Below are 57,671 nucleotides of genomic sequence, written 5' to 3'. Positions count from 1 at the left end.
GCCTCCACGGCGTCGGGCGGGTCGGGCAGCCTGGACCGGTCGACCTTGCCGTGCGCGGCCAGCGGCAGCGCGGGCAGCTCGACCAGGTGCGCGGGGATGAGGTAGGCGGGCAGGCGCTCGGCCAGGTAGGCGGGCAGCTGCCGGATGTCGCCGACGACGTAGGCCACCAGCTCGGGCTCGTGCTGCCCGCGCACGACCACCACGCAGTCGGTGACGGCGGGATGGGCGGCCAGGACGGCCTGCACCTCTCCGGGTTCGACCCGGTGCCCGCGGATCTTGACCTGCCCGTCCGCACGGCCGAGGAACTCGATGGCGCCGCCCGGCAGCCGCCGTGCCCGGTCGCCGGTGCGATAGATGCGCGCACCCGGCCGGCCGAAGGGATGGGGGACGAAGACGGCGGCGGTCTGTCCCGGCCGGCCCAGGTAGCCGCGGGCGACGGTGACGCCGCCGACGCACAGCTCGCCGACGACCCCGTCGGGCACCGGGCGCAGGTCCTCATCGAGGACATAGGCCTCGGCATGGGGCAGCGGGAAGCCGATGGGCGTGACCGCGCCCGCTCCGGCCGGCTCCTGATCGCCCGCGAGGCCGAGCACGCCGACGGTGGTCTCGGTGGGTCCGTAGTGGTTGACGACCGCGGGGCCGTGCGGACGGGCGCGCAGCTGCCGTACCCAATCCCAGCGAGACGCCTCGCCGCCGAGCACCAGCGTGCGCGCGGGCAACTGGTCGAGCTGCAGGGCGGCCAGATGCGACGGCGTGATCTTCAGCACGTCGATCCGGTCGCGCCGGAGGTGCTCGGCGATCCACGCCGCGTCGGTCGCGCGCTCCCGCGGAGCCAGGTGGAGCGTGCCGCCGGTGAGCAGCGAACCGTGGAAGACGGTGACGCTGAAGTCGAAGGTCAGCGGCTGCACCATCGAGTGGCGCAACCCAGGGGCCAGGCCGAGCAGCCCGCTGACCCCGGCCACGTAGGCCGTGAGGTGCCGGTCGGCGATGCCCACTCCCTTGGGCAGGCCGGTCGAGCCGGAGGTGTAGATGACGTAGGCGAGCATGTCCGGGTGACGGGTGATCTCGGGGGCCGTCTCCGGCAGCTCATCCGTCTCGCGCACGTCGATGACCGGAAGGTCGGTGTCGAATTCCGCGCTGGTGATGACGGCTGTCGCACCGGAGTCGGCCAGCAGCCGGCGCAGCCGCTCCGCAGGGTGCTCCAGGTCCAGCGACAGGTAGGCGGCGCCCGCCTTGAGCACGGCGAGCACGGCCACGGCGAGCTCGACGTCGGTGTCCAGGAAGATCGCCACCGGGGTGTCGGGGCGGGCCACTCCGGCCAGGCGGTGGGCCAGCCGGTTGGACCTGCGGTCCAGCTCGGCGTAGGTCAGGCTGCGTCCCTGGGCGTCGGCCACCGCCACCTGGTCGGGGCGGGCGGCCACCTGGGCCGCGAAGGCCTCCGTCACGGTGTCGAACTCGGCGCTGAAGGGGGGTGGTGCCGTGGTGAGGCGTTCCTCCTCGCCGGGCAGCAGGAGCGGCAGGTCGGCCAGGGAGGTCTCCGGCGCGGCCATGGCGGCGTCGAGCAGGTTGCGGTAGCGGGCGGCGAAATCCCTCGTCCAGGCCTCGTCGAACAGCGCGGCCGCGTACTCGATGCGCCCGTCGATGCGCCCGTCCACCTCGGCGAGGTCGATCAGCAGGTCCACCTTGGCGGTGCCGTTGCGTACCTGCCCGTTGGTCACCAGAGAGGGCAGCAGGTTGAACACGACCTGATGCAGCGGCGCGCCCACGCCGTCCGAACGATCCGGCCGGAACTCCTCGACGAGCCGCTCGTAGGGCACCTCGGAGTGATCGAGGGCGTCGAAGACGGCGGTCCGCACCCGGTCGACCAGCTGGTCGAAACTCACCTCCCGCGCGCACTCGGTGCGCAGCAGCAGGGTGTTGACGAAGTTGCCGATCAGAGGCTCCAGCTCGGGCAGCGGCCGCCCGCCCACCGGGGAGCCCACCACCACATCCGCCCGCCCGGCCAGGCGGGACAGCAGCGCCTTGAGCCCGGCCAGCAGCACCACGAAGGGTGTGGTGTGCCGCTCCCGCGCCATCCGGTGCACGCCCTGCACGGTGGCGGCGGGCAGTTCGAAGCCGATGTCGCCGCCGGCGTGCCGCGGCAGGCCCTGGTCGGGCGCCCTGGGCGACAGCCGCAGCGGCTCGGGCAGGTCGGCGAGCTGCTTGCGCCAGTAGCCGAGCTGGTCGGTCAGCTCGCCGCCGTCCCATCGCCCGCGCTGCCAGGCGGCGAAGTCGCCGTACTGGATGGGCAGCTCGGGAAGGTCGGCCTCGCCGAAACAGGCCAGGAAGTCCCGCTGGAAGATCGCCACGGAGGCGGCGTCGAAGGCGACGTGATGGACGGTGAAGAAGAGGTGGTCGCGCTCGCCCCCGGTGCGGATCAGGCGCGCCCGCCACAGCGGGGCCTGATCGAGCGATATGGACCGGGCAGCGTCGGCTTCACGCACCTGGGAGAGCCGTGTCTGCTGCTCATCGGCGGGGAGTCCACGCAGGTCGGTGACCGGGACCTCGATCGGGACCTCGGGCAGCACGATCTGGGTCGGCACGCCGTCGCGGTTTTCCACCGCGGTTCGCAGCACCTCGTGGCGGGCGACGACCCTGGTCAGGGCCGCGGTCACGGCGTCAGGTTCGGCACCGGCCGGCAGGCTGGTGCCGAACGGGATGTTGTACACGGCGAGCCCAGGTTCCAGCTGGTCCACAAACCAGAGCCGCTCCTGCGCGAAAGAGGCAGGAAGCGCGAAACCGGACGCCTGATCCATAGGCGCGCTCACGCCTGCTCGGACTCCTGCATGGCCTCACGCAGACTGCGGGGCCTCATATCCGTCCAGACCTTGTCGACATGCTCAAGGCAGCTATTACGGTCCCCCGAAAATCCTTCATCCCGCCAGCCGGTCGGCGTGGGGCGATCTGATGCCCAGATCGAGTATTGCTCCTCGTGGTTGATCACTACCTTGTAGTCGCCACTGGGCATGGGTACGCCTATCTCCCTTTCGCCGCGTCAGGGGTTGCCGGACGCGCCAAAGAACAATGTGGGACCTGGAGCCGCAAAACATGACAAGTTACGGCCAATAATGGAACAGTTGGGCACTTTATCCCGTCCTGACAGCCCCTGTAGTCGCTTCGAACGAAGTGCCGCGCCGATTGAAGTCCACAGGTACCCGGCAAGTCAACACTTGTCGGGAGAACCGCATCTGACGATCACTGACAGTGTTCATGACCGTAAAACGGAGGATTGACAGCACCTTGGTGAACTGTGGAATATAGGCCGGGCCCAAACTCACCAAGATGGTTTGGGGACATAACGGGCGATCCGTCCGTTTTGGGGGAAATCCTTAATTCCGTGCTTACCAGCATGTAGAGAGGCATCAGTCCAGCATGGCGGTGCAGAGTTACCTCCCGCTTGCCGGCCAGAGCAGCACGACTGAGCTTGTCGGGGGCATCGATAGACGCAGTGAGCTGGTCATGGGGCCGACGGAGGAGGGCCCATGACCGAATTGGCAGTCATCGGCACCGGTGGTCTGGCCAGAGCCGTTTGTTATGCCCTGGCCGTGACCGGGCCGCCGGCTCGGATCACCGTCATCGGGCGCGATCCGGCGCGGACCGCTGAGCTATGCCAAGTCGGTATGGCCAGAGCCGCGATCGCCGGCTCCGGCGTGACCTTCCGCCCCGTGACGGACCCCCTGCCTGAGGCCTTGGCGGCCGCCGCCCCTGCGGGCGTGCTGCTGGCCGCCTCCAGCCAATCCCCCTGGGAGTCGCTCAGCTCCCCCTCGGCCTGGACCTCCCTGCTCCGGCGCGGCGGCTTCGGACTCACTCTGCCGTTCCAGGCCGAGTCCGCCGTCCGCGCGGGCACGGCACTCGCCTCGGCCAGCACTGGGTCCTGGTTCGTCAACGCCTGCTTCCCCGACGCGGTCAACCCCGTGCTGGCCGCGTGCGGCGTCCCCGTGCTGTGCGGGATCGGCAACGCCGGCCTGCTGGCCGCCAGCCTCCAGACCGCCCTCGGCCTGCCCGACCAGCGAGAGCTGCAGGTGCTCGCCCACCATGTCCACCTGTACACGCCCGCCTCCCCCGAGGACGAGGCGCGGGTCTGGCACCAGGGCCGCTCCCTCGACGACGTCGGCGCACTCCTTGCCGCCCAGCGGGCCACCTCGCGCACCGAGCTCAACCACGTCACCGGCCTGACCGCCGCCCGGGTGCTGGGGTGCCTGCTCACCGGCGGCGACCTCGACACCTCCCTGCCGGGCCCGCTCGGGCTGCCGGGCGGCTACCCGGTACGTCTCGCGGCCGGTCAGCTGAGCCTGCGCCTGCCGCCGGGCCTGGAGCGTGCCGAAGCCATCGCCTTCAACCAGCGCTCAGCCCTACAGGACGGGGTGGTCGTGGAGGGCACGCGCGTCGCCTTCGGCCCCGCCGCCCGGGAGGAGCTCGCCCGCGTCGCCCCCGACCTCGCCGGCGGCTTCCACACCGCGGACCTGGAATCCGCCGCCAAAGCCTTCACCCAGCTCAGAGACCGGCTCCGTGACCTCCCCTCCTACCCCTAACGAGGTGCGCCCGACGATGCACGCAGCGAACCTGCTAATCGACTACTACGACCGCCTCCCCGCCTCGATCGCGGCCTGCGTCGACGACCTCGAACCGGTCAGATCGGACATCGGCTTCTCCCCCGGTTACCACCTGCCCGCTCTCGACGCGGACGTGGAACGTTTCCTGTCGGTGGCCACCGCGCGCTGGGAACCGCTCGGCGAGTACGGCGAGCACCGGCTGACCCTGCTCGACCTCACGGGCAACCCCGCCACGGGCACCACCAAGACCTTCGCCTCGTTGATGATCGTCGCCCGCGCGGTGGAGTACATCAGGCGGTACGGCGAAGCGGTCACGATCTTCTCGCCGACCTCGGCCAACAAGGGCGTCGCGCTGCGCGACGCGGTGCTGCGCGCGATCGAGGCCGGGCTGGTCCGCCCCGACCAGCTGCGCACGGTGATCCTGGCGCCCGGCTCGTGCCTGGCCAAGCTCCGCTCCAGCCGGCTGTCCACCGACCCCGAGCTGCGCGAGCTGAACCCGATGCTCGTCTACAACGGCCCCGAGCCTGAGCAGGTCAAGGCGCTCGGCCGGGCCTTCGCCGACAAGTACGCCGGCGACCTGCGGGCCAAGGGCGAGAACCTGTGGTACTCGCTGGACCTGGCCAACTATCTCGTCGCCGACACCGCCAGGGCGTACTTCGAGCACGCGGTCTCCCCGGTCACCGGGCCCCGGCTGCACGCGCACGCGGTCTCCAGCGCCTTCGGGCTGCTCGGCTACCACCGCGGCCGGGACGTGCTGGAGGACTCCGGCTCCTCGAGCCCGGAGCACCGGCCCGCCAGCCTGCTCGTGCAGCACCTCGGCACCCCCGACATGGTGCTCAACCTCCGCAACGGATCCTTCGAGCGGGCCAACCTGCCCGAGTACGCCCTGGCGGACGGCCTCTACCGGCAGTCGGCCGACCCGCGCTTCCCCGCGCTGACCTACGACCCGGACGAGGTGCTCGACCCGACCTTCTACACCCACCGGCCCGCCACCTCTCCCTCGATGAACGCGATCATCGAGCGCGCGGGCGGCGACGGCATCGTGGTCTCGCTGGCCGAATGCGTGGCCCGCTATCCGCAGGTGCGCGAGTTGCTCGCAGGGACCGGCTGCGAACTGCCCGCCGACTTCCGCCGGCTCAGGGAATGGTCCCTGGTCATGGCACTGACGGGCGTGCTCAACGCCGTCGACCGCGGCCTTGCCGACGACTGGCGCGACGTGGTGGTGCACGGGTCGGGCCGCTACACCTCGGCGGACTACACGCCGCTCGAGGCGGAGGCGATGACCGAGGTCGCGACCGTCGAGGACGTCGCCGCGGTGGTCTGCCGCTGATGTCTCTCCCGGAGGACGCGATCGCCGTCGTCGGCATGGCCGGGCGCTTCCCTGGCGCTCCCGACGTGCCCTCGCTCTGGCGCAACCTGCTCGACGGCGTGGACGTCGTGCACGACTACACCGAGGCCGAGCTGCGCGCGCTCGGGGTGGGTGAGCGGCTGCTGGCCGATCCGGCGCACGTGCGGGCGGGCGGCCGCCTGCCCGACGTGACCGCGTTCGACGCCGACTTCTTCGGCGTGACAGCGGACGAGGCCGCCGCCATGGATCCCCAGCAACGGCTCTTCCTCGAGCAGTCCTGGGCCGCGCTGGAGGACGCGGGCTGCGACCCAGCGGCCTTCGACGGGCTGATCGGCGTCTTCTCCGGTGCCTCGGTCAACAGGCACTTCCTGTACCGGCAGTTCACCGGCGACCCGGACGAGCCGCTGGTTCCGGGCTTCGCGCCCGACTACGTGGCCGCCCAGGTGGCCTACCGGCTGGGCCTGACCGGCCCCGCCATGGCCGTGCAGACCGCCTGCTCCAGCTCGCTCACCGCGGTCTGCGTGGCCGCCCAGCACCTGCTCGACTACCGCTGCGACCTGGCGCTCGCGGGCGGGGTGAGCGTCACGGAACCCCGCTTCCTGCACACACCCGGCGGTCTGGTCTCGCCCGACGGCCGCTGCCGCGCCTTCGACGCCGCCGGTCAGGGCGGCGCCTACAGCAGCGGCGTCGCGGTCCTGGCGCTCAAGCGCCTGCAGGACGCGGTCGAGAGCCGGGACCAGGTTCTCGCCGTGATCCGGGGCTGGGCCGTGGGCAACGACGGCGCCCGCCGGGCCGGGTTCGCCGCCCCCGGGCTCGACGGGCAGGCGAGCGTGGTGGCCGAGGCGCTGGCGGACGCCGGGCTGGCGCCCGGCGCCATCGGTTTCGTGGAGGGGCACGGCAGCGGCACCGTGGTCGGTGACGCGATCGAGGTCGCCGCCCTGGCCCAGGCCTTCTCCGACGACCCGCTGCCGCCGAGCGCCGTCGCGCTCGGCTCGATCAAGACCAACCTCGGCAACCTCGACGCTGCGGCGGGCGCGGCGGCGCTGATCAAGGCCGTGCTGGCGGTACGGCACGGCGTCATCCCGGCCAACCTCCACTTCGAGCGCGCCGATCCGGACGTCGAGTTCGGCCCCTTCTACGTGCCGGTCAAGAACGTGGCCTGGGAGGCGGAGACCCGGCGGGCCGGGGTGAGCTCCTTCGGCCTGGGCGGGACCAACGCCCATGTGATCGTCGAGCAGGTCGCCGGCGAACCGCCGCGCCCGGCCTCCACCGGCTGGCGTGTCCTGCCCGTCTCGGCCCGAACGCCCGAGGCGTTGCGCCAGGCCCGCATGCGGTTGGCCGACCACCTGGAGGCCGCTCCCCTGACCGACCTGGACGACGTCGCCCACACGCTGACCGCCGGACGCCGAGCGTTCGCCTACAGGGCGGCGATCGTCTGCCGGGACCTGCCCGAGGCCGTCGCCCGGCTGCGCGGCCTGCCGCAGGACGCGCCGGAGGACCTGACGCGGGCGGCCGAGGCCTGGGTGGCGGGCGACGAGCCCGCCTGGCCGGCGGCGGACGGCCGCATCGTCTCCCTGCCCGCCTACCCGTTCCAACGGCAGGAGGTCTGACCATGAGACCCGACACCTGGCTCGACCGCTGGTTCTCCGTTCCGCAACCCCGCCACTCGGCGCCCATGCAGCTGTTCTGCCTGCCGTGGGCGGGCGCGGGGGCCGGAGCCTTCCAGGGCTGGGCCGCCGCGGCGGGACCGGGGATCGAGGTGCTGCCCATGGTCCTTCCGGGCAGGGAGGGCCGCTTCTTGGAGCCCTTCGGCATCGACATCGGGGAGCTCGCCGACGCCGTCTCCGCCCGGGCCGACCGGCCGTACGCGATCTACGGGCACTCCATGGGCGGCAGGCTGGGCTTCGAGGTGACCCGCGAGCTGACCAGGCGGGGCGAACGGCTGCCGCAGCGGCTGTACCTGGGCGGGTGCCGGCCGCCGGACCACGTGGAACCGCTCGGCGTGCTGTCGGAGGTGTCGGACGAGGAGCTGATCGCCAGGCTCACCGAGCTCGGCGGCCTGCCGGAGGAGCTGGTTGCCGAGCCGGAGCTGTGCGAGCTCCTCCTGCCGGTCCTGCGCGCGGACTTCACCTGGCTGCACGAGTACGTCTACCAGCCGGGGCCGCCGATCGAGGTGCCGATCGAGGCCTTCGCCGGAGCCGACGACAAGTCGATCTCCGTCGAGGCCATGCGGGGCTGGGCCAGGCACACCAGCGCCGGCTTCACTCTCAGCGTCGAGCCCGGCGGCCACTTCTTCCTGCGCGAGCGGCGTGACCACATTCTGGACCGGGTGCGCGATTCCGGACCGGATGCGCGCGTGAGCGACCACCGCATGCCGCTCGGCGACACCGGCTGGTGGGTGTGGAGCGAGGCGCTGCTGCGCAGCACCGGCTTCCCTGCCGACGGCCTGGCGCGCCTGTCCGCCCCCGGCTGCGCGCAGGCGGCGGACGCGTTGCTCTCGGGCGAGCTCGCGGCGGAGGACCTCGACAAGATCCTCGCCGAGGCCGGGCACGAGCTGGGCGACGAGCTGACCCGGATCGCCGCCGACCCGCTCTTCCGCGAGGCGATCACCTGGCAGAATCGGGGTGCCCTGGTCGCGCTGGACGCCCTGAGCCGCGGCGGCCGCCGCGACAGCAAGCGGCGCGAACGGGAGCGCGTCGCCGTCAAGTACTGGCAGCGCTACAGCGCCAAGAACGAGACGGTGGGCTTCTTCGGGCCGGTGACCTGGGTTCGGTGCACGGAGGACGGCCCGGCGCTGGAGGTACTGCCCGGCGAACGGCTCCTGTCGGACCGGCGCGTGTACTTCGAGGACTGGGCGCTGCGCGCGTACGCGGCGAAGCTGGCCGAGGATCTCGCGGTACGCCGCTGGTTGCCGCCCGCCCTGCAACCCCAGCTGATCCTGGACGGCCGCCAGGTGCGGCGGCCGGCGCAGCCGCCCGTCCCGGTGTCGGCCGCCGAGGCACTGCTGCTGTCGCGATGCGACGGCACGCGCCGGGCCGTCGACGTGGCCGCCGAGGTGGCCGGGCAGGCGGGCATCCGCACCGAAGCCGACGCTTACCTGCAGCTCGACCTCCTGGTCGAGCGCGGCCTGCTGACCTGGCAGGGCGACGTGCCGCAGAGCCCGCACGCCGAGGAGCACCTCCGGCGGATGCTGGCCGGCATCGAGGACCCTGCCGCGCGCGAGCGGGCCCATGCCGGTCTGGAGCGGCTGGTATCCGCCAAGCGAGAGGTGGCGCGCGCCGCGGGCGACCCTGATGCCCTGCGCGCCGCGCTGGAGGCGCTCAGCACGGTGTTCAGCGAGGTCACCGGCACCGACCCGGTCCGCAGGACCGGCCAGACCTACGCCGGCCGCGGCCTGGTCTACGAGGACACCACGCGCGACGTGCGAGTGACCGTGGGCAAGCCGCTGATGGACGGTATCGCCGAGCCGATGGCGCTGATGCTCCAGGCCGCCCGCTGGCTGACGGCCGAGCTGGCGACGGCCTACGGCCGGGCGCTGCGCGAGCTGTACGAGGATCTGCGCGCGGACGGCCCTGTGCTGCTGTCGGACCTGTGGTACCTCGCCCAGGGCATGCTGTTCGGCGCCGGTCCCAGGCCCGTGGACGCCATCGCCGAGGAGTTCGCCCGCCGCTGGTCGGAGCTGTTCGGCCTGGACCACGTCGACCAGGACACCGCCGAGCTGACCTTCACCGCCCGCGAGCTGGCCGCCTCCGACGCGTTCGCCGCAGCAGGACCCGGCTGGTCGGACGGCCGGTTGCACAGCCCCGACCTGCAGATCTGCGCAGACAGCGTCGAGGCGGTCAACCGCGGCGACTACCTGGTGGTCATGGGCGAGATGCACGCCGCATGGGCGACCTTCGACTGCGCCGTCTTCACCCTCGCCCACCCCGATCCCGGCCCGCTGCGCGACGCGCTGGCCGAGGACCTGGGAACCGACAGGGTCAGGCCGCTCTACCCGGTGGAGTGGCCCCGCTACACCGGCCGGGTGGCGCACGGGCTGGAGCACCCGACCGACATCGAGCTGGGCTGGACGGCCGCCCCCGGCGCCGACCCAGGCCGGCTGGTGCCCGCCACGGCCGTGCCGGTCGACGAGGTGGACGGGGAGCTGGTGGCCACCATGCCGGACGGGAGGAGCCGGCCCCTGCTGGAGGTCTTCTCGCAGCTGGTGTCGATCCACGCCGTGGACGGCTTCAAGCTTGTCGGAGGCGATCGGCACACCCCGAGGATCACCATCGACCGGCTGGTCGTCGCCCGCCGTACCTGGCGGACCACCGTGGACGCGACAGGACTGGCCGACGTCGGCGGTGAGCGCGCGCGCTACCTGGCAGTGCGCCGCTGGCGGCGTGAGCTCGGCCTGCCCGAGCAGGTCTTCGTCAAGCTGTCCACGGAGATCAAACCGCTCTACGTCGACCTCACCAGCCCGGTCTTCGCCGACCTGCTCTGCTCGATGGTCCGCTCGGCCCGCCTCGGCGCCGGGCAGGACGTGCGGCTGGTGATTTCCGAGATGCTCCCAGGCCCGAGCCAGACCTGGCTGTCCGACGCCGAGGGCCGCCGTTACTTCACGGAGCTGCGCATGCACATGGTCGATCCCCTTCCTGGAGGCGCGGGATGACGACGCTGCCCGATCTGGTGCTGGCCCAGGCCGAGCGCCGCCCGTGGGCGCCTGCCGTGCGGCAGTGGCAGGAGGTGCTCACGTACGGCGAGCTGGCCGAGCGGGCGGGCGGCCTGGCCGCGCGGCTGCCGGACGTGGGGCCGGAGCATCTGGTGGGAGTCTGCCTGCGACGCAGGCCGAGCATGGTCACCGGAGTGCTCGGCGTGCTTCTGGCCGGGGGCGCGTACGTGCCGCTCGACCCCGACGGCCCCGCCGCGCGCAGGGAGCAGATCATCCGAAGCGCGGGGCTCCGCCTCGTCGTGGTCGACGAGTCCACCGCGGAGCTGTTCGACGGGGTGCGGACCGTCCCGGTGGACGGCCCGCCCGCCGCGCCCGGACGGTGTCCTGCGCTGCCCGGCAACGCGGCCTACGTGCTGCACACCTCGGGATCCACCGGCGCGCCCAAGGGCGTGGTGGTCAGCCATCGCAGCGCCTGCGCCTACGCGCTCAGGAACATCGAGCTGCTGGGCGTCGACGAGGACACGCGCGGGCTCGCCTTCGCCTCGCTCGGGTTCGACGTGTCGGTGCACGACCTGTTCGTGCACCTGGCCGCAGGGGCCACACTGATGCTGGCAGGCGAGGACGACCGGCGTGATCCCGTACGGCTCCAGCGTTTCTGCGCGGAGCACCGCGTCACCTCCGGTGACCTGCCGGTCTCCCTGCTGCCGGTGCTGGATCCTGCGCGCCTGCCCGAGTGGCGGGTGCTGACCACCGGCTCCGAGGCCCCCGGCCCCGAGCAGGTGGAGCGCTGGGCGAGCAGCCGGTTCCTCAACTACTACGGTCCGACCGAGACAACGGTTGCCGTCACCGTCTTCGAGGCCGAGGGAAGCTGGGACCGGCCGCTGCCGATCGGCGCCGTCCAGCAGGGGCACCGCGTGCATGTCGTGGACGAGGAACTGCGCGAGGTTCCGGCGGGCGTGCCGGGCGAGCTGCTGGTCGGCGGGGTCGGGCTGGCCCGCGGATATCTGGGGCGACCCGATCTGACAGCCGAACGCTTCGTGCCCGACCCGTTCGGCGGCGACGGCGAGCGGCTCTACCGGACCGGCGACCTCGTGGTGCTGCAGCCGGACGGGAACCTGACGTTCCTGGGCAGGACCGACCGGCAGGTCAAGATCCGCGGGCAGCGGGTGGAGATCGGCGAGGTGGAGACCGTGCTGCGCGGACACCCGCTGGTCGGGCACGCCGTGGTGGAGGCGGTCGAGGGGCCCGCGGGCGTCCGGCTCGTGGCCTTCTGCACGGGGGACGGCGTGAGCGCGGACCTGCTGCGAGAGCACTGCGCTGGGCGGCTGCCCGAGGTGATGGTCCCCGCCGACATACTGATCCTGCCCAGCCTGCCGACGTCCTCGTCGGGCAAGGTCGACGTCCAGGCGCTGCACGCGTTGGTGCCTGACGCCCCGGCCATGGGTGCGCCGCCGGAATCGCCGGCCGAGCGCGCCGTGGCCGAGGTCTGGGCTCGGGTGCTCGACCGCGTCCCTGGGCTGGAGGACGACTTCTTCGCCTGCGGTGGGCACTCCATCAGCGCCATGCGCCTGGTCAGCGGCCTTCGCGAGGCGCTGGGGCGTGAGGTGGCGGTGGAGGACGTCTACGCCGCGCGCACACTCGGCGCGCTGGCGGCGCTGGTGGAAGGCGCACCTCCCGTGGCCGAGGAGCTGCCCTCCGGCAGCCCGCCCGCGCTGACCGCGGCGCAGCGCCGGTTGTGGTTCCTGGAGCGGCTGTTCCCCGGCAACGTCGCCTACAACATCGCGCTCGCCGAGCGCCTGCGCGGCCCGCTCGACGTGGCGGCGCTGGAGCGGGCGCTGACCGCGGTGGCCGAGCGGCACGAGGTGCTCCGCTGGCGGGTGCCCGACGACGGCGGTGTGCCCCGCGTGGAGGTGTCCGCGCTCGAACCCGCGCGGATAGCGGTCGAGGCCCTGGACGGCGCGCCGGACAGCCGGCCGGACGGGCAGGGCGGCGGGCCGGACGACCTGCCGGACGGGGTCCACGCCTGGCTGGACCGGGCCGGCGCCCAGCACTTCGACCTGGCCCGCGGCCCCCTCTGGCAGGCCAGGCTGCTCCGGCTGGCCCCGGACGACCACGTGCTGGCGGTGACCTTCCACCACGCCGTCTTCGACGGCTGGTCAGAGGGCCCGTTCTTCGACGACCTGGCCCGCGCCTACGCCGGCGAGGTCCTGGACGAACCGGAGGCGACCTTCGCCGACTACGCCGCCTGGCGAGCGGCGCGGGACGGCAGGCGGGCCGCGGAGGACCTGACCTGGTGGACCCGCTCCCTGGCCGATGCCCCCACGACGCTCGACCTGCCCAGGGACCGCCCACGGCCGATCGTGCAGAGCCACGCCGGCGCGCTGGCCACCGCCGCGCTCACCGCGGAGACCACGGCAGGTATCCGCGAGCTGGCCGTACGGCTGGGCACCACCGCGCCGAGCGTGTGGCTGGCCGCCTTCGCCGAGCTGGTCCGGCGCGTCACCGGCCGTGACGACATCGTGGTCGGCACCCCTGCGGCGGACCGCAGGCACGAGGCCTTCCAGGACCTGATCGGCTTCTTCGTCGACATCGTGCCGATCCGCCTGCGCTCGACCGGGGAGGCTTCCTTCGCGGAGCGGGTGCGTGGCTGCGCCGATGCGATGATCGACGCGATGGCCAGGCCCGGCGCCGCCATCGAGGACATCGTCGGAGCACTGGCGATACGCCGTGAACCCAGCCGGGCGCCGCTGGTGCAGGTGCTCTTCAACGTCTTCAACTTCCCTGAGCCGCGGCTGGAGCTGAAGGGGCTGAACTCCACCGGCATCGTGCCCGCGCCCGCGGGTTCCCCGTTCGATCTGACGGTCTACGTCGTCGAGCGGGACGGAAGGTACGCGGTCGACCTCGTCTACAACACCGACCTCTACACCGCCGAGCGCATCGAGCTGCTGCTCCGGTCCTTCATCGACCTGCTCGACCAGGCCGTGGCCGACCCGGGCGCCCCCGCGGCCGGCTTCGAGCTGAGGCACGTCACCACGCTCGCGCACGGCGTGACGGACGAGCCGGCGCAGGCCGTACCGGAATCAGGGCTCCGCGCGGATCCCGCCACCGACACCGAGCGGCTGCTCGCCGGGATCTGGCGGGACGTGCTCGGCCGGGCCAAGGTGCTCGCGACCGACAACTTCTTCGACGTCGGCGGCACCTCCATGGCCGTCGTCGTGGTCCGCGACCGCCTGGCCGCCCTGACCGGGCGCCAGGTGACGGTCGTGGACATGTTCCGCTACCCGACCGTACGCGCGCTGGCCGCCCACCTCGACGGTGATGCCGCGAATCCGGAACTGAGCCGCGCCGACCGGCGTGCCGACACACGCCGCCAGCTGCGGGACAAGCGCAGGAGGAGACAGTGACAGAGTTGTCCAACGACTCGGGCGCCGAGCCCATCGCCATCATCGGCATGAGCGCCCGCGTGCCGGGCGCGAACGATCTCGGCCAGTTCTGGCGCAACCTGGTCGACGGAGTGGAGTCGGTGACCTTCTTCACCGACGAGGAGCAGCTCGCCTGGGGTGCGACTCCGGAGGAGCTGGCCAGTCCCTCCTTCGTCAAGGCCGCGCCGGTCATGATCGACATGGAGGGCTTCGACAACCGCCTGTTCGGCATGAGCGCGCGCGAGGCGGAGCTCGCCGACCCGCAGCAGCGGATCTTCCTGGAGCAGTCGCACGCCGCGCTGCAGGACTCCGGCTACGACCCGGCCACCTACGAAGGCTCCATCGGCGTCTACGGCGGATCAGGGCCCAGCCAGTACCAGTGGCTCAACCTCCAGACCAACCCCGATCTGGACAGCAACGCGGTCAAGCTCGGCATGTCGATCGGCAACAACATCGACTACGTGGCCACCACGGTCTCCTACCGGCTGAACCTGCGGGGACCGGCCATGACCGTCACCACCGCCTGCTCCTCCTCCCTGGTCGCCCTGCACCTGGCCTGCGAGTCGCTGCGCAACGGGGAGTGCGACATGGCGCTGGCCGGCGGGGTCTGCGTGGAGCTGCCGCACGGCGCCGGCTACCCGGCCATGGACGGCTTCACCACCTCCGACGGGCACGTCAAGCCGTTCGACTCCCGCGCGGACGGCACCATCTGGGGCAGCGGCGTCGGCGTGCTCGTGGTCAAGCGTCTGGAGGACGCGCTGGCCGACGGCGACCACATCAGGGCCGTGGTGCTGGGGAACGCGATCAACAACGACGGCAGCAACAAGATCGGCTTCTCCGCGCCGAGCCACGCGGGCCAGACCGAGGTGATCGCCGAGGCGCTCGGCGTGGCCGGGGTGGACCCGCGCACCATCGGCTACGTCGAGGCGCACGGCACCGGCACCGCCCTCGGCGACCCTATCGAGGTGGCCGCCCTGAGCGAGGTCTACCGGCGCAGCACCGACGATCGCGGCTGGTGCGGCATCGGCTCGGTGAAGTCCAACGTCGGCCACCTCAGCCAGGCCTCCGGCGTCGTCGGAGTGATCAAGGCGGTGCTCGCCATGGAGCACGGCCTGATCCCGCCCAGCATCAACTTCGAGCGGCCCAACCCCGCCATCGACTTCGACTCCAGCCCCTTCTACGTGGTCTCCACCCCCACCAAGTGGGAGGACGGCCCGCGCCGGGCGGCGGTGAGCTCCTTCGGCATCGGCGGCACCAACGCCCACGTGATCCTCCAGCAGGCGCCGCCACCCGCCGCCACCACGAGCGCGCGGGGGCCGCAGCTGCTACGGCTCTCGGCCCGCACCGAGAGCGCGCTCGACACCATGCGCACCCAGCTCGCCGAGCACCTCACCGAGCACCCCGAGCTCTCCGTCTCCGACGTGGCCCACACGCTGCGGGTTGGCCGGCCGGAGCTTCGGCACCGCGTCGCCGTCGTGGCCGACGACCTGGCCGGCGCGGTGAGCGCGCTGACCGACCCCAAGCGGCACCCGGCAGGGACCGCGGGCGGGACGCTGCCCAAGGTGGCCTTCCTCTTCTCCGGGCAGGGCGCGCAGTACGCGGGCATGGGCGCCGCGCTCTACGCGGCCCAGCCGTCCTTCGCCGCCGCCGTCGACGAGTGCGCCGAGCTCCTCCGTGCCGAGCTGGGCGAGGACATCAGGCAGCTGATGTTCGCCGAGGGCGGCGACGACAAGCTGCGCGAGACCCGCTTCACCCAGCCCGCGCTGTTCACCGTGGAGTACGCGCTGGCCAGGCTCTGGCAGGAGCTCGGCGCGCAGCCCTCGGGCATGATCGGTCACTCCATCGGGGAGTACGTCGCCGCCACACTCGCCGGCGTGTTCACCCTGCCCGACGCGCTGCGGCTGGTGGCCGCGCGCGGACGGCTGATGCAGTCGATGCCTGCCGGCTCGATGCTCGCGGTGATGAAGGACGAGCAGGAGGTCGCCAAGCTGCTCATCGACGGGGTGAGCGTGGCCACGGTGAACGGCCCTGGCACCTGCGTGGTGGCCGGGACGGACGAGGCGATCACGGCCTTCGCCGAGCTGCTCGACGGCAAGGGCGTCAAGGCCACCCGGCTGCGGACCTCGCACGCCTTCCACTCGCCGATGATGGAGCCCATCCTGGCGGAGTTCGAATCCCTCGTGGCCGCCGTGCCGCGGCAGAGGCCCGCCCTGCCGTTCCTGTCCAACGTGACCGGCGACTGGATCACCCCCGACCAGGCCGTCGACCCGGCCTACTGGGCCGGACACATCCGCCGTCCGGTGCGCTTCGGCGACTGCGTGGCCCGGCTGCTGGCCGAGAAGGACTGGGTGATGCTGGAGTGCGGGCCCGGCAAGCAGCTGGCCCAGCTCGCCCGCATGCAGCTGCGCGGCGCCAAGGACGTGCTGCCGCCGCTCGCCAGCCTGCCAGGCCCCGGCGAGACGGTCGGCGACCTGGACGTGCTGTACGGCTCCGCCGCCCGGTTGTGGTCGGCCGGAGTACCGATCATCATGGACGGCGAGCAGGGCCACCGGGTGCCGCTGCCCGGCTACCCCTACGAGCGGGAGTACCGTTTCATCCCGCCCGGTGAGGCAGGGGCCAAGCCGAAGGCGCAGCAGCCCTCCGGCCCCCGGGCGCTGGAGGACTGGTTCGAGATCCCCGCGTGGCAGCAGCTCACGCCCTCCCCGCTCGGCGAGCCGGTCACCCGCTGCCTCGCCTTCGTCAGCGGGGAGCGCGGCGAGCAGCTGGTGGCGGCGCTCCGGGCACAGGGTGCCGACGTGAGCGTGGTCCGCCCCGGTGCGGACTACTCCGGCGAGTTCACCGTACGCGCCGGCGAGCGCGCCGACTACGACGCCCTGATCAGCGCGCTCGGCGACTCGCTGCCCTCGCGCATCGTGCACGCCTGGGCGCTGGACAGCGACCGGGCCCAGGCGCAGGAGCACGGCTTCTTCAGCCTCCTCTCCCTGGTCCAGGCCCTGACCGCCGCGCAGCGGGCCGACGGGGTCCGCCTCGACGTGCTCACCTGCGGCACCGAGGACCCCCTGGGCGGCGCCGACCTGACCCGGCCGGAGTACGCGCTCGTGGCGGGCATCGCCAGGGTCGTGCCGCTGGAGGTCGACGGCCTCCAGGTGCGCCAGCTCGACCTCGAATCCGGTGGCACCCCCGCCGCGAGCGTCCTGGCCGAGCTGCGCAGGGAGCCGGCGGGCGACGTGCTGGCCCTGCGAGGCGGGCGCCGGTGGGTCCGCGACTTCCAGCCGGTACGGCCGAGCGAGGGCGACTCCGGGCTGCGCGAGGAGGGCGTCTACCTGATCACCGGTGGCCTGGGCGGTATCGGCCTCACCCTCGCCGAGCACCTCGGCACCCGGCTGCGGGCCCGCGTGACGCTGCTCGGCCGCAGCGGCAGGGTTTCGCCGAGGGCCGCGCGCACGATCGCCCGGATCGAGCAGGCTGGCGGCAAGGTGACGGTCCTGGCCGCCGACGTCACCGATCCTGCCCGGTTGCGCGAGGTCAGGCAGCAGATCCTGGCCGAGCATGGCGGGCTGCACGGCATCGTGCACGCCGCCGGCCTGCCGGGCGGTGGCATGGCCGAGATCAAGGAACGGGCCGTCGCGCAGGCCGTACTCGACCCCAAGGTCGCCGGGACCGCCGCGCTGTTCGACGTCTTCGGCGACCTCGGGCTGGACTTCGTCGCGCTCTGCTCGTCGGTCACCGCCGTCAGCGGCGGCTTCGGCCAGGTCGACTACTGCGCGGCGAACGCCTTCCAGGACGCCTTCGCCCGCGCCCGGCATGGCACCCGCGTCGTGAGCCTCAACTGGGGCGCGTGGCTGGAGGTGGGCATGGCCGCCAACGCCGACGCCACCGGCCTGGCCGCCACCAGCAGCCCGACCACCGTCGCCGAGGGAACGCCCGTCGACCACCCGGTCGTGCGCAGCCGTACCCACGACCGGGCGTCGGGGCCGCTGGCCGCCGACACCCACTGGGTGCTGGACGAGCACCGCATCGGCGGGGTGCCGGTGCTGCCCGCGACCGGGCAGCTGGAATGCGCCAGGGCGGCCTTCGCGGCCGTCGTCCCCGCGCCGGATGAGGGCCACGCGGTGGAGCTGCGCGACGTGGTCTTCCTGGAGCCTCTGGCCGTGCCGGACGACACCACGACCGAGCTCGTGGTCGCCTTCGCCGGCGGTTCGGCCTTCGAGGTGCGCGCCGGCGAGCGGCTGCACACCCAGGGCGCGGCGGCGTGGGTACGGCCCGCACCGGCCGCGGCCGTGGACGTGGCGGCGCTGAAGGCAGGGATGACGCCGGAGGCCGAGCAGGACGGCGAGTACGCCGGAGTGCTGACGTTCGGTCCGCGGTGGCGCTCGCCCGAGCTGATCTGGCGGACCGAGGGCGAGGAGCTCGCCTTCGTCGAGGGGACCGAGCAGGTGGCGGCGGAGGTCGGTGGCTGGGGCCTGCACCCCGCGCTGCTCGACGTGGCCACCTCCTTCGGCAGGGGCAACGGCGGCGGCGCCTACCTGCCGCTGAGCTACGGCCGGCTGCTGGTCAGGTCGGCGCTGCCGGACCGCTTCTACAGCCGCCTGCGGCGCAGGGGCGACGGCGGTGCCGAGGTCGTCACGGCCGACCTGACGCTGATGGACGAGGCGGGCACGGTGCTCGTGGAGATCGAGGAGTTCGTGCTGAGGCGCATCGACGCCTCGGCGGTGACCGGCTCGCTGAGCTCCGGGGACCAGCGGTCCGACACCGGCATCCGCCCGGCGGACGGCGCCGAGGCGTTCTTCCGCGTGCTGGCCGCGGCCGACCTCGGCCCGCAGGTCGTCATCAGCGCCACCGCGCTCGCCGAGATCACCCGGCGGGAGCGGCTGACCCGCCAGAGCCTCGAGGCCCAGGCCCCGGTGGCCAGGACCGAGGACTTCGTCGCGCCGGAAGGCGAGGTGGAGGCGGCGCTGGCCCGGGTGTGGAGCGAGATCCTGGGCGTGCCCGACGTAGGTGCCGACGACGACTTCTTCGAGCTCGGCGGCAACTCTCTCATCGCGGTCCAGCTGATCGCGCAGGCTCGGGCCGCGGTCGGCGTCAAGCTGCCGATGCGCACGCTCTTCGAGGCCCCGTCCGTGCGGCAGATGGCCGCCAGGGTCGAGCAGATCCGCGCCGAGCAGCCGGCCACCCCGGCATCCGCCCCGGCGGCCTTCGCCACCACGATCCCGCGCGTGGCGCGAGGAAGGTAGCCCATGCACGCCGAGCATCGCGAGTTCCGGGCGGAGTGGCTCGAGGAGTCCATCGCCGCCCGGTTCTGGGCCGTCGTCGCCGAGCATCCCGACCGGGTCGCGGTGCTCGGCGAGGAGGGCCCGCTCACCTACGCCGAGCTCGCACGGGAGGTCCAGGCCGTGGCGTCGGCGGTGCACGGCGCCTCCAGGGTCGGGCTCCTGGTCGGGCACGGCCCGAGAATGGTCGCCGCCATCCTGGGCGTGCTCACGGCCGGGGCCACCTACGTACCGCTCGATCCGGCCTATCCGCCGGCCCGCCTGGCGAGCATGTCCGAGCTGGCCCGGCCGGAGCTGGTCGTGACCGTGCCCGAGCACAAGGACCTGCTCACCGGCGAACTCGTCGACCTCACCTCGATGCCGCCGGCGCCGGGTTTCCGGCCCGTCACCGTGGATCCGGGCTCCCCGGCGTACATCCTGTTCACCTCGGGCTCCACGGGGCGCCCCAAGGGGGTCGTGCAGACTCATCGGGGGGCGTTGTTCCAGATCCGGACGCATACCAACAACCTGCGTATCCGTCCTACCGATCGGATCAGCGTCGTCTCCTCCTTCAGCTACGACATGGCGGTGACGGACGGCTTCTCCGCGCTGCTCAACGGGGCCGCCGTGGTGCCCGTCGACCTCCGGCTGCATGGCCTGGGTCAGCTGAGGGAGGCGCTCGTAGACGGACAAGTCACGATTTATCACTCGACGCCGACTGTCTACCGCTATCTGCTGGACTCCCTCTCCGAGGGAGAGGTGCTGTCGGATGTCCGAGTCGTCATCCTCGGCGGGGAGGAGGTCGTCCGCCACGACCTCGACCGCTTCCAGCGGCACTTCCCCGCCTCCAGCGTCTTCGTCAACGGCTACGGGGCCACCGAGATCTCCTTCGTCGTCCAGAACCACCTGACCGCGGCCGAGATGGGCGACGACGCGGTCGTGCCCATCGGGCGGCCCCTGGACGGCGTGGAGATCGAGCTCAGGCCTGACCCTGCGGAGGGCGAGATCGTCATCCGCAGCCCGTACCTGGCCGGCTATCTGGGCGCCGCCGAGCGAGACCAGGCCAGGTTCGGCGTCGATCCTGACGGCATGCGTTTCTACCGGACCGGCGACCTGGGGCGGTGGTCCGCCGATGGCCGGCTGGCCTACCTGGGCCGCCTCGACCGGCAGGTGAAGATCCGCGGCCACCGCGTCGAGCTCGGCGAGATCGAGGCCGTGCTGGCCACGCTGGTGCCCCGGGCCGCCGTCGTCACCCGCGAGGTCCGCGGCGAGCCGCACATCGTGGCCTACGTCCTGGGACAGGACACCTCAGGACTGCGCGAGCGGCTGGCCGAGGTGCTGCCCGACTTCATGGTTCCGGCCGAGATCGTCGGAGTCGACACGCTGCCCCTGACTCCCACCGGGAAGATCGACACGGCCGCCCTGCCAGACCCGCACCCCGGACCCGCTCCGGTGCGGGCGGTGAACCTGCCGGCGCCGGAGGCCGAGCTCGCCACCGAGATCGCGGCCGCCTGGGGCGCCGTGTTCGACGTGCGGGAGGTGGACTGGGAGCGATCCTTCTTCGACCAGGGCGGGCACTCGTTGCTCATGGCGAAGGTCCAGCAGCGGCTCGAAGGCGTCCTGCGCCGGCGTATCCCGCTGACCACCCTCTACGCCCATCCCACCGTCGCCTCCCTCGCGCACCACCTCACGACGGGGGAGCCTGGAGAGACTGGGGCGCCGAGCGACGCTCCAGCGGCCCGGGCGGCTCTACGACGGCAGCGCCGGCGATCCTGACGCCACCTGGCCCAGGTCGCGGCGCACCTGCCGTCCTCCGAGTTCACCGATCCCCCGCCACGTGACTCCGGCCGGTAGCCCTTCGCCACCGGCCGTCCCCTTCGCCGCAGGGTGGCGGGATCGCGGCGTCGCGGGGTCGCGGGATCGCGGCGTCGCGGGATCGCGGGATCGCGGGATCGCGGGATCGCGGGATCGCGGCGTCGCCGGATCGCGGCGTCGCCGGATCGCGGGGGGCGCGGGGCGCCGGATCGCGGGGGTGCGGGTGAGCGTCACCGGCTGCGCGCCGGTGATGCCGCGCCTGGCGACGAAGGCGGCGCCCTTCCCCCCCGATCGCCACGAAGCGGGCGGCATCGCCCCGAAGCGGCGGCCGATACGTCGGTCCCAGCAGCGGCGGCGCCGCCCGGCCGGTATTCCCGGTGGGCACGGTCCTGATCCAGATCTGTACACGCAGCGCAACACGGCGGAACGCTGCATCGATCGGATCAAGGAGTGGCGCGGGCCGGCCTTCCGGTTCGACAAGACTCCCGACACCTACCTGGCAGGCCTGCATCTACGCGGAGCCATCCTGTGGATCCGAAGCCTCCAACCCGCCTGAAGATCCGTACAGGCCCTGGCGCGCCGCGGTGCCGGTTGGTGACGCAAGGCCCGCGGGCGGGTGAACTTCTGGCGTGCGCCCAGCGTCGCCCTGCTGTGGGACCGGGTCAGGGCAGGCCGATGGCGCTCTCCCAGAACCAGGTCCAGCGGATCTCGTCCCTGAAGCGGGCCGCGCCGGCCTCGTAGAGAACGCCGATCGCGCCGTTGCCGATGAGCGTCATGTCGGAGTACCCGGCGTGGTCATCGTCGATGCGGACACCTGCGTTGTCGACGCGGTTGGCGTGGTCACGCCAGGTCGCGCCCTCGTCGAAGGAGGAGCGGACGTTCATCCCCACCGGGTTGTTGCCGGTCTTCGGTGTAGCGGGGGCCGACAGCAGGATGCGGCTGTAGGGGCTGCCGCTGCGCTGCCGGAGCAGGGCGGCGTGGGTGGAAGGAGCGGTGATGTTCGGATCGGCCGTGAAGCGGCCGGAGAAGGTCAGACCCCCGTCGGTGCTCACGCCTCGGGCCAGGCCGTGGACGGACGTCTGGTCGGGGACCGCTCCGTTGCGGGCGATCACGAGGATGCCGCCGTCGGCGCGCTCGACCAGGGTCTGCTCGCTGAGCTTCAGCACCGACGCGTCGTACGTGGCGGTCGCGCCGGTGCGCCAGGTGCGGCCGTGGTCATCGCTGTAGACCAGCCGTACACTCTGCCGGTTGCCGATGCCGTAGTAGACGGGCACCACCAGTCGTCCGGCGTTCTTCCCTCGCGTCAGCTGGATCCCATGCCCCGGCCCGGTGGCGAACCAGTCGCCGCTTCGCGCGGGAGCCTTGATGGTGGCCGACAGATCCTTCGGTGCCGACCAGGTCCGCCCGTCGTCGTGACTTACCTGAACCTTCGGCGTGCGCGGTGTGGTCCGCGTCTCGGTCGGCTCGGATGTCGTGAACAGGAAGACGGGCCCTGTCGAGTCCGCGACGACCGTCGCGTTGCCCTGGAGTGCCGCGCCGTTGGCACTGGCCAGGACCGTCCTGCTGGCCTCCCACGTGACGCCGTTGTCGGTGGAGCGCCGCATGACGACGTCGAAGGCGCCGTGGTCGAGGCAGTTGTTGGCGTTCCTGCGCTCGGCGAAGGCGAGCAGTACGTCGTTGCTGGTCTTCACGACGGCGGGGAGTCTGAAGCAGGTCGTCACCGGCGATCCGGTGTCGGGGTCCTGTGTGGTGAATTGCCGCCACAAGGTCTGCCGGTGGAAGTTGAGCGTGGGTTCGTCTGCCGCCGCGGGTGCGGCGTTGATCGCCACGGCCAGCAGTGCTCCGGCCGCGGCGACAAAGTTCCGTAATTTACGCATATGTGCCTTTCATGCTGATCGCAGATCACGGGGTGCGGCCTGAACGCGGCCGAAACGAGCCGGCGGGCCGACGCCAGGGCGATGTGGTCGCCGACCTCCAAGGAGGCGCGGCCCGCCGTTCATTGAAGTGGACCGGACCCGCGGGCGCATGGGTGCTGGGTCGAGGATCGACGGGTAGAGCTGGCTCTACCTACATGGCGTGCATCAGGTGCCCGAAGATGCCCGCCATCGCCCACGACCGGAACCGGTCGTAGGCGATGGACCACGGCCCGTACTCGGCGGGCCGATCCCGCCACGAACTACCGGTGCGGAACCGCCACATCACCGCGTTGAACTGCTGCCGCAGGTCCGGGATCGGGCCTCGCTCGCCCACGGGCAGGCGAGGCTCGATCAAGGACCATTCCTCGTCGGTGAGGTCTCCACGCGCCATGTCGATGGCCTACAGGATCGGAGACCAAAGCACAGGCGAATCCCTCTGATCTCAACTCCGAACAGGCCCTCTATCGGCCCTGCAGGGCCTTGACGTTGTCGCCGAACGTCCAGCTCTTCGAGCCGTCCCAGTTGATGGACCAGGTCATCAAGCCCTTGAGGTTGCCGCCGAAGGCGTTCCAGCTCTGGCTCACCAGCGCGGGACTCATGTGGCCGCCACCGGCGCCGGGCTGCGCGGGCAGGCCGGGGACCTGCTTGTCGTACGGGACCCTGATCGTGACGCCCTGGACGACCAGGCCGTTGTTCAGGCAGGTGGTCTGCGCGGTGAAGCCCTGAACCGTGCCCGCCGAGTAGGAGTCGCCCGCGCAGCCGTACATGCTGCCGTTGTAGTACTGCATGTTCAGCCACCAGAGCCGGCCGTTGTCAGCGTACTTCTTGATGATCGGCAGATAGGCGCCCCATATCGAGCCGTAGACGACACTGCCGCCCGTCACGTAGGCGGTCTCCGGCGCCATGGTCAGGCCGAAGGTGGGCGGCATCTGGGCGAGCACGCCATCGATGATGCGGATGAGGTTGGCCTGCGAGGCCGACAGCTGGTTGATGTTGCCGCTGCCGGTGAGCCCGGTCTCGATGTCGATGTCTATGCCGTCGAAGTTGTAGCGCTTGAGAATCGGCACGACGGTCGCGACGAAGCGGTCGGCGACTGCGCTGGAGCCGAGGTCGATGCCCGCGGCCGCGCCGCCGATGGACATCAGGATCGTCGCCCCCTGCGCCTTGGCCTGGCACATCTCGGCCGGGGTGGCGACCTTGACGGTGGCGTCCATGCCGTCCTCCCACAGGACGGTGCCGTCGGAGCGGATGACGGGGAACGCGGCGTTGATCACGTTGTAGCCGTGAGCCTTGATCCGGGGGTCGGTGATGGGGGTCCAGCCGAACGGCGGGTGCACGCCGTTGATCGCGCCGTCCCAGTTCTCCCAGTACCCCTGCAGAACCTTGCCGGCGGGCCGTGCCTTCACCGGGCAGGTGGTGTCGGTCGGCGTCGGCGTCGGCGTGGGAGTGACCGTAGGCGTGACGGTCGGGGTCGGGCTCGGGGTCGGGGTGGGAGTGGGGGTCGGGGTGACCGTCGGGGTCGGGGTCTGGCCTCCTGGGCCGTCGAAACTGACGTCGTCGGCGTAGTAGGTGCCCTGGCCGTACCAGCCGTGCAGATAGACCTCGGCGGTGGTCTGGCCTGAGGCGGTGGTGAAGGAGACGGACAGCTGCGTGTAGGCCGCCGGCGAGGATGTCCAGCCTGACCCGCCGCCGGTGACGCCCAGGTAGACGTAGCTTCCACGCACCCAGGCCGTGAGCGTGTAGGCGGTGTTCGGCCGTACGGTCACCGACTGGGTGCACTTCGCGTTGTCGGAACCGCTCGCCGCTCCGGCGAGCGCCTTCGAGCCGGAACGGACCGGGGTGCCGACGACCGATCCCAGCCCGCCGCCGCAGGACCAGGGAGAGAGAGTCCCGGTCTCGAAACCCGGGTTGACCAGGAGATTGGCGGCTTGGGCGGACGTATTCGTCACGAACACGCCCACGATCGCCAGAAATAACGATACGGCCAGCACGAGAAGACGCGATGTTCGCTTCATGAGGGACGACCCTTCTGTCGCTCGAGGCGCGACAGGTCACCGGACACGACGGAGAAGTGGAGTTGCGAGGCCAGGGCTCGCGCCAAGCTGACCCGAATTATCAGGATATTTACTGTCAAAGTCCATGACTGGCCCTGCCCGCATATGTCAACGATCTGCCTTGCGTCACCATTGCCGGATTCTGTCGAGCGACCCGCCCTCTGAGCGGCTTTCAAGAAAGCTCGTGACGTGGCATGACGTTCGGCGACCAGATGGAATGTTGTTCGGATTCGACTTCCATACCGGTTTTCCATAGCGGCGCCATATATCGCGGCCTCGGCCCCGGTGCGTGGTGCGCCGCTTCGGTGGCCGCCTCGCTTCAGACACACCTCGGCTCGTGCTGGTCCTCTGGGGTTCCCGCGGAGCTCGGGCTGACTGTGGTCATGGTGCGGCTCTTTCGCTTCCGTTCCACCGCGGTTTGAAGTGGCGGTTCAGCCGCTCGACCGGGCGATGAGGTCAATCGCCACGGCCGGGATACCGGCGTCGAAAAGGCAGGGCATGCCCGAGAGCCACCTCGCCAATACGCGCGCTCGTCAGCCGGCCGCCGGAGACACCGAAGGAATGCCGACCGTGAATGTCACACAGGCGAATACGCCGGTGGCTCTTCCTGCCGAAAGTCGATGCCGAACGTCTTCGTCTCTGTAATACGGCCTGTCGAGACGTCCCTGGTGATCCGGGGGCGCATCCCCAGGCCATGCAGCCCCCCAGACCATGCAGCTCAGGCCGTAGTCCTGGGCCGGGGAAGGAGGATGGGCGGAGATCGAACAGCTGGCCGATGCTGCCACGCCCCCGCGACAGGCGCCTCACTGCTGGTCCGACGCCGGCGCCGTGGCGACGGCCGGACGACAGGCCGGGACGCGCAGACCTGCATTCATATCCGAAATATGATCAATCTCGCCCCGATACCGTATTAGACATCGAAAGACGGGCTCTGCTTTGCTTCTGCCTCTCCGATAGTCGAGAGCAAGGACAGGCATGCGACACCTCCGCGTCCATCGCCCCTTGGCGGCGCAGGCAGCGGCCACGTTGACGAGTTCCCTCCCGGCGAGCGGCACAGGCGCCGCGAACCTGCCGGTCGAGGCGCGCAACGGACAGGCGACGCTCGGCCGGTTGCGGCCACCGTCGTCAGGAGAAGTCGCTGCCCTGGACGACCTGAGCGCGGTCGCCTCGTCGTACGGCGCCCGCGACGACATCGCCGTGGTCAGGTTCGCCGACGCCGCGCCCATCCACATCGGCCGCCGGGCCGCCGCCGTCCGCGCCCGCGGACTCGGCGAGCTCTTCTAGGAAGAGGACATGCGCAGAAACGGGGAGGGCCGTTCGGCGGCCGCGTCGAACATCGTGCGTCTGGCCGCCGTCGGGGCGGTGGCGGGCGTGGTGGTGGCGGGGATCGTGGCGCCCGCGGTGGGAGGTGCGGGAGTCGGCCTCGTGTCGGCCACCGGCGAGCTGAACATCTCGGCCCAGGATCTGGCCGAGCCGCCGCTGGCCCAGGTCACCATCGTGCAGGACCGCAAGGGCGGCGAGATCGCCCGGTTCTACGAGGAGTACCGCGAGGTCGTCAGGCTCGACGAGGTAGCCGACGTCATGAAGACCGCGATCGTCTCGATCGAGGACGACCGCTTCTACGAGCACGGCGCGATCGATCTCGAGGGCACGATCCGCGCGTTCGCCAGGAACCTCCAGGCGGGCGGGGTGAGCCAGGGCGGGTCGAGCATCACGCAGCAGTACGTCAAGCAGGTGCTGCTCAACGCCGCCGCCACCGACAAGGAGCGGAACAACGCGCTGGCGGCCAGCTACGCACGCAAGCTGAACGAACTGCGCCACGCGATCGCGGTCGAGAAGAAGTACACCAAGGACGAGATCCTGGAGAAGTACCTCAACATCGCCTACTTCGGCGCAGGCGCCTACGGGGTCGAGGCCGCGGCCAAGCGGTTCTTCGGCGTCCACGCGAAAGCGCTCACGCTGCCGCAGGCGGCGACGCTGGCCGGGGCGGTGCAGGATCCCAACGCCACTGACCCCAACCTGGGCAGGAAGCAGCGCGAACTGCTGCTGAAGCGACGCAACGTCGTGCTGGGCAGGATGGCCGAGCTCGGCAGGATCACGCCGGAGGAGGCGGCGAAGGCGAAGGCCGCCAAACTGGGCTACAAAGGCACAAAGCTTCCCGGAGGCTGCGAGTCCAGCAAATATCCGTACTTCTGCCTTTATGTACGTCACGAGATCCTCAGCAACCCCGACTTCGGCAGCACGACCAAGGCCCGTCTCGCGTTCCTCAACCGCGGCGGCCTGACGATCAAGACGACGATCGACCCGGCCATGCAGGCGGCGGCCGACAGGGGCATCAGGAAGTGGGTGCGCGCCTCCGACGATCCGGTCGCCTCCGAGGCGCTGGTCCAGCCGGGCACAGGGGCCATCAAGGCCATGGCCGCCAGCCGGCCGTACGGCCGCAGCAGGGCCAGGGACGAGATCTCCTACAACCTCGTCGCCGACGCCGCCCACGGTGGCGCCGTCGGCTTCCAGGCCGGTTCGACGTTCAAGGTCTTCACCCTGCTCAACGCCCTGGGCAAGGGCATGAAGCTCGACGACGGGCTCACCGCGGGAGCCGGCTTCCGCGCGTCGGGACCCGCGGCGTTCAAGAACTGCAAGGGCCAGAACATCGGTGACCCGAACCACACCGTCACCAACGACGAGGGCAGCCCCGGCTGGAAGACCCTGCGGACCGGCACCTGGAACTCGGTGAACACCTTCTTCATGATGCTGGAGCAGCGAGTCGGGCTGTGCGACACGGTCGAGACCGCCAGGTCTCTGGGCATCCACCGCTCCGACGGGCGCAGGCTCCAGGAGTACGAGACGTTCACGCTCGGCATCAACGAGATGGACCCGGTGACCGTGGCCACCGCGTACGCCGCGATCGGCGCCCGCGGCAGGTACTGCGCGCCGATGGCGATCACCCGGATCACCGACCGGAACGGCAGGACCACCGCGTACAAGCCCAAGTGCCGCCAGGCGCTCGACCCCGAGGTCGCCGACGCAGCGGCCGACGTGCTGTCCGGCGTGTTCACCAACGGCACGATGCGTTCCGTCGGCGGCATCGGCCGCGACGCCGCGGGCAAGACCGGCACCACCGACGACTACGCCGCCGCGTGGTTCGCCGGGTTCACTCCGGACCTGGCGGGCGCGGTCAGCATCGGCGACCCGCGAGGCTCGCAGGAGCACAAGCTGAACGGCGTCACGATCGGCGGGCGCTCCTACGGGGCGGTCCTGGGCGCCACCCTCCCCGGACCGATCTGGAAGGACACCATGATCGGGGCGTTGCGGCACGTCCCGCCGACGCCGTTCACCCCGGTCAACTCCGAGCGGTTCGGCGGCTGCCAGGACGACTGCCGCCCCGAGCGTTCCCCCACGGAGGACGACGGCGCCGTAGAAGACGACGGCGCCGCGGAGGACGACGGTGCGGCAAACGACGAGGGTGCCGCGGAGGACGTCGGCGCGGACGTCACCACCGGCGGTGACAACCGCCGGTGACAACCGCCGGTCGCGCTCGCCGAGCGCGACCGGCACCGCGATGTACCGACGGTAGGCGCGGGCGGCCTCGCGGTCCTTGAGTGATCGGACACCCAGGCGTTCGCGCACCACGACGTGATCAGCACGGTGCTGACGCCTTCAGCGTTTTTGCGAGATCCTTGGGCAGTGGGTACGCGCGGGCGGCTTTGCCCGGCCACCCGGAGGTTCGCTTGGGGGGTGAACCGATGGACGTTCGCCTGGTCGGCGACGAGGGCGTCGAGGAACGCCCCGTCGAAGAACTGAAAGCGCTGCTCGACCATGAAGACGGCCTCGTCTGGGTCGACATCTCCAGCTGTGACAGCGAAGCCGTCCGCGTGCTGTCGGAGGTGTTCGGCTTCCACCCGATGGCGGTCCGTGACTGCGTCGAGCGCAACCGCGTGCCCAAGGTGCACGCGTACGTCGACCACGTGTTCGTCGTCCTGCACGCCCCCGAACGCGGCAAACGCGGGCACGTGCACTTCATCGAGCTCGACCAGTTCATCGGCCGGAACTACCTGGTGACCGTCCACGGGCCGATCAACCCGGCGGTCGAGCCTGGCTCGGCCCTGCGCGAGACCCAGGCGGTGCTCGCGCGGCTCGAGGCGGGGCGGCTGCACCCCGCCACGCCGTTCGAACTGTCGTACGCGATCGTCTCCGCCCTGATCCGCAACCAGGAGAGCTACCTGGAGACGGTGACCAGCGACGTGTGGCGGCTGGAGCAGCGGGTCACGGGCGGGCAGGTCGGCGAGCCCGAGGAGTTCCTGAACGAGCTGTTCCGCGCCCGCCACGGGCTGCTCGCTGTACGCACCATGGGCGCGCTGAGCGGCGCGATCTACGGCAGGATGACCAACCTCACCCGCATCTCGCCGGCAGGGCAACGGCTGGTGGTCGACATAGCCGACCAGTTCGACCGGTTCCGCAGCGTGGCCGACGGCGAGAGGGAGTATCTCCAAGGGGTGATCGAGTTCTACCAGACCACCCTCACCATCAAGGCCGCGCTGGTCGGCCAGGCGCAGAACGCGGAGGTCAAGCGCCTGACCGAGGCGAGCTACGCCCAGAACGAGGAGATCAAGAAGATCTCCGCCTGGGCGGCGATCTTCTTCGCCCCGACCCTCGTCGGCACCGTGTACGGCATGAACTTCGCCCACATCCCAGAGCTGGGCTGGGCCTACGGCTATCCGTCGGCGCTGGCCGTGATGGTGCTGGCGTCCGCCGCGCTCTTCGCGGTGTTCAAGCGGCGGGGCTGGCTGTGACCGGAGGAGCTTCCAGCGGTGACCTTCGGATCCGGCGACATCCCGCGCGTTCAGCCCTGCCCGGCATCCGCGTGGACGGCGGTGACGATGTGTCCCTTGATGGGCACCTCGACGCCGGTGTCCGTGCGGAAGCGCCCCAGCGCCTCAAGGGAGTCCCTGAGGATTCTGCCGTACACCTTCTCGCTGATCCGCGCACGCAGCGGCGTGCTGTCGGCCTCGATCCGCACCAGGTCCTCGATGGACGCGAGCCTGACGGTGCCCGTCCGGGTGCCGACCGCGGTGACGCGCAGGCCCGCGAGGCCGCACACGAGCTCACCGCCTCGGCGCGCCTCTACGACGCCAGCTACCGGGCGCTCCGGTCGGGATCCTTCGTCCGCCTCGCCGACCTGCGCGTGCTGCAGGGCCGGCTGGAGGAGGGCGAGCGGTTTCTCACCGGCCACGAGCACGATGCCTCCGCCCTGCGGCCAAGCTGGGTCTGCGCAACCGGGCCGAGGTCGCCGCCTACGCCTCCCAGACCTGGACGGACCCGAGCGCGCCGCGGTGATCAGGACACCGCGTGGACTCGCGCTCATCGGGCGGATCCGACGACGCGCCAAGCCGCACCGGGCGCGATGGGCGAGACCCGCGAGTCCCTCGGCGGGCACCGGCGCCCGCCGTTCACCGGCAGTACACGTGCGGCGGGCATACTCCGGCGCCATGCGTACCCTCCTGGCCGCCCTCGCGGTGACCGCCACCGCACTCCCCGCCGTGTTCCCCGCTGTCTCCGCCTCCGCACTCCCCGCCACACCTCCCGCCGTGTTCCCCGCTGTCTCCGCCGCGAACGCCGGCGCGCCCGCCTTATCTGCGGACGAGCTGCCCTCCGCGGCTCCTGCCGCCGAGACGCCCGCCCTCTTCGACGACGGCGCGGGCGGCAACGCCAACGGCGACGACCCCGCGATCTGGGTCAACCCGCGGAAGTCGGGCCGAAGCCTGATCATCGCCACCGCCAAGGAAGGCGGCCTGTACGTCCACGACCTCGGCGGCAAGCGGCTCCAGCACATCGCCGCCCCGGCCGCGCCAGGCAAGGACGACGAGCCCGGCCGCTTCAACAACGTCGACCTGGTGTACGGCTTCCGCCTCGGCGACCGCCGCGTCGACCTGGCGGTCGTCTCCGACCGAGGCCGCGACCAGCTGCGCTTCTACGCCATCGACCCGGCCGGGCTCACGCTGACAGACGTGACCGACCCTGCGGTGCCGTACGTCTTCAACCGCACCCAGCGGCAGGTCAACGAGGAGGAGACCGCCTACGGTCTGGCCACCTGGCAGGACGGGGGCCGCGCCTACGCCCTGGTCAGCCGCCGCCACCAGACCCGCCTCGGCCTGGCCAGGCTCACCGCCAGGAACGGCAGGGTCGCCTACCGCCTGACCCGCACCCTCGACCTGCCCGCCCGCTTCGAGCTCCCGGACGGCGGCACCTGGCGGCCGTGCGGCGAGCCAGGCGAGCGCCCCCAGATCGAAGGCATGGTGGTGGACGGCGGCCGCGACGTCCTGTACGCCGCGCAGGAGGACGTCGGCATCTGGCGCCTGCCCGCCGACCTGACGGGCAGGCCCGTGCTCATGGACAAGGTCAAGGAGTACGGCCGGCAGGACACCTACGACCCCAAGACCGACGAGTGCGTCCCCGGCGAGGAGCGCGGCCACGGCGGCGAGCGCCTCGCGGCCGACGCCGAGGGCCTGACCATCTGGTACGGCAAGGGCGGCGGCTACCTCCTGGCCTCCAGCCAGGGCGACAGCACCTTCGCCGTCTACACCCGTGAAGGCAGCAACCGCTTCCTCGGCTCGTTCAGGGTGGGCCCGGGCAAGGGCATCGACGGCACCGAGCACAGCGACGGCGCGATGGTGGTCGACCGGCCGCTCGGCCGCTACGCGCACGGCCTCCTCGTCGTCCACGACGGCCGGAACACCCCCGCAGACGGCGACAGGGAGAACACCAACTTCAAGCTCGTCCCCTGGGAGAACGTCCCGCTCCCCCGCTGAGACGCCCCAGGGATCACAACCTTCACGGGCCGGGACCGCCCTCCGCCCGCGAAGGCCCAGGGTCAATGCGAGCGGGGGCATTCCCGGCCCCGCCCACGAAGGCCCAGCTCGACGCGGGCGGGGGCGGTCCCGGCGCACGAAGGCCCCGGCTCGACGCGGGCGGGGGCTGGCCCGGCGCACGAAGGCCCCGGCTCGATGCGAGCGGGGGCTGGCCCGGCCCGCCCGCGAAGGCCCGGGTGGACGCGCGATCGTCAGGACGTGTGGCGCAGAGGCGGGCGACGGGCCCAGGTGGCCCAGCGCCAGAGCCACTCGACAGGGCCCTGGCTGTACCGGCGCAGCCACAGGGTGGACCACAGCCACTGGACGGTGAGGACGGCGGCGGCGATCAGGAGCACCGTCGTCGAGGACCAGCCGTCCGGCCGGCCGCCGAGCACGCGACCGACCGCCAGAACCAGGATCGTGGCGGTCAGGTAGTTGGTCAGCGCCATCCGGCCCAGCGGCGCGAAGACGGCCCGCAGCGCCGGCCGGAGCGGCGTCCTGAGCAGGACCAGCAGGACGCAGATGTAGGCCCCCGCGAGCAGCAGCCCGGCCACCGCCATCGCGAGACCGAACGCCGGGCCGTCGGACCGCGAGCCCGCCTGCCACCACACCACGGGTGCGGCCCCCGCCGCCAGCGCCAGGCCCAGCACGGCCGGCACCCGGATGGAACGCTCGATCCGGTCGACCACCCCGTACCGCGTCAGGGCCGAGCCCAGCAGGAACAGCCCGGGAACCAGCGCGAAGGGCCCGCCTCCGAGGATCAGCGAGACCGCCAGGAGCACGGGGGCCAGACCCGCCACGGCCCATCGCGGCAGCCAGGTCGAGGGCAGCAGCACGAGCAGGCCGACGATGGCGTAGACGGCCAGGATGTCGCCCTCCCACAGCAGCACATGGTGTGCCAGGCCGAGCGTGAGCAGTGCCAGCAACCGGCGGAGCAGGAGCACCCTCGGGCGGGCGGTGCGGCCCGTGGCGGAGTCCAGCAGCAGCGAGAAGCCGATGCCGAACAGCAGGGAGAAGATCGGGAAGAAGCGCTGCCCGACGAGCAGTCCCATCCACGCGTCCGTGGGGCTCGGCTGTGAGCTCGGGGGAAGGACGACCCCGCCGACGCTCGCGATCGGCTGGATGTTGGCCAGCAGGATCCCGCCCAGCGCGAACCCGCGTACCACGTCGAGCGCGGCGATCCGCGGGCGGCCCGGGGAGGTCCTCGCGGAGGCTTCGTCGCCGCCGTCGTGGCGCGGCAGGCCTGGGGAGGTCCTCGCGGAGGCTTCGTCGCCGCCGTCGTGGCGCGGGCGGTGGAGGCGCTGGTCGCCCGCGGGCCAGGACTCGTGACCCGGCTCCGCGGGAGGTTCGTACGGCGGCCGGTCAGAGCAGGGCGGCTGCCGGAACGCCCGGTCAGGCCCTCGGCTCGCGGCGTCGGCGGGAAAGTCTTCACGTGGCATGGGGCCTCATCCTGCGCGCGCCGGCCCGATGCCGGCATCGGGCGAAAGCAGGGTCGCGCCGCTCCCCCCGGTACTTTCGGCCGGTTCCCTGGCCCGGCGGCCGCCCCGGCCACGCCGACCGGTTCGATGGCCGGGCCGCCGACGGGTCACGCTCGCCGGTTCGATGGCCGGGCCGCCGACGCGAGCCGCGCCGCCGGCACGATCCATGGGATGTGACCAAGACCACTCATCACCCCTCCCTGAGCAGGTCCTGCGGCGCGGCTGAGATGCCCGTGGCCGCCCCTCACGAGAGGGCCGCCGGGCCGGGAGGGTGCGCCCGGGGTGGTGGTGCGCGGCCGTCCGGGAAGGCGCTGGGAGAGCGCTTGGACGGCCTTCCGCGGCGCCCCGCGAGCCCGGACAAAGGCCCTTCGACCAGGGGAAACACGCCGGGCGGCCACTACGATCAGAGGGTCGGCCGCGCGCGGCGGCCACCGTTCGGGGAGGTTCTGAGTGAACCGGACTATCCGCACCATGGATGATGTTCTGGGTCTGCTGGACCGGCTGTTCGCGTCGGAAGCCGACCGGTGGACGAAGGACGCCTCGGCGTGGTGGGACCGTTTCTACTCCGACCGCTCGAAACCGGTCCCCTTCTTCGTGACCAAGCCGGACGAGAGCCTGGTGTCCTACCTCGAGCGGGGACTGCTCGCTCCGGGGCGCGCCCTGGACCTCGGCTGCGGACCCGGCCGCAACGCCATCCACCTGGCCTCGCTCGGCTTCGAGGTGGACGCCGTCGACCTCTCCCCCGCCGCCGTGGCATGGGGCGAGGAGCGGGCCCGCGAGGCGGGCGCCGATGTCCGCTTCCACTGCGGCGACGCCTTCACCACCGAGCGGGTCGCCGGACCGTACGACCTGGTCTATGACTCCGGCTGCCTTCACCACCTGCCGCCGCACCGCCGGGTGAGCTACCTGGACCTGCTGGACCGGGTGCTCGCCCCCGGCGGCCACCTCGCCCTCACCTGCTTCGCCGCGGGCGCCATGGGGTCCGAGCTTCCCGACGAGGAGTTCTACCGCCAGGGTCGGCTGGACGGCGGCCTGGCCTACACACCCGACGCGCTGCGCTGGATCTTCTCCGACTTCACCGAGATCGAGGTGCGGCGCATGGAGGAGCAGCCGTCTGACGCACCTGTCTTCGGCGTCCCGTTCCTCGTGGCCGCGCTCTTCCGGCGCCCGGCGGTGCCCGTCCGGGCGACCTGACGCCGGTGAGGTCGCCGGGAGGCGACGTGGGTTACGTGTCCATCCGGGTGGCGGGCAGGTCCCGGAGGCGGCGCAGCGGGCTCGCCAGCAGGATCAGTCCGCTCAGCGCGAAGATGCCCAGCATCACGACCAGGGCCGCCCGCACGGAGAGCGCCGTGGCGAGGGTGCCTGCCAGCATGGCGCCGAGTGGGATGGCGCCGAAGTTGACCACCTGGGCGCTGGTGGTCACCCGGCCCATCACCTCGGTCGGCACGTAGCTCTGCATGAAGCCCGCGAAGATCACATTGCCGGCGACGATGCCGCCGATGATCGCGATGCTGGCGACGACGAACGCCACCAGGCCCGCACCCCGGTCCGCCAGGGCGATCAGCAGGCCCAGCGGCGCCAGTCCCGCCTTGCCCAGCAGGACGGCCCGCGCGCTGCCCAGCCGCGCCGCCATCGGCCGGGCGGCGAAGGCGCCGACGACTCCGCCCACGCTGGTGGCCGCGATCAGCGCACCCGTCACTCCGGCGGACAGCCCGACGTCGCCGATCAGGAAGATCACCAGCAGCGACTGATAGCCGGTCAGCGCCAGGTTGGCCACGCATCCGTAGAGCATGTTGCCGCGCAGCAGCGGGTCACGGACGACGGTCCGCAGGCCGTACCTGATCTCGCTGCGCAGCCGTCGCCGCGGGCGCGGCTCCACGACCTCGGTGCGCTTGACGCCCATCAGGCACAGAGCCGACACGGCGAAGCTCACCGCGTCCACGACCAGGCCGCCCAGCGCGGAGACGAACTGGGCGAGCAGCCCCGCGAGGCCGGGTCCGACCAGGTTCGCGACCTGCTCGCTGCCCTGCAGCTTGGCGTTGGCCTCGAGCAGGTCGGGCCCGTCGACCAGCGACGGCAGGTAGGCCCGGTACGCGGTGGCGAAGAACACCTTCGCCGTACCCGCGGCGAAGGCCACGGCGATGAGCTGGCCGATTGTCAGGACGCCTGACATGGCCGCGATCGGCACGCTGAGGAAGGCCGCCATCGACACCCAGTCGGCGACCAGCATCACCCTGCGCCGCGAGAGCCGGTCCACCCAGGCGCCCGCGGGCAGGCCCACCAGCAGCCACGGCAGCCAGACGGCGGCGGCCAGCACGCTGACCGCGAACGCCGAGGAGTGCAGCACGGTCACCGCCACCAGGGGCAGCGCGACGCCGGTGACGGCGCTGCCCAGGCTGCTGGCGCTCTCGCCCAGCCACAGCAGCCGGAAGTCGCGCCGGCGCAGGAGCCCGAAACGGGGCGGACGAAGGGCCTGGGTCGTGGTCATGGCTGCCCGGGAACGCCGCGGGCGAAGGTGAAGACGGTGGCGCGTTCCTGACCGTCGTCGGGTATCTCGCGCTCGGCCCACCGGTTCATCACGCCGATGATCTCGGCGGCGAACTGCGCGAGTTCGTCGTCGGTCACGGTCAGCCAGATCTCGGTGGAGAACGGACCGCGCTGCCAGCGTTCCTGCTCGGACTGCGGCTGATCGGCCCAGCGCCGTACGTGGCCGACCTGCCGTTCCAGGTTGAGCGACTCCAGGGCGCGCGCGATCGCCTCTCCCGCGGCGTCCTCTGCGAAGTCGGCAGAGGACCAGCACAGGTTCTGTGAGGTCCGCCGCCACCAGCGTTCGCGCCGGTCGCGAGCCAGCTCGGGGGCCTCCTCTATCAGTCCCGCGCCGGCCAGGGCACGCAGGTGGTGGCTGATGTTGCCGACCGCCTCTCCTGTGTGCTCGGCGAGCGTGCTCGCGGTGGCGGGGCCGTTCAGTTTCAGCAGGTCGAGCAGGCGCCGGCGGACGGGATGCGCCATGGCGGCGAGCACCCGGGAGTCGGTGATCGAAGGGCTGGTCTCGGACATGGCGGCCACTCTAGATACACAAGGATCATTGTGCAATACCTCTTGTGCATCTGATCCGACAGTGAGGAAGGCCACAACGCACTCCCTGTCCGATCGGTCAGATCTGACCGATCGGACAGCTATTGTGGGGATATGGCACGTCCCCCTTCCGCTCTGCGCGGCCACATCCTGCACTCGGCGTTGGATCTCTTCGCCACGCGCGGCTACAAGGGCACCTCGCTGCACGACATCGCTCAGGTGGTCGGCTGTTCGAAGGCGTCCTTGCTCTACTACTTCGTCAGCAAAGAGGCGATCCTCGCCGAGTTGCTGACCCCTGCCGGCGAAGGGCTGGGCGAGCTGGACGCCCGGCTCTCCGGTTTGGAAGGAGGCCAGGCCATGGAAGCGGCCATCACTGGTTTCGTCGACCTGGCCATGCGGTTCCGGCGCGAGGTCAAGGTCCTGTTCCAGGACATTCCCGTGCTGGCCGGCCATCCGGCGCTGGGTGCTGTGCCCGCCATCGTGGCGCGGCTGATGGCCGCGATGGTGGACGGCTCGACCGACTCCAGGAGCCTGGTCACCGCCTACATGGTCATCGGCGCGGTCTCCGTCACCTGCGCCGGCGACGTGCCGGTCCCGGATCAGGACCTGCGTACCGAGCTGATCAGCGGCGCCCTGCGCACGCTCGGCCGCGACCCCCGCTGACCTTCGAGAGAGACAACACTTTCATGGCTTCTGTGCTGTACCGGCTCGGCCGGTTCTCCTTCCGCCGCCGAGGGCGTGTGCTCGCCGTCTGGCTGGTCCTGCTTGCTGTGCTGGGTGGGGCGGCCGCCGCCTTCATGGGCCCCACCACTGACAATTTTTCGATCCCCGGCACGGAGTCCCAGCGGGCTCTCGACTCCCTGCGCGAGCAGTTCCCGCAGGCCGGTGGCGTGACCGGCACCATCGTCATCGCGGCGCCCGAAGGGCGGAAACTCGACCCTGTCGCGGTCGGGGCCGTCGTGCGGGAGGCAGGCGGGGTTCCCGGCGTGATCGCCGCCATCGACCCGTTCAAGGTCGGCTCGGTCACTCCAGACGACCGCTACGCGCTGGTCCAGGTCCAGTTCGACACCCCTCTCGACGAGGTCACCGACGCTCAGCGCGCCGCGTACGAGCGGGTCGGCGCCTCCGCGCGCGGGCTCCGGGTGGAGCACGGCGGTGAGGTCATGAAGGCCGAGGTGGAGGTGGGTTCCACCGAGGCGCTCGGCGTGCTGGTCGCCGCCGTGGTCCTCGTCGTCACCTTCGGCTCCCTGGTCGCCGCAGGCATGACGCTGCTGAACGCGCTGATCGGCGTGGGGGCGGGGATGGCAGGGCTGTTCGCCCTCAGCGGCGTGCTGGAGCTGACCAGCACCGCGCCCATTTTGGCGTTGATGCTGGGGCTGGCGGTCGGGATCGACTACTCGCTGTTCATCACCTCCCGCTACCGCCAGTACCTCGCCGAAGGCGTGGCGGAGGAGGAGGCCGCCGGGCGCGCGACAGGCACGGCGGGTTCGGCCGTGGTCTTCGCAGGCGCCACCGTCGTCATCGCACTGGCCGGCCTCTCCGTGGTCGGCATTCCCTTCCTGAGCATCATGGGTCTGGCCGCGGCGGGTACGATCGCGCTGGCCGTCCTGGTCGCCCTGACCCTGCTGCCCGCCATGCTCGGCTTCGCCGGTCTCCGCGTCCTGCCGCGCGGGCGGCGCGGGCGGTTCGACGGGCAGGCGTCCCATCCCGGGCGTGAGGGATTCGGTTTCCGCTGGGGCAGGATCGCCGTCCGGCTGCGCGTTCCGATCCTGCTGGCGGGTGTCGTGGGGCTGGGCGCGCTGGCCCTGCCCGCCCAGGACATGCGCCTGGCACTGCCCGACGCAGGCACCGCCGCCTCCGGCACCGCGGCCCGCGAGGCCTACGACCTGATCGGCGAGGGATTCGGGCCCGGCTTCAACGGCCGGCTGATCGCCATCGTCTCCGGCGACGAGGCCCAGGCCACCGGCGAGGCCGCCCAGAAGGCCGCGAAGCTGATCTACGACGCGGGCGCGCTCGCGGTCTCCCCTCCGCAGGCCAATCCGCGGGGCACCACCGTGCTGATGACCATCATCCCCAAGACCGGCCCCACCGACGCGGCCACGGAGCAGTTCGTGCGCACCATCCGGGAGCGCGTGGCCGGCATCGAGGGCGCCGACATCGCCCTGTCCGGCGTCACCGCCATCGGCATCGACGTGTCGGCGAAACTCGCCGAGGCGATGCCCGTCTACCTGCTGCTCGTCGCGGGGCTGTCGATCCTGCTGCTCATGCTGGTCTTCCGCTCCCTGCTGGTGCCCCTCAAGGCGGCGCTGGGCTTCCTGCTCACCGTGGGCGCCACGTTCGGCATCACCGTGGCCATCTTCCAGCAGGGGCACCTGGCCGACCTGTTCGGCGTCGAGGTTCCTGGACCGCTGGTGAGCTTCCTGCCGATCCTGCTCATCGGCATCCTGTTCGGGCTGGCCATGGACTACGAGGTGTTTCTCGTCTCCCGCATGCGCGAGGACTTCGTCCACGGCGACAGCCCTCAGCAGGCCACCGTCAACGGCCTGGGCCACAACGCCCGCGTCGTCACCGCCGCCGCGCTGATCATGACCGCCGTCTTCGGCGGATTCGTCTTCATGCACGATCCGATCATCAAATCCATGGGCTTCGCGCTGGCCCTCGGAGTGCTCGTCGACGCGTTCGTCGTCCGCCTGACGCTGGTGCCGGCCGTGATGTCCTTCCTCGGCCGCGCGGCCTGGTGGCTGCCCCGCCCCGTCGACCGGATCCTGCCGAACCTCGACATCGAAGGCGAGAGTCTGCACGGGAAACTGGCCACCCAGGAGCGCGACGCCGACCAGGAGGCCGTCACGGTCTGACACCCTGTCCGGGCCGCCCTCGCACCTGGGCGGGGCGGCCACAGGCTCCTCACCAGCCGAGATCTTCTACGAAGGCTCATAGTAGACTGCTGGAGAAGCTCGAATCTCCAGCGAGGTCGTCCCATGGGTGGAAAGCGTCCCCCGCTCCGTGCAGCCGACGCACGGCGACTTCCGGCCGTCACCGAACACGACACGGTCCTGGAACCGAGGAACGGCGGGCGGACCTTCTCCGCGCTCTTCCGGCCGGCGACCGGCTGATGTGGGCCGCGCCGACGAGCACGCGCTCCCGCGTCGCCGTGATCCTCGCCGCTCTCGCGGGTGTCCCAGCGCTCGTCTACGGCGTGGCGGCCCTCACGCTCTCCGGACAGGTGCCGCCGGGCACCAGCGTCGGCGGTGTGCACCTCGGCGGGCTGTCACCGGCAGGCGCTCGGGCGCGCCTGGAGAAGGCGTTCGAACAGCGCGCCTCCCGACCGCTCGCGATCAGGGCAGACGACACCACGATCACCATGACCCCCGCGGAACTCGGTCTCGCCTTCGACGCGCGGGCGACGGTCGCCCTCGCCATGGACGGGGCCACCACTCCCGCGGGGGTGGCCCGCTCGCTCTTCGGGACGCGCGCCCTCGCCCCTCACGTCGCGGTGGACGGCACGCGCATGGCGGGCAGGCTCAGCGGACTGGCCAGAAGGGTCGACACCAAGCCGCGCCAGGGCAGCGTCCTCTACCGCGGGACGGAACCGCAGACGGTGGTGCCGAGACCGGGGCGCGCCCTCGATCGGGCCGGCGCGGCCCGGGCGATCCGCGCGGCCTACCTGTCCGGGAGCGAGCCGATCGTGGTCCCGCTCAGGCCGGTCGCACCGGCGGTGTCCGCCGACCAGGTCCGCAGGACCGCCGCCACCGTGGCGCGTACGGCGGTCGCCGCGCCGCTGACCTTGACGGCCGGGCCGAAGCGGGCCGTCCTGTCCCGATCGCGGCTCGCCGCGCACCTTCGGTGGCTCCCCGACGGCAAGGGCGGCCTGCGGCCCGTCTTCGACTCCGCGGACCTGGCCGCCGACCTGCAGAACCAGCTCATCGCGGCGGGACGGCGGCCGAAGGACGCGTCGTTCGCCATCGTGAAAGGCAGGCCGCAGGTGATCGCCGGGCGGCCGGGCGCGGGCATCGACCCGGGCGCGCTCGGCGAGGCGGTCTCCGCCGCCCTCGCCGGCGGCAGCCGTACGGCGGAGGTCCCCGTCACGCGGACGCAGCCGCGGCTGACCACGCAGGCGGCCGGGACGCTGGGGGTCAGGGAGAGGGTCGGCTCGTTCACCACCCGCCACCCCTGCTGCGCGCCCCGCGTGACCAACATCCACCGCATCGCCGACATCGTCGACGGCCATCTGGTCGAGCCCGGAGAGACGTTCTCGCTGAACGGCGTGGTGGGCAGGCGCGACAGGGCCCGCGGCTTCGTCGAGGCGCCGATGATCCTCAACGGCCGATTCGTCGACGACGTCGGCGGGGGCGTCTCCCAGTTCGCGACCACGATGTTCAACGCCGTCTTCTTCGGCGGGTTCGAGGACGTCCAGCACACGCCGCACCAGTTCTACATCTCCCGTTATCCCGCCGGCAGGGAGTCGACGGTCTCCTACCCCGAGCCCGACTTCCGCTGGCGCAACGACTCTCCGTACGGCGTGCTGATCACGACCTCCTACACCGGCACCTCGATCACCGTCGAGTTCTGGAGCACCAAGCGGTTCGACATCGACGCGGAAAGCTCCCCCCGCTACAACGTGAAGAGCTTTCCCACGACCACGGACAGCGGGCCCGACTGCATCCCGATGACCGGCGTCGAGGGATTCGCCATCGACGTCTGGCGGACCTTCGAAAAGGACGGCAAGGTCGTCAGGAAGCAGCGCTTCCACACCGTCTACGACCCCGAACCGCGCCTGACGTGCACGTGAGGAGAGGCCGTCGTGGTCGTCACGGCGCCGGGCTCCCCAACAGGACGGGACAGGTTCACCGCCACCAGCCACGAGGAGGGGCGAGGCCGGGGGTGAAGCGGGAGTCGGGGGGAGACATGGCGGACATGCGCGACCTGCCCGCGGGCCTCGACGTCCTGAGGCTCGTGCGCAGGCATGAGCCGGTGCTGCGGTTCACGGCCGGGGAGATGTTCTTCCCCATGCCCGTCGAGGACTACGTGGCGCGGGCGTCGCTGTGGGCCTCTCCCCAGGACGGCGACACCGCCGTGAAGGTGCTCGATCACGGGCGACTCGACGCCCTCCTGCTGGCGGCGGCGCTGGAGCATCCGAACGCCGGCCTCTTCCTGAGGTACGCGCCGAAGGCCCTTCAGCGCCACGAGGTGCGCGCATGGCGAAAGAGGCCGGATCGGCCGACGTTCACCGGGGTGTCGCGCCTGGCGGCCGTCGGCCTGCTGGGCAGGCGATGCGCGGATGGTCCCGTCGGATGGGCGGGCCTGGACAAGGTCCCGCCGAACCGTGCGGCGCGGGCCGCCGCGGACGCGGCCCGTGTCGCCGAGCTCGACACGCTCATCGGCGACCTCGACGCGAAGATCAGTGCCGGTCAGCGGCAGCTTCGGCAGGCGATCAGCGGTATCGACGTGCTGCCGCCCACGGTGACCTCCGACAGGTGGGGCGACGACAGCGCGACCACGCGGGTGGCCGAGCAGGAGCACGCCCTGGAGGAGCTGCGATCGCGGCGCCGCGGCGCGGTCAACGAACGCGACCAGCTTCGCCATGTCCCGAGCGCGACCCTCTCCTCACCGCCCCACGCCCATCTGCGCCATCGGGCGGTACCCGAGACCGCTGTAGCCCCCGGCCTGCTCCTGCGGTTCTGGTCGGGCGCCTCGCTGTCAGTCTTGCTGTGCCTGCTCGGCGTGGCCCTCCTGTTCGACCTGGGCCTGCTGTTCCACTCAGAAGTGGAAGCCGCCTGGCCGGCCGTTCCTGTCGGCGATCAGGCCCGCCAGGGTGGCGAGGGCGATCTCCGCGGGCGTACGGGAGCCGATGTTGAGCCCGACAGGGCGGTGCACGCGGGCGATCTCCTCCGGCGGGACGCCGAGCTCGGTCAGCGCCTGCACGTGAGGCCCCGTATGGCGCGGGCTGCCCATGATGCCGATCCATCGGGCCGGACTCTTGAGGAGGTCGCGGAGCACTGGTCCGATCTCCTCGCGGTGGTGGTCGGTGAGCACGACGTCGGCGGTGCCGTCCAGGAAGTCGCCGGGTTCGGACACCGCGGGGAAGCCGTCGAGCGCTCGGCCCGGGTCAGGCTCCAGCAGGACCGGCCTGAACCCCAGCTCCGCACCGAACCGCAGCAGGTGTCCGGCCATCGGCGAGGCGAAGACGGCCACCAGCGTCCTGCCCGTCTCCGTCTTGGGCGGATCGCTGTGAGCGACCTCGCACGCCGGGTCCTCATCGTGGCTGTGGGTCATACCAGCAGTCTCCACCCGGAACGAGGCGATGGTGTAGCTCATCCGGGAGATGTCGGCCGGTTCGCGCGACGGAGCCGGCCGAGCGGCGCCCGCCTCCCGGACGACGCTCGGCGGGCACGGTCACCACGGCGGCGCAGGCCCGGGCGGCCGTGGTGACGGAAGACCTCCGGCGGCTACCCGCAGTGAGAGGCCATGGGCGACGTGCGCACCTCAGTCGAGTAGATCTTGCCCATCGCGAGGATGCACCGGCCCCCGGCGGGCAGCGAGCGAGGTCCCGCGTAGTACTTGTACTGGCCTTCGTCGTAGTCCATGGCGCGCTGCCTGCAGGAGCCGGCCGGGCTGGTCTGCTCGCACACGACCAGGATGACCCTCATGTACTTCGACACGCCCCAGGTGGAACCGGACGAGACCGTTCGCGCGCAGTTGCGCTTGGTCCCGGAGTCGTAGTAAACGTCCAGGTGGCCGTAGGTGCTGATCGGGATGTGCTCGATGAGCGAGCCGGAGCACTCCCCGGCCTGCGTGGCGTGCGCGGCTGTCAGGCGCGCCGCGACTCCACCGGCCGTTCTCGCCCTTCCCCCGAAACCGCGCCGTGCCGGACCTCGGCGGGGACACCGATCGCCGTCACGAGGAAAACGTCTGCAACCTTTCTCCCGACGAGTCGCGTTGGGAACAGGCGAGAGGAGATCACATTGAATCGTCACGACGGCTTCCGCGAGTTCGTGCTCGCCCGCCAGCAGGCGCTGATGCGGACCGCGTACCTGCTCACGGGAGACGCCCACCTCGCCGAGGACCTGCTGCAGAGCGTCCTGATCAAGGTCGTGGGGCACTGGCCCAGGCTGTCCACAGGCGGCAATCCGGAGGCGTACACGCGCAAGGCGCTGGTCAACCAGTACATCTCCTGGTGGCGCAGGCCGCGCCCCGAGTTACCGAGCGCCGACCCTCCGGACCGCGGCGCCTCCTACGACGAGGCCGCACTCGACCGGATCGTGCTGCGCCAGGCGCTGGCCAAGCTGACGCCCAAGCAGCGTGCCGTGATCGTGCTGCGCTTCTGGGAGGACCTCACCGAGGCGCAGACGGCCGAGGCGCTCGGCTGCTCGGTGGGCACCGTCAAGAGCCAGGCCCACCACGCGCTGGCCCGCCTGCGCGCGCTCGCGCCCGAGCTCGCGTACCTGCTGTCCGATTCCGAGCTCAGAGAGGTGGTCCGATGACGCGGCTGCGTGAGGCGCTGAACGACATCGCCGACGAGGCTCCCCTGGTGAGTCTGGCCGACCTGGCGATCGCCGGCCACCGGCGCAGGCGGCGGACCACCCTGGCGCTGGCCGCGATCGCGGCGGTCGCGGTGCTGGGTGTGACGACGGCGGCCGTGGCGCTGCGGGAGCCGCCGGGTCCGCGCGGCGATGACACGGCCACGCCGCAGGACGTGGCCACCGTACCCGACCTGCCCGACGGCGAGGTCGGGCCGCTCAGCCACGCCTACCGCACGCCCTGCGTGATCGACACGAAACGGCGGCGAGCCGACTGCAGTGCCGTCGAGTGGCGGGTGGTCACCCGCACTGGCACGACCTACCGGGTACCCCAGGCGCTCGCCAGAACCACCAGGGAGTCGCACGTACCCGTCGCGATCAGCAGGGACGGGCGCCTGCTCGCCTACTACAGCCGTCAGGCCCAGGCGCACGTGGTCCGCGACCTGATGACCGGCACCGAGCAGACCTCCTCCGTCACGGTGAAGGAGGAGCGGATCGGCCCCGGCTCGATGCTCGTGGTCTCCGACGACGGCCGCCACGTGGTCTTCGACCCGAGGGAGGGCAGCAAGGAGCCCGGGATGCTGATCGACATGCGGACCGGCAGGACGGTGCCGGTGCAGGGCACGTACGAGACGGTCAGCGTCAAGGACGGCGTCGCCGCGCTCGTCCGCTACGTCAAGACCGACCTGTGGCTGATGCCCGTCACCGGCGGAGGCAGGCCGGTCCGCTTCGACGGCGCGTTCATCTTCTTCAGCGAACTCGCCCCGGACGGACGCACGGTGGCCGCCTTCGAGTTCCAGGACATCAAGAAGCCCCGGCTCAGCCTTCTCGACGCCACGACCGGGCGGACCCTGCGGAAGGTCGCCGTCAGCGGCCTGCCGAAGGACGGCGGCGTCTCGAACACCAGCCTCTGGCACAGCGGGTCCGAGGTCACGATCGTCTACCTGACCAGGGAATTCGCTGGCACCTACGCGGTCGACGTCAACACCGGGCAGTCCCGGCCGCTGGCCCGCTACCCCGCCAAGGGGATGTACACGACACTCCCTGGAGTCGCGGGCAGCTGACAGCACCAGGGCAGCCTCCGGAACGTTCCCTTCACGGACGCCTGCGGTCTCACCGCGCTCATCCGCGCCGCCGACCCGACCCGGCTCCTGGGCAGCCGGGTGCGTCTGCCCGCCTCCCGGATCGGATCGCTCACCTCCCGCGGATCACGGAACTCGACCGTCGCGTCGGCGCCGAGCGCGGGTCGGGACGTCCCGCCTCGGCCAGGTCGTCCCCTGGGCAGGCCAGCTCGGAGACCACGTCCACGACGCCCTCCAGCCGCCTGATCCTCTCCACGAGCGCGATGGCCTGCGACGCGCGTTCGACCCGGCCGCCGATCGTGACGATGCCCCTGTCGACGGTGATCGAGAAGCCGTCGCCGGCCAGTTGCCTGATGTCGGCCTCCAGTTCCTCGGCGGGGCGGGTGAAGACCCGCAACACGTCCGCCTCGTGGAGCGTGCCGATCATGCGCCCGGTGAGCAGGTCGATCACGGGCAGCTGCTTGATCCGGCTGTCGTGCATCGTCCTGGCGGCGTCCTTGAGCGGCGTGTCAGGGGTGACGGTGATGGCGGGCGAGGTCATCAGCTCGGCGGCCAGCGTCGCAGCGGCCTTCTTGTGCTCGGCGCGGGTCCTGCCGCTCTCGAAGATGGTGACGGTGTGCCGTACGGTGTCGATCTCCTTGAGGATCAGGTCGTCCTCCGAGATCACACCGACCGGCCGGCGGTCGGCGTCGATGACAGTGACCGCTCCCACCGCGTAGCGCCTCATCGCGGTCACGATGTCGGCGAACGACGCGTTCTCCACCACCGCGATGGCCACCGCACCCATGACGTCCTTGACTTGGATGGACATTGCCGCCTCCTCGGGTTCGTTTCCCAGCGTGCTCGCCCGCTGTCCGTGACGGCACCGGCGAACGTCCCGCCTGGTCAGGCCCAAGGTCCCGAACGTCAGGCGGCCGGGACGACAGCGACGGGGCAGTGGGCGTGGTGCAGCGGCCGCCGGGTGGTCAGGGCGGGAGGCAGACCGTGAGCGCGCCGGGGACGGCCCTGGCCTTGAGCCGGGTGGTGGACTCGCGTTCCCCGCCGTCCAGCTCGTACGTCAGCGGGGCGCCGAACCGGGCCGACACCTTCTTCGCGCGGGTGATCCGGACGAACGGAGAGTCGTCGGAGCGGCCCGCGGTCATCCTGCCGATCACCCGTGCCCACTGGACGGGCCCCTGGGCGGTGGAGACGCCGACCTCCAGCCAGCCGTCGTCCGGCCGGGCGTCGTCGAACGCCTCGATGCCGCCGGCGATCGTGCTCACGTTGCCCAGCAGCAGGCAGCTGGCCTGCCCCTCGAACCAGGTCGTCCCGTCGACCTTGACCTTCATCGGCACCAGCGGACCGCCGACGTGCCTGACGGCCGCCCTGACGTAGCTCAGCTTGCCGAGCCTCTTCTTGGCCTTCCCGTCGGTGTCGGCGATCATCTCGGCTTCGAACCCCGCTCCCGCCATCACCGCGAAGTGCTCGCCGTTCAGCACTCCCAGGTCCAGCTTCTCCCGCCGCCCGTGGAAGCCGATCCGCACCGCCTCCTCGAGGTCGGCGGGGATGCCGAGGTTGGCGGCGAACAGGTTCGCGGTCCCCGCGGGCAGGATGGCCATCGGCACGCCGGAGCCGGCCATCGCGTCGGCGCAGCGCTGCACCATGCCGTCGCCGCCCCAGACGAACACCAGGTCGGCGCCCTGTTCGAGCGCCTGGCGGACCTTCTTGGGCGCCTTCCTGCTCTTGGGCACCTCGAACCAGAGAAGGTCGCCGACGTCCTGTTCGGTGATGAACACGCGCAGCCTGTCCAGGCCTGCGCCGAGAGTCTTCTTGCGGTGCGCGACAACCGCCACGGTGGGGGACATGCCCTCCGACTACCCCCGGCGCCGGCTTTCAGGCAGGAATCAACGCCCCCTGCCGGGGTAGCCGACGCAGATGCGCATCGAGGAAGGGCCGCAGCTGTGAGGAGCCCATGGCTCAGGGCTCGCGTCGACCGTGACCACGGACTGGGGCTGCGGCTGACGATCGCCAGCCTCGCGGTGGCACTCGTCGCGATCCCGTTCACCCTGCTGCTCCTCGTGGCCAAGATGCCCGTCAACGGGCTGGACGCGCAGGTGGCGCATGAGCTGCACGACTACGCACTCGACCACCCCGCCATGACCAGGCTGCTCATCGTGTGGACGGACCTGTTCGGGCCGTGGTCGTGGCGTATCGCCGTCATCGCGTTCGCCGTGTGGCTGCTGTACAAGGGCGCGCCACGGCTGGCCCTCTGGGCGGTCACCACCGTGACCGTGGGCGGGCTGCTCGCCCTGGTACTCAAGATCGTCATCGCCCGGGCCAGGCCGCATCTGCCGGACCCCGTCGCGCTCGCGCCGGGCGACTCCTTCCCGTCGGGCCACACCGTCAACGTGACGCTCGGCGCGGGTGTGATCGTCCTCCTTCTGCTGCCCATGCTGTCCCGGAAGGGGCGGCGCGTGGCCTGGGCCGTCGCCTGCTTCCTGGTGTTGTCGATCGGCTACACCAGGATCGCGCTCGGCGTGCACTGGGTCAGCGACGTGCTCGCGGGCATCGTGCTGGGAGCGGCCGTCCTGGCCGCCACCACGGCGGGATTCGAGACGTGGCGGCGCGAGCGGGGCCGCAGGCCCGCCTCGCCGCTGACCGAGGGAGTGGAGCCCGAGTCGGTGAAGGTGACCCATGACCGGAAGTGAGCACGTGAAGTACTACGCGTCGACGATCTTATTGCCCATGCTCCTGATGGCCGGAGTGACCTACGGCGTGGGCGAGCTGATCCTTGCCTGGCCTACCGGTGAGGCGGGCATGAGCCGGGCACTGGCCGCCGACCGCACCTCACTGTGGAACATGCTCACCGACTTCGGCAGCAGCCTGTCGAACACCCCCTACATCGTGGCGGCCACCGCGGCGGTCGCGATCATCTGCCGGCTCGTGTACCGGCGCTGGCGCGAATCCGTCTTCCTTGTCGCGGCTGTCTGGAGCCAGTCGCTCATCTTCCTGGCCACCACCGCGCCCGTCGGACGGCACAGGCCGCCGGTACAGCACCTCGACCCGGCCCCGCCCACCTCCAGCTTCCCGTCGGGACATGTCAGCGCGGCCGTCGCGTTCTACTGCGGGGTCGCGCTCATCCTGACCACGCGCGTCCGCAACCGGGCGCTCCAGGTGGCGATCTGGGTGCTCGCGGTCGCCGCCCCGCTCGCCGTCGCCTTCTCCCGCCTGTACCGCGGCATGCACTTTCTCACCGACGTCGTCTGGGGCCTGCTGCTCGGCGCCGGCTGCGTCGTGATGGCCGCCCGCGCCGTCCTGTACCGGCGCGAGCGACAACGGCAGCGGCAGGCCTCAGAACGTGCTCGACCGACGTAGCCGCGGCGGCCGCCCGTCCGGGTCCACGACCATCCGGTACAGCGGCATGGCCATCGTCCTGCGGAGGCGGCCGAGGCCAGGCCGCGGGTGCCTGCGCAGCCTGCCGGGCGGGCGGGGGCCCCGTCGTCCGCCCCGATGCCAGGCGTCGAGCCTCGCGGCCGATTCGGCGAACGCCTCGAACGCCTCCTTCGGGTCACACAGATCGGCCAGGTCGCCGGAGTCACGGTCCAGATGCTCGGCGGCGAGCGTCAGCCGCAGGTCCCTGGCGAACCTGCGCGCCCCGGCGGGCGGGCGCGGGTCGGGCTCCTCGTCGATCACGGCGCAGCTCAGTTCGGAGTCGAACGTCCATGAGCGCAGGTTCACGTTGTCGGAGCCGACACTCGCCCACACGTCGTCGACCACGCACACCTTCGCGTGCACGTACACGGGCGTGTCCAGGTGGTTCTCCAGATCATAGATCGCGATCCGGCTCTCGCCGGCACGCTGGAGCCTGGTCAGCGCCTCCGCCCTGCCGATCAGGCTGGCCGGACCCGCCAGCCATCCGTCCTGGTCGGGATGGCGCGGCACCACGATGATCATGCGTAGCCCCGGCTCCCGCTCCAGCGCCTCGGCGAACGGCTCGATCACCTCCGTGGACCAGAGGTACTGGTCCTCCAGGTAGACCAGGGAGCTCGCCCGGCCGAGCACCTTGTGGTAGGCCCTGGCCACGCTGCGCTCCCCCTCCGGCGCGAACGGGTAGGCGCGGCGCAGGTGCGGATAGGTCCGCAGCAGCTGTACGGCATGCGTCCCGGCCCGCGGCGGCGCGGGCCCCGGCTCGGGCAGCGGCGGCACATCGGCCATCCCGGTCAGGCGGTCGCGCAGGCGCCTGACCGGCTGGCGGGTCTCGGGCGCCGGGTCTCCCCAGCGCTCGCGGAAGACCTTCTCCACCTCGGCCACGGCCGGGCCGTTGATCGCCACCTGGGCGTCGTGCCACGGCGGGCGCGGGCCGTACGCGCACGGCATCGGCGCCGCCTGCGGGTCGCCCAGGTGCTCGCGGCCGTCACGGCGGCTGTGGCACAGGTCGATGCCGCCGACGAAGGCCACGTCCTCGCCCGGGTCGCGGTCATGGCGCAGGACGACGAACTTCTGGTGGTGCGAACCGCCGTGCCGTACCCGGGTGTCGAGCAGCGCCTGCCCGCCGGCCGCCTCGATGTCCTGGCCGAGGTGCCGGTTCTCGGCCGAACTGAAGCGGAGGAAGTCCAGGTGCGAGCGCCAGATCAGCCCTCTGACCAGCGCCCCCCTGCGGGCCGCCGCTGCCATGGCCGCCGCCACCGTGGGGCCGTCCCGCGTGAGCCGCTCGTCGGGGTCGCCGCGCCAGTCGGTGAACAGCAGCAGGTCGTCCTTGCCGAGGCCGGCCAGGCCCGCGTGGAGCTCGGCGAAGTAGGTCGCGCCGTGCACGAGCGGGCGCACCAGGTTCCCCTCGGACCAGGCCGCCAGCCTGGTCGCGTCGTTGCCGCGCTCCTCGCGGGTGAGGAACCAGTCGTCGAGCCTCATGTCCGCCGCCAGCGGGCCTCTCCGAAGCAGTATCCGGCGAACAGCAGCAGTCCGAGCGCCACCAGCACCAGCAGCCAGGGCCCCACAGGGGTGTCGGCGAACGACCTGAGCGTCGCGTCGATGCCCCTGGTCTTGTCCGGGTCGAAGGTGACGGCCGCCTGGATCACGAAGATCCCGGCCGCGACGGCGATGACCCCGCGCGCGATGTACCCGGCGAGCCCGAGCCGATCCATCACCGTGCGGGCCCGCGGCGGCATGGGCCTGAGCTCTTCGCGGAACTTCTTCTTGATTCCGCACCACACCCAGTAGACGCCGAGTGCGACGATGCCGAGCCCGATCGCGCCGACGATGATCTGCCCGGCCGGGAGCGCGAGCAGCTTGCCCGTCAGGTCCTGGGACTTCTGGTCGTCGGACGAGCCCTTACCCGCCAGCAGCATGGTCAGCAACGCGGTGCAGATGAACGCGTAGACCACGGCCCTGCCTGCCGCCTCGATCCTGTCCTTGGGCTCGTGCGCGCCGAAGATCGCTTCACACGCCTGCCACACGGTCAGCGCGGCGAACCCCACGACCATGATCCACAAGATCACCGCCCCGAACGGCAGCGCCGCGACCGTGGCCATCGCCCCGCCCTTGTCGGCTTCCGCTTCCCCGCCGCCGAAGGCGATCTGCAGCGCCAGCACCCCGATCAACCCGTAAAGCACACCACGACAAACCAGCCCCACCCGCGCCAGCTTGTTTATGGCCGGACTATCCGCCGCCCGGCGTGCCACCACCTCAGCCTCGCTCATGGATTCTCCCGAGAGTCGTGAAAACCCTCGAACTGCCCTCGATTTCGCGCTCTAGGCCTTCACCCGGCGAGCGCCCTGCCCATCGCCCTTGCGGCAGGCGTTCACCGCGCTCGCGCCGATCCCTGATCCCGATCGTCCATGACGCCGTAGGCGGACGCCCTGAACAGGAAGGAGGCCCAGGAGCGGTAGGGCCGCCACCCCTCGGCCAGCCTCCGGTAGGCCGCCGCCGGCGCGTCTCCCGGCAGGCCGTACATCTCGCGCAGAATCGCGAACAGGCGCGGCTCGTCACCGGGGAACGCGTCCGGCGCGCCTGCGCCGCGGATCAGGATCAGACCCGCCGAGAACGGCCCCACGCCGGGCAGGGCGCGCAGCTCGGCCAGGGCCTCCTCAGGACCGAGCGAGCGCAGGTGCTCGGCGGTGAGCACCCCGTCGAGCGCCGCGCGGGCCAGCCCGCGCACCCACTCCTCCTTCTGCGCGGGCAGGCCGAGACCGCCGGCCTCCAGCAGCGTCATGGGCGGAGGGAAGGCCGCGTACGGGCGACCGTCCACGGTGACCTTCGCGCCGTACCGCTCGGCGATGCGCTGCTTGATCCTGGAGGCGACGAGCATGGACGAGCGCTGCACGATCACCGCCCAGCACGCCGCCTCCCACGGGCTCCAGAAGCACACCGGGCGCAGGCCGGGGCGGCTGCGCTGCAGGTCACCGAGCACCGGGTCGGCCTCGCCGAGCTTGGCGAACCCGGCGCCGTCCACGTCGAGGGACAGGATGCGCGCCACCTCGCCCCTGATCCCCGGTCCCGCGGCCCTCGTCGTGGCGACGGCGACCCCGTCAGGCGCGGCCGTCACGGTCACGCCGATCGGCAGCCAGTCGGACTCCGCGCAGTAGGCGAAGCGCAGCGCCCGCCCGTCGGAGGGCAGCCCGCTGGTGGCCGGCCAGTCCTCGACGAAGCGCAACGAGGCGCCGAAGTCGAACGGGCCCTCGGCCGTGAGCGTGAATCCGTGCGAGGTCATGCGCGTATGGTAGGTGGCCTGCGGACAACCCCGTACAGCCGGCCAATACGGCGGGCCGCCGGCGACGCGACTCCCTCGCCGGCCACCCTTTCGCTCACCACGTCAGGCTCTCAGCCGGTGCCGGTTCAGATGGGCCTGTCAGGACTCATGACCAAAGGTCCAGGTCAGTCGGGGTAACGTCCCATATGTAAGACCCTGGAATGAGGTGGTGGCTTTGGGGCGGCAGTTCCCACCTGATGATGCGGTCGATGCCGCGGGCGGGGGAGACGACAGAGACGCGCTGGCCAAGGGCCTGACGGAGATGCTGGAGGAGATCGGCGCCCATACGGGCGGGGTCTACCGCCTGTCACCCGACGGCCAGGTGCTGGAACTGGTGGTGATGGAGGGGCTGCCGCGGGAGTTCGTCCAGCCGTGGGAGCGGGTGAGCGTGACCGCGCCGATTCCTGTGGCCGACGCGCTGCGGGACAAGCGACTGGTGTGGGTGAGCGACGAAGAGGACATGGTGCGTCGCTACCCGGCGCTCGCCGTCGCCCTGCCGTACGACTACTCCCTGGCCGCGCTCCCGCTGTATACCGCGGCGGGCGACCACGGAGCGATGTTCATCGTCTGGTCGGGCGCCTATCCCCCGCCGCCCGCCCACACTCGCGACCACCTCACCGCCGCCGCGGCCGTACTGGCACACAAGCTGCAGGACTTCGCCCAGAGCACCCCATCAGGGCGGAAGGACACCGGCTCGCGCGCCCCGGCGCCGCTCACCGATCCCGCGGACGTGCTCGGGGCGATGGTGGCGCGCCTGCCCGAAGGCCTGTGCACGATGGACGTCAACGGCCGCCTCACCTACATCAGCCCCAAGGGGGCCGCCCTGCTCGGCGAGTCACCCCTGCGACTGGTCGGCGCCCAGCCCTGGACCGTGCTGCCATGGCTGGACGATCCCGTGTACGAGGACCACTACCGAAGAGCGATGATCAGCCAGCGGCCGACCTCGTTCGTCGCGCTGTGCCCACCCGACCAGTGGCTGGCCTTCGACCTGTACCCCTCGATCTCCGGCATCACCGTCCGCATCAACCCGGCCCCCATGGAGTCACAGGCCCTGACGGCCGCCACCGTTCCGATCGACGTGGCGCTCCCCACCCGCACAGGGGCCATCTACCACATCCTCCATCTGGCGAGCACGCTGACGCAGGCCGCCGGCGTCCAGGATGTGGTGGATCTCGTCGCCGACCAGATCATGCCCGCGTTCGGCGCCCAGGCCGTGGCCCTGCTGGCGGCCGAGGAGGGAAGGCTGCGCGTCGCCGGCCATCGGGGCTTCCCGCCCCACATCATCCAGCAGTACGGCCGGCTCTCCCTCACCTCACCCACGCCCAGCATCCGCGCGATGGTCACCGGAGTGCCCAACTTCTTCGAATCGCAGGAAGAGCTGTACAAGATCTACCCGTCGGCCGTCGCGCCGGACGACGGCATGGCCGCCTGGGCCCTTCTGCCCCTGATCGCCTCCGGCCGCCCCGTCGGCACGTGTGTGCTCGCCTTCCGCGAGCCTCACCGCTTCACGGTCGAGGAGCGAGCCGTGCTCACCTCGCTGGGCGGTCTGATCGCCCAGGCGATGGAACGCGCCCGGCTGTACGACGCCAAGGTCGAACTCGCTCGCGGCCTGCAGGAGGGTCTGCTCCCCCACGCCCTTCCCCGCATACCGGGACTCGCGGCGGCGGCCCGCTACCTGCCCGGCACCGAAGGCATGGACATCGGGGGCGACTTCTACGACCTGATCCGCCTGCCCGACGGCACGGCCGCGGCCATCATCGGCGACGTCCAGGGGCACAACGTCACCGCCGCCGCCCTCATGGGTCAGCTTCGCACCGCGGTGCGGGCCTTCGCCGCGTCCGGCGCCGGTCCCGGCGAGGTCCTCTTCCGGACGAACCAGATGCTCACCGACCTCGATCCCGGCCTGTTCGCCAGTTGCGTCTACGTCCACCTCGACCTCCGGCGCCGCGTGGCGCGCCTTGCCAGGGCCGGCCACCCCTCCCCTCTCGTCTGGCATCCCGACGGGCGCGTCGAGGTGATACACGTGGCCGGGGGCCTCCTGCTCGGGATCGAACGCGAGACGGACTACCCGTGCACGGAGGTCGCGCTGGAGGTCGGCAGCCTCCTGGTGCTGTATACCGACGGCCTGATCGAGGTGCCGGGGACCGACATCGATGACGGCCTGACGGCTCTCGGCGCCAGGCTCGTACGCGACGGTGACCAGCACCTGGACGAGCTGGCGGAGAACCTGATCAGAAGCGCGCAGGGCGCCCGCCGCCGCAGCGACGACGTCGCCCTGCTCCTGCTGCGGCTGACGGCCGAGCCTGTCCCGTAAGCCGCGCCCTGTCGCCGGCCGGCGCCTTTACAAAGTAGATCACTTGCGGGTCCGCGACCGCCCTCGTGTGCCGGTTCCAGGAGACGGCACCGTCCCGCCCGCGCCTGCTCCCACGCACGCGCGACCCCGGAAAGGCGTGCCGGGGAAAGGTTCTGTGGCCGCCTGTGACGGTGACGGCGTCCCCCGGTGGGGGATGTCAGGCGGTCTGACGCGAAGCGCGGCCCCTGATCTCAGGAGGTACCGCTGTAGCGGGCGCCCCTGGCGGCGGAGGCCAGCGCGGCGGCTCTGGCGGCCTCGGCCGGGGTGAAGGGCAGGCCGGGCCGCCTGAGCAGCAGGGCCCGCTCGGGGTGCACGGAGATCACCATCGTGCTGTTGAACGCGGCGTTCTCGTCGACGGTCTCGCCCGGCCTGCGCCATTCGACCTCCGAGACCCGGAGCAGTTCCGCCATCGCCTGCGGGAGCTGCTCGGGATCGTCGTGCACCCGCTGCGCCAGCAGCAGTCCCTGGATACCGGGGTCGATCAGGTCCTTGACCTGCGCGGGCACGACCAGCACGTCGAGGCCGCCCGCCTCGGACAGCGCGTCGTGCAGGACGCGGGGAGTGAGGTGGGTGGGCGCCTCGACGACGAACTCGTCCAGCGCGTCGCAGCCTGCCGGCGTGATGGCGCTGCTGCCGGTGGGGGCGATGTGCAGTGCCAGTATGTTGCAGCCCAGCCGGCCGAACGCGCCCGCCACCTCGGCCAGGCGTCCCGGGCGTTCGACCACGCGCATCCGGATCCGCCACAGCGTCATGGCGCCGCTCCTTTCTCCGCCGGTAGGCGGCGAGGGTGCGCGCCCGGGCCGCCGTCGCGCGGTCGCCGGCCGTACGGTCTTCAGGCGCTTGTGGACGGCCGAGCCGACGATCAGGGCGGCGCCGAGCCCCACCAGCACCACCGGTCCGGGATCGGTGTGCCCGAGGAGGGTGGCGAGCAGGTGGGCCACGCCCACCGCCACGAAAAGGACGGCCACCTCCAGGATCTCTCGCCACCAGGAGCGCGCGTGGTGCCGGCGGTCGTGCCCGGAACGCGGATGAATCGCCTTCGGTGCATCGCTCATGCCGGCCAGTCTCACCGCGGAGTGTTACGCCCCTGTGAACCCTGGAATCGCACGGGCATTAAACCGTCATCACAGGTGACGCGCGAGCATCCGTGTCACCGCCTCGCCGCGCGGCGAGAGCCGGTAGCCGGTCTCGAGCTTTCGGTCAGACCCAGTTCCTTGAGCTTGCGGACATCGCGTTCGAGCGCCGGCGTCTCCATGACGTCGCGTGGACGCCCGCGCGCAGGATCGATGATCAGGAGGCGGCATTCGGCTCGCCGGTGAAGGCGAACACGGCAAGGGCGACGGCGCAGACCGCGGCCGAGGTCAGCAGAGCCCATCCGGTGCCCGCGCTGAGGACGGCTCCCATCACCGCGACCCCGAGGGTGGCCCCGACCTGGCGCACGGCGTTGAGCAGACCGCCGACGGATCCTGCCGTTCCCGCAGGGGCGGCGTTGACGATGGCGGTGACCAGCGCGGGAAGCGCACACGAGACGCCGAAGCCGCTGATGAGCAGGCCCAGAGCGAGCACCGGGTATCCGCCGGAGGTGAAGATCGTGGCGGCCAGCACCGCTCCGCCGGTCGACAGAAGCGTCAGGCCCGCCAGGATCGGCAGGCGAGGTCCGACGCGGGCCACGATCCTGCCGGTGACAGGCGGATTGACCGCGAACGGCACCGTCAGCGGCAGGAACGCCAGCCCGGTCGCCAGGGCGCTCAGGTGCCACTGCTGTTGAAGCAGGAGCGGCAGCACGAACAGGGCTCCGGTGAGCGCGAAGGTCACCGCCGCGCCGGCCAGCAGCCCGGCCCTGACTCGCCCGTCGCGCAACAGGTTCCGGTTCAGGACCGGTGCCGGGCTCCGTCGTTCGAGCGTCAGGAAACCCGCCGTCGCCACCGCACAGGCGGTCGACGACCAGAGGGCGTGGGACCACGCGCCGGAGCCTGCGGCGATCACGCCGTCGGTGAGCAGGGCCAGCACCAGGGCGGCGGCGAGCTGGGCGAGCCAGTCGATGCGACGCTCACCGCGCGGGCAGCGTACGGCAGGGCCCATCGTCAGCAGCAGCACGATCAGGCCGATGGGTCCGTTGATCAGGAAGACCGAACGCCATCCTGCCCAGCCGACCAGAGCTCCACCCGCGATCGGGCCCGCCGCGACGGCCGCACCGCTGACGGCCGCCCACGTAGCGATGGCGCGGGCACGCGCGGCCGGTTCGGGATAGAGCCGGCCGATCATCGCCATGGACGCCGGAACGCAGGCGGCCGCGGCCACGCCGAGCAGCGCCCTCAACACGATGAGGATCCACAGGCTCGGGGCGAACGCGCTGAGCAGGGAGGCGAGGCCGAAGGCCGCGATCCCGGCTCTGAAGACACGCTCGGCTCCCCGGCGATCGGCCAGCGCCCCAGCGGAGAGCAGGAGCGCGGCGAACGCCACGGTGTAGCTGGTGGTGGCCCACTGGAGGCCCCCGATCGAGGTGCGCAGGGAGGACGCCAGGTCCGGTTCGGCGACCGACAGGACGGTCATGTCCAGCAGCACCATGAAATAGCCCAGTGAGATGCCCGCGAGGGCGGGCGCCCGGCCGCGCGGGGTACTCGTCGCGGGCACGGTGGGCGACTGGGGAAGAGTCATGATCGAGACAGCTCCCAGGAGGAGAGGGATTCGGCGCGATCACTGTGCATGGCGACGAACCCGCGGCTCCACCGGCCCGGCCGCATACCGCATTCGGAATGTCCGAACGCCCGGCACGGTTGCGTGAGCGTGGAACTGCGCCAACTGAGGACCTTCGAGGCGGTCGTCCGTCACCGCACGGTGACCGACGCCGCCATCGCGCTCGAACTCGCACCCTCGTCGGTCTCCCAACAGATCCGGACGTTGGAGTCCTCGCTCGAGGTGACGCTCTTCCACCGCGGCCCCAGGGGGATGGAGCTCACCCCTGCCGGCGAACGCCTCATGGGATGGGCACGGCGGCTGCTCCATCAGGCCGAGCGGGCCCGTCGCGACGTGCGCGGCGAGCGGCAGGTGCTGCGCCTGGGCGCGCTGGAGACGCTCGCCGGCTCGTACGTGCCACAGGTCCTCGCGCGCTTCGCCGAACGCCGGCCCGACCTGGAGGTCGAGATCAGTTCCGAACGCGCTCGCGACGGGCTGCTCGCCGACGTGATCGACGGTCGCCTCGACGCCGCTCTCCTGCTGGACTCCGACGACGATCTGGGAGGCCTCGGGTTCCCCGCTCCCGCGGAACCGCTGGCATTCGTCGACCTCGATCCCGTGCCACTTGTCCTGGTGGCCGCCCCCACCCACCCCCTCGCCGCCCGGCCCGGCCTGACGCCGCCGGACCTCGAACACGAGCGCCTGCTGGTCAACGTGCCGGAGTGCTCGTTCTGGATGGCGGGGTACAAGACGCTGGGCCCCGCGCCCAAACGGATCAAGGCGGGCGGGGTTCCGGTCATGCGCGCGTGGGCCGAGCACGGACTCGGCATCTCCCTGCTGCCCCGGTTCGCCGTGGCCGACAGCCTGGACGCCG

40 protein-coding genes (2 of these 40 running past the window's edge) are annotated in these 57,671 nt (G+C 71.6%); 22 read left to right on the top strand and 18 right to left on the bottom strand.

The annotated features are described in order from the left end of the window. Positions 1 to 2,795: part of a non-ribosomal peptide synthetase coding region (locus tag ACFSKW_RS26815; protein WP_379575211.1), annotated on the bottom strand (this coding region is incomplete at its 3' end). Its footprint begins 5,443 nt before the window's first position; the window shows 2,795 of its 8,238 annotated nt. Between the two features lie 8 nt (positions 2,796 to 2,803). Beyond that, on the bottom strand, positions 2,804 to 3,007 hold the full coding sequence (locus ACFSKW_RS26810; RefSeq protein WP_379575206.1) for an MbtH family protein: 204 nt from the start codon (positions 3,005 to 3,007) through the stop codon (positions 2,804 to 2,806). Between the two features lie 514 nt (positions 3,008 to 3,521). Between ACFSKW_RS26810 and ACFSKW_RS26805 the strand changes: the two genes are divergently transcribed. The 8 genes from ACFSKW_RS26805 (at position 3,522) to ACFSKW_RS26770 (ending at position 21,633) form a co-directional block, all read left to right on the top strand. Further along, positions 3,522 to 4,571, top strand: a complete 1,050-nt coding sequence (locus tag ACFSKW_RS26805; RefSeq protein WP_379575205.1) for a Rossmann-fold NAD(P)-binding domain-containing protein — start codon at positions 3,522 to 3,524, stop codon at positions 4,569 to 4,571. A gap of 16 nt (positions 4,572 to 4,587) precedes the next feature. Next, positions 4,588 to 5,922, top strand: coding sequence for a DUF6002 family protein (locus tag ACFSKW_RS26800; protein WP_379575204.1), 1,335 nt, complete (start codon positions 4,588 to 4,590; stop codon positions 5,920 to 5,922). Beyond that, entirely contained in the window at positions 5,922 to 7,550 is a 1,629-nt protein-coding gene (locus ACFSKW_RS26795; protein ID WP_379575203.1) for a beta-ketoacyl synthase N-terminal-like domain-containing protein, read from the top strand. The genes ACFSKW_RS26800 and ACFSKW_RS26795 overlap by 1 nt, the downstream gene beginning before the upstream one ends. A gap of 2 nt (positions 7,551 to 7,552) precedes the next feature. Then, positions 7,553 to 10,591, top strand: coding sequence for a thioesterase domain-containing protein (locus ACFSKW_RS26790; RefSeq protein WP_379575201.1), 3,039 nt, complete (start codon positions 7,553 to 7,555; stop codon positions 10,589 to 10,591). Next, entirely contained in the window at positions 10,588 to 13,995 is a 3,408-nt protein-coding gene (locus ACFSKW_RS26785) for an amino acid adenylation domain-containing protein (protein WP_379575200.1), read from the top strand. Before ACFSKW_RS26790 ends, ACFSKW_RS26785 begins: the two co-directional genes overlap by 4 nt. After that, positions 13,992 to 19,247 (top strand): type I polyketide synthase, encoded by a 5,256-nt coding sequence (locus ACFSKW_RS26780; protein ID WP_379575199.1) that lies wholly within the window; start codon positions 13,992 to 13,994, stop codon positions 19,245 to 19,247. The genes ACFSKW_RS26785 and ACFSKW_RS26780 overlap by 4 nt, the downstream gene beginning before the upstream one ends. Positions 19,248 to 19,250: 3 nt before the next feature. Further along, entirely contained in the window at positions 19,251 to 21,038 is a 1,788-nt protein-coding gene (locus ACFSKW_RS26775; RefSeq protein WP_379575198.1) for a non-ribosomal peptide synthetase, read from the top strand. A gap of 262 nt (positions 21,039 to 21,300) precedes the next feature. After that, positions 21,301 to 21,633, top strand: coding sequence for a hypothetical protein (locus ACFSKW_RS26770; RefSeq protein ID WP_379575197.1), 333 nt, complete (start codon positions 21,301 to 21,303; stop codon positions 21,631 to 21,633). 106 nt (positions 21,634 to 21,739) lie between these two features. Here ACFSKW_RS26770 and ACFSKW_RS26765 read toward each other — a convergent pair whose 3' ends face one another. The 3 genes from ACFSKW_RS26765 to ACFSKW_RS26755 form a co-directional block, all read right to left on the bottom strand. Then, a complete protein-coding gene (locus ACFSKW_RS26765; protein WP_379575196.1) occupies positions 21,740 to 22,954 on the bottom strand; it encodes a sialidase family protein in 1,215 nt (404 codons plus the stop codon). Positions 22,955 to 23,144: 190 nt separating this feature from the next. Further along, the gene (locus ACFSKW_RS26760) at positions 23,145 to 23,384 is read right to left on the bottom strand and encodes a transposase (protein ID WP_379575195.1); all 240 of its coding nucleotides are present in this window, start codon (positions 23,382 to 23,384) and stop codon (positions 23,145 to 23,147) included. Between the two features lie 70 nt (positions 23,385 to 23,454). Then, a complete protein-coding gene (locus tag ACFSKW_RS26755; RefSeq protein ID WP_379575194.1) occupies positions 23,455 to 25,008 on the bottom strand; it encodes a glycosyl hydrolase family 18 protein in 1,554 nt (517 codons plus the stop codon). A gap of 1,065 nt (positions 25,009 to 26,073) precedes the next feature. Here ACFSKW_RS26755 and ACFSKW_RS26750 point away from each other — a divergent pair. The 3 genes from ACFSKW_RS26750 to ACFSKW_RS26740 all read left to right on the top strand — a co-directional run bounded on the left by ACFSKW_RS26750 (position 26,074) and on the right by ACFSKW_RS26740 (position 29,837). Beyond that, positions 26,074 to 26,331, top strand: coding sequence for a hypothetical protein (locus ACFSKW_RS26750; RefSeq protein ID WP_379575193.1), 258 nt, complete (start codon positions 26,074 to 26,076; stop codon positions 26,329 to 26,331). Between the two features lie 9 nt (positions 26,332 to 26,340). After that, positions 26,341 to 28,566 (top strand): transglycosylase domain-containing protein, encoded by a 2,226-nt coding sequence (locus ACFSKW_RS26745; RefSeq protein WP_379575192.1) that lies wholly within the window; start codon positions 26,341 to 26,343, stop codon positions 28,564 to 28,566. A gap of 224 nt (positions 28,567 to 28,790) precedes the next feature. Continuing rightward, on the top strand, positions 28,791 to 29,837 hold the full coding sequence (locus ACFSKW_RS26740; protein WP_379575191.1) for a magnesium transporter CorA family protein: 1,047 nt from the start codon (positions 28,791 to 28,793) through the stop codon (positions 29,835 to 29,837). A gap of 50 nt (positions 29,838 to 29,887) precedes the next feature. On the opposite strand, the gene ACFSKW_RS26735 is transcribed toward ACFSKW_RS26740, so the two are convergent. Continuing rightward, positions 29,888 to 30,283: a hypothetical protein gene (locus ACFSKW_RS26735; protein ID WP_379575190.1), complete on the bottom strand. Its 396-nt coding sequence runs from the start codon at positions 30,281 to 30,283 to the stop codon at positions 29,888 to 29,890. Between the two features lie 250 nt (positions 30,284 to 30,533). Between ACFSKW_RS26735 and ACFSKW_RS26730 the strand changes: the two genes are divergently transcribed. Further along, positions 30,534 to 31,853 (top strand): phytase, encoded by a 1,320-nt coding sequence (locus ACFSKW_RS26730; protein ID WP_379575189.1) that lies wholly within the window; start codon positions 30,534 to 30,536, stop codon positions 31,851 to 31,853. A 251-nt stretch (positions 31,854 to 32,104) separates the two neighbouring features. Here ACFSKW_RS26730 and ACFSKW_RS26725 read toward each other — a convergent pair whose 3' ends face one another. Further along, complete coding sequence (locus ACFSKW_RS26725; RefSeq protein WP_379575188.1) at positions 32,105 to 33,331, bottom strand: DUF418 domain-containing protein; 1,227 nt, start codon at positions 33,329 to 33,331, stop codon at positions 32,105 to 32,107. A gap of 510 nt (positions 33,332 to 33,841) precedes the next feature. Between ACFSKW_RS26725 and ACFSKW_RS26720 the strand changes: the two genes are divergently transcribed. Beyond that, positions 33,842 to 34,564 (top strand): class I SAM-dependent methyltransferase, encoded by a 723-nt coding sequence (locus tag ACFSKW_RS26720; protein WP_379575187.1) that lies wholly within the window; start codon positions 33,842 to 33,844, stop codon positions 34,562 to 34,564. 31 nt (positions 34,565 to 34,595) lie between these two features. Here ACFSKW_RS26720 and ACFSKW_RS26715 read toward each other — a convergent pair whose 3' ends face one another. Beyond that, positions 34,596 to 35,858 carry an MFS transporter gene (locus ACFSKW_RS26715; RefSeq protein ID WP_379575186.1) on the bottom strand — a complete coding sequence of 421 codons (1,263 nt, stop codon included), beginning with the start codon at positions 35,856 to 35,858 and terminating at the stop codon, positions 34,596 to 34,598. Continuing rightward, the gene (locus ACFSKW_RS26710) at positions 35,855 to 36,427 is read right to left on the bottom strand and encodes an ArsR/SmtB family transcription factor (RefSeq protein ID WP_379575185.1); all 573 of its coding nucleotides are present in this window, start codon (positions 36,425 to 36,427) and stop codon (positions 35,855 to 35,857) included. Before ACFSKW_RS26710 ends, ACFSKW_RS26715 begins: the two co-directional genes overlap by 4 nt. 132 nt (positions 36,428 to 36,559) lie before the next feature. Between ACFSKW_RS26710 and ACFSKW_RS26705 the strand changes: the two genes are divergently transcribed. From ACFSKW_RS26705 to ACFSKW_RS26695, 3 genes are all read left to right on the top strand, one after another. Then, positions 36,560 to 37,108 carry a TetR/AcrR family transcriptional regulator gene (locus ACFSKW_RS26705; protein WP_379575184.1) on the top strand — a complete coding sequence of 183 codons (549 nt, stop codon included), beginning with the start codon at positions 36,560 to 36,562 and terminating at the stop codon, positions 37,106 to 37,108. A 23-nt stretch (positions 37,109 to 37,131) separates the two neighbouring features. Beyond that, a complete protein-coding gene (locus ACFSKW_RS26700; RefSeq protein ID WP_379575183.1) occupies positions 37,132 to 39,300 on the top strand; it encodes an MMPL family transporter in 2,169 nt (722 codons plus the stop codon). Positions 39,301 to 39,557: 257 nt separating this feature from the next. Next, positions 39,558 to 41,234: a VanW family protein gene (locus ACFSKW_RS26695; RefSeq protein ID WP_379575182.1), complete on the top strand. Its 1,677-nt coding sequence runs from the start codon at positions 39,558 to 39,560 to the stop codon at positions 41,232 to 41,234. A gap of 968 nt (positions 41,235 to 42,202) precedes the next feature. Here ACFSKW_RS26695 and ACFSKW_RS26690 read toward each other — a convergent pair. Then, positions 42,203 to 42,718: an XdhC family protein gene (locus ACFSKW_RS26690; RefSeq protein WP_379575181.1), complete on the bottom strand. Its 516-nt coding sequence runs from the start codon at positions 42,716 to 42,718 to the stop codon at positions 42,203 to 42,205. 173 nt (positions 42,719 to 42,891) lie between these two features. Beyond that, on the bottom strand, positions 42,892 to 43,104 hold the full coding sequence (locus ACFSKW_RS26685) for a hypothetical protein (protein ID WP_379575180.1): 213 nt from the start codon (positions 43,102 to 43,104) through the stop codon (positions 42,892 to 42,894). Positions 43,105 to 43,407: 303 nt separating this feature from the next. Here ACFSKW_RS26685 and ACFSKW_RS26680 point away from each other — a divergent pair, with 303 nt between their 5' ends. Both ACFSKW_RS26680 and ACFSKW_RS26675 read left to right on the top strand, forming a co-directional pair. Continuing rightward, on the top strand, positions 43,408 to 43,926 hold the full coding sequence (locus ACFSKW_RS26680; RefSeq protein WP_379575179.1) for a SigE family RNA polymerase sigma factor: 519 nt from the start codon (positions 43,408 to 43,410) through the stop codon (positions 43,924 to 43,926). Continuing rightward, the gene (locus ACFSKW_RS26675) at positions 43,923 to 45,026 is read left to right on the top strand and encodes a hypothetical protein (protein WP_379575178.1); all 1,104 of its coding nucleotides are present in this window, start codon (positions 43,923 to 43,925) and stop codon (positions 45,024 to 45,026) included. Before ACFSKW_RS26680 ends, ACFSKW_RS26675 begins: the two co-directional genes overlap by 4 nt. 130 nt (positions 45,027 to 45,156) lie before the next feature. Here ACFSKW_RS26675 and ACFSKW_RS26670 read toward each other — a convergent pair whose 3' ends face one another. Beyond that, a complete protein-coding gene (locus ACFSKW_RS26670) occupies positions 45,157 to 45,855 on the bottom strand; it encodes a CBS domain-containing protein (protein ID WP_379575177.1) in 699 nt (232 codons plus the stop codon). A 154-nt stretch (positions 45,856 to 46,009) separates the two neighbouring features. Further along, positions 46,010 to 46,888 carry a diacylglycerol/lipid kinase family protein gene (locus tag ACFSKW_RS26665; protein ID WP_379575176.1) on the bottom strand — a complete coding sequence of 293 codons (879 nt, stop codon included), beginning with the start codon at positions 46,886 to 46,888 and terminating at the stop codon, positions 46,010 to 46,012. Between the two features lie 96 nt (positions 46,889 to 46,984). On the opposite strand from ACFSKW_RS26665, the gene ACFSKW_RS26660 reads away from it, so the two are divergent. After that, the gene (locus ACFSKW_RS26660; RefSeq protein ID WP_379575175.1) at positions 46,985 to 47,731 is read left to right on the top strand and encodes a phosphatase PAP2 family protein; all 747 of its coding nucleotides are present in this window, start codon (positions 46,985 to 46,987) and stop codon (positions 47,729 to 47,731) included. Then, positions 47,718 to 48,398: a phosphatase PAP2 family protein gene (locus ACFSKW_RS26655; RefSeq protein ID WP_379575173.1), complete on the top strand. Its 681-nt coding sequence runs from the start codon at positions 47,718 to 47,720 to the stop codon at positions 48,396 to 48,398. The genes ACFSKW_RS26660 and ACFSKW_RS26655 overlap by 14 nt, the downstream gene beginning before the upstream one ends. Here ACFSKW_RS26655 and ACFSKW_RS26650 read toward each other — a convergent pair. The 3 genes from ACFSKW_RS26650 to ACFSKW_RS26640 form a co-directional block, all read right to left on the bottom strand. After that, positions 48,375 to 49,931 (bottom strand): phospholipase D-like domain-containing protein, encoded by a 1,557-nt coding sequence (locus tag ACFSKW_RS26650; protein WP_379575172.1) that lies wholly within the window; start codon positions 49,929 to 49,931, stop codon positions 48,375 to 48,377. The genes ACFSKW_RS26655 and ACFSKW_RS26650 overlap by 24 nt on opposite strands. After that, positions 49,928 to 50,719 carry a DUF1206 domain-containing protein gene (locus tag ACFSKW_RS26645; RefSeq protein ID WP_379575171.1) on the bottom strand — a complete coding sequence of 264 codons (792 nt, stop codon included), beginning with the start codon at positions 50,717 to 50,719 and terminating at the stop codon, positions 49,928 to 49,930. Before ACFSKW_RS26645 ends, ACFSKW_RS26650 begins: the two co-directional genes overlap by 4 nt. Before the next feature lie 101 nt (positions 50,720 to 50,820). Beyond that, the gene (locus tag ACFSKW_RS26640; protein ID WP_379575170.1) at positions 50,821 to 51,729 is read right to left on the bottom strand and encodes a DNA-3-methyladenine glycosylase family protein; all 909 of its coding nucleotides are present in this window, start codon (positions 51,727 to 51,729) and stop codon (positions 50,821 to 50,823) included. A 214-nt stretch (positions 51,730 to 51,943) separates the two neighbouring features. Between ACFSKW_RS26640 and ACFSKW_RS26635 the strand changes: the two genes are divergently transcribed. Beyond that, positions 51,944 to 54,082, top strand: coding sequence for a SpoIIE family protein phosphatase (locus ACFSKW_RS26635; protein WP_379575169.1), 2,139 nt, complete (start codon positions 51,944 to 51,946; stop codon positions 54,080 to 54,082). 230 nt (positions 54,083 to 54,312) lie between these two features. On the opposite strand, the gene ACFSKW_RS26630 is transcribed toward ACFSKW_RS26635, so the two are convergent. Together ACFSKW_RS26630 and ACFSKW_RS26625 are read right to left on the bottom strand one after the other, a co-directional pair. Further along, positions 54,313 to 55,176, bottom strand: a complete 864-nt coding sequence (locus tag ACFSKW_RS26630; RefSeq protein ID WP_379575168.1) for an ACT domain-containing protein — start codon at positions 55,174 to 55,176, stop codon at positions 54,313 to 54,315. A gap of 235 nt (positions 55,177 to 55,411) precedes the next feature. Further along, entirely contained in the window at positions 55,412 to 56,779 is a 1,368-nt protein-coding gene (locus ACFSKW_RS26625) for an MFS transporter (protein ID WP_379575167.1), read from the bottom strand. 129 nt (positions 56,780 to 56,908) lie between these two features. On the opposite strand from ACFSKW_RS26625, the gene ACFSKW_RS26620 reads away from it, so the two are divergent. Next, positions 56,909 to 57,671, top strand: partial view of a LysR family transcriptional regulator gene (locus ACFSKW_RS26620; RefSeq protein WP_379575166.1) — the 5' portion only. 119 nt of this gene lie beyond the right edge of the window; the window shows 763 of its 882 coding nt (coding positions 1–763); its start codon is at positions 56,909 to 56,911; its stop codon lies beyond the right edge, outside the window.

The organism is Nonomuraea mangrovi (genome assembly GCF_042681425.1).
Classification (GTDB): Bacteria; Actinomycetota; Actinomycetes; order Streptosporangiales; family Streptosporangiaceae; genus Nonomuraea; species Nonomuraea mangrovi.
The sequence above is the reverse complement of the archived record's forward strand: the minus strand, read 5'-3'. Positions and strand labels throughout refer to the sequence as shown.

What these genes read in the sequence shown, in the direction of transcription:
- ACFSKW_RS26810 (WP_379575206.1), bottom strand. Translation starts at nt 3,007, where the DNA reads ATGCCCAGTGGCGACTACAAGGTAGTGATCAACCACGAGGAGCAATAC.
- ACFSKW_RS26805 (WP_379575205.1), top strand. Translation starts at nt 3,522, where the DNA reads ATGACCGAATTGGCAGTCATCGGCACCGGTGGTCTGGCCAGAGCCGTT.
- ACFSKW_RS26800 (WP_379575204.1), top strand. Translation starts at nt 4,588, where the DNA reads ATGCACGCAGCGAACCTGCTAATCGACTACTACGACCGCCTCCCCGCC.
- ACFSKW_RS26795 (WP_379575203.1), top strand. Translation starts at nt 5,922, where the DNA reads ATGTCTCTCCCGGAGGACGCGATCGCCGTCGTCGGCATGGCCGGGCGC.
- ACFSKW_RS26790 (WP_379575201.1), top strand. Translation starts at nt 7,553, where the DNA reads ATGAGACCCGACACCTGGCTCGACCGCTGGTTCTCCGTTCCGCAACCC.
- ACFSKW_RS26785 (WP_379575200.1), top strand. Translation starts at nt 10,588, where the DNA reads ATGACGACGCTGCCCGATCTGGTGCTGGCCCAGGCCGAGCGCCGCCCG.
- ACFSKW_RS26775 (WP_379575198.1), top strand. Translation starts at nt 19,251, where the DNA reads ATGCACGCCGAGCATCGCGAGTTCCGGGCGGAGTGGCTCGAGGAGTCC.
- ACFSKW_RS26765 (WP_379575196.1), bottom strand. Translation starts at nt 22,954, where the DNA reads ATGCGTAAATTACGGAACTTTGTCGCCGCGGCCGGAGCACTGCTGGCC.
- ACFSKW_RS26760 (WP_379575195.1), bottom strand. Translation starts at nt 23,384, where the DNA reads ATGGCGCGTGGAGACCTCACCGACGAGGAATGGTCCTTGATCGAGCCT.
- ACFSKW_RS26755 (WP_379575194.1), bottom strand. Translation starts at nt 25,008, where the DNA reads ATGAAGCGAACATCGCGTCTTCTCGTGCTGGCCGTATCGTTATTTCTG.
- ACFSKW_RS26745 (WP_379575192.1), top strand. Translation starts at nt 26,341, where the DNA reads ATGCGCAGAAACGGGGAGGGCCGTTCGGCGGCCGCGTCGAACATCGTG.
- ACFSKW_RS26740 (WP_379575191.1), top strand. Translation starts at nt 28,791, where the DNA reads ATGGACGTTCGCCTGGTCGGCGACGAGGGCGTCGAGGAACGCCCCGTC.
- ACFSKW_RS26730 (WP_379575189.1), top strand. Translation starts at nt 30,534, where the DNA reads ATGCGTACCCTCCTGGCCGCCCTCGCGGTGACCGCCACCGCACTCCCC.
- ACFSKW_RS26725 (WP_379575188.1), bottom strand. Translation starts at nt 33,331, where the DNA reads ATGCCACGTGAAGACTTTCCCGCCGACGCCGCGAGCCGAGGGCCTGAC.
- ACFSKW_RS26720 (WP_379575187.1), top strand. Translation starts at nt 33,842, where the DNA reads ATGGATGATGTTCTGGGTCTGCTGGACCGGCTGTTCGCGTCGGAAGCC.
- ACFSKW_RS26715 (WP_379575186.1), bottom strand. Translation starts at nt 35,858, where the DNA reads ATGACCACGACCCAGGCCCTTCGTCCGCCCCGTTTCGGGCTCCTGCGC.
- ACFSKW_RS26710 (WP_379575185.1), bottom strand. Translation starts at nt 36,427, where the DNA reads ATGTCCGAGACCAGCCCTTCGATCACCGACTCCCGGGTGCTCGCCGCC.
- ACFSKW_RS26705 (WP_379575184.1), top strand. Translation starts at nt 36,560, where the DNA reads ATGGCACGTCCCCCTTCCGCTCTGCGCGGCCACATCCTGCACTCGGCG.
- ACFSKW_RS26700 (WP_379575183.1), top strand. Translation starts at nt 37,132, where the DNA reads ATGGCTTCTGTGCTGTACCGGCTCGGCCGGTTCTCCTTCCGCCGCCGA.
- ACFSKW_RS26695 (WP_379575182.1), top strand. Translation starts at nt 39,558, where the DNA reads ATGTGGGCCGCGCCGACGAGCACGCGCTCCCGCGTCGCCGTGATCCTC.
- ACFSKW_RS26690 (WP_379575181.1), bottom strand. Translation starts at nt 42,718, where the DNA reads ATGACCCACAGCCACGATGAGGACCCGGCGTGCGAGGTCGCTCACAGC.
- ACFSKW_RS26675 (WP_379575178.1), top strand. Translation starts at nt 43,923, where the DNA reads ATGACGCGGCTGCGTGAGGCGCTGAACGACATCGCCGACGAGGCTCCC.
- ACFSKW_RS26670 (WP_379575177.1), bottom strand. Translation starts at nt 45,855, where the DNA reads ATGTCCATCCAAGTCAAGGACGTCATGGGTGCGGTGGCCATCGCGGTG.
- ACFSKW_RS26665 (WP_379575176.1), bottom strand. Translation starts at nt 46,888, where the DNA reads ATGTCCCCCACCGTGGCGGTTGTCGCGCACCGCAAGAAGACTCTCGGC.
- ACFSKW_RS26655 (WP_379575173.1), top strand. Translation starts at nt 47,718, where the DNA reads ATGACCGGAAGTGAGCACGTGAAGTACTACGCGTCGACGATCTTATTG.
- ACFSKW_RS26650 (WP_379575172.1), bottom strand. Translation starts at nt 49,931, where the DNA reads ATGAGGCTCGACGACTGGTTCCTCACCCGCGAGGAGCGCGGCAACGAC.
- ACFSKW_RS26645 (WP_379575171.1), bottom strand. Translation starts at nt 50,719, where the DNA reads ATGAGCGAGGCTGAGGTGGTGGCACGCCGGGCGGCGGATAGTCCGGCC.
- ACFSKW_RS26640 (WP_379575170.1), bottom strand. Translation starts at nt 51,729, where the DNA reads ATGACCTCGCACGGATTCACGCTCACGGCCGAGGGCCCGTTCGACTTC.
- ACFSKW_RS26630 (WP_379575168.1), bottom strand. Translation starts at nt 55,176, where the DNA reads ATGAGCGATGCACCGAAGGCGATTCATCCGCGTTCCGGGCACGACCGC.
- ACFSKW_RS26625 (WP_379575167.1), bottom strand. Translation starts at nt 56,779, where the DNA reads ATGACTCTTCCCCAGTCGCCCACCGTGCCCGCGACGAGTACCCCGCGC.